This window comes from Pseudomonas sp. B3G-3, from assembly GCF_028640915.1.
Taxonomy (GTDB): Bacteria; Pseudomonadota; Gammaproteobacteria; order Pseudomonadales; family Pseudomonadaceae; genus Aquipseudomonas; species Aquipseudomonas chlororaphis_I.
Window position 1 is genome coordinate 1 of the sequence record NZ_JAQZAB010000130.1, and the last position, 55240, is coordinate 55240.

Sequence of the window (55240 nt, forward strand, 5' to 3'; positions counted from 1 at the left end):
GTGGTGGGTGATGACGGGATCGAACCGCCGACCCTCTGCTTGTAAGGCAGATGCTCTCCCAGCTGAGCTAATCACCCTTTACCTTCGTTGCGGGGCGCATTATTACACAGAAATTCATAACGTGCTGATTTAAATAACAAAATTATCAAAAAAAGCTGAATTTCAATGTATCGGACGCCGCGCATGAAACACAGGCACAAAAAAGCCCGCGTTAGCGGGCTTTCTGTGATGACCTGGCGTTCAGTGTTCCAGATCATCGAATATGGCGCAGCGGACGGGACTCGAACCCGCGACCCCCGGCGTGACAGGCCGGTATTCTAACCGACTGAACTACCGCTGCGCGTAACACTGAAAGCGAATGGTGGGTGATGACGGGATCGAACCGCCGACCCTCTGCTTGTAAGGCAGATGCTCTCCCGGCTGAGCTAATCACCCTTCACGTTCGGTGTGGCGCGCATTCTACGGAGCGTCCCCTACTCTGGCAAGCACTTTTTAAAATAATTTTTTCAGGCCTTCCAAAGGCTTAGCGGAGGGTTGGCCTATGGAGCTGCGCGGAGAATAATGCCCCCCTTTGTATAAAGGAGAGATTCACCCCATGTGGTTCAAGAACCTGCTTATCTATCGCCTGACCCAAGATCTGCCCTTTGATGCTGAGGCGCTGGAAACCGCACTGGCCACCAAACTGGCGCGTCCATGTGCAAGCCAGGAGTTGACCACTTACGGTTTCGTCGCGCCGTTCGGCAAAGGCGAAGATGCACCGCTGGTACACGTCAGCCAGGACTTCCTGCTGGTCGCCGCGCGCAAGGAAGAACGTATTCTGCCTGGCAGCGTGGTGCGCGACGCGGTCAAGGAAAAGGTCGAAGAGATCGAAGCCGAGCAAATGCGCAAGGTCTATAAAAAGGAACGCGACCAGATCAAGGATGAAATCATCCAGGCCTTCCTGCCACGCGCCTTTATCCGTCGCTCCTCGACTTTCGCCGCCATCGCGCCGAAGCAGGGCCTGATCCTGGTCAACTCGGCCAGCCCGAAACGCGCCGAAGACCTGCTCTCCACCCTGCGCGAAGTGCTCGGCACCCTGCCAGTGCGCCCGCTGACCGTGAAGACCGCGCCGACTGCGATCATGACCGACTGGGTGAAAACCCAACAAGCCGCCGACGACTTCTTCGTCCTCGATGAGTGCGAACTGCGCGACACCCACGAAGACGGCGGCATCGTCCGTTGCAAGCGCCAGGACCTGACCAGCGAAGAAATCCAGCTGCACCTGAGCACTGGCAAGGTGGTCACCCAATTGTCCCTGGCCTGGCAGGACAAGCTGTCCTTCATGCTCGACGACAAGATGACGGTCAAGCGCCTGAAGTTCGAAGACCTGCTGCAGGACCAGGCGGAACAGGACGGCGGCGACGAAGCCCTCGGCCAACTGGACGCCAGCTTCACCCTGATGATGCTGACCTTCGGCGATTTCCTCCCGGCGCTGTTCGAAGCCCTGGGTGGCGAAGAGATTCCACAAGGCATCTGACAACCCCTTTCAGCAGCCAGCGGGCTGGCGACCGGCATTGCCCGATCCGCCGCTGACTCCTGCAGGAGCCTCACAGACGCCACCGCTTTCGGTGGCGTTTTCATATAAGAAGGAACAGGCCATGCGTGCACTGGCAGCATTAAGTCGTTTTGTCGGCAATACCTTTGCCTACTGGGTACTGATTTTCGCGGTGGTGGCGTTCTTGCAGCCGGGCTGGTTCATCGGCCTCAAGGGCGCCATCGTGCCGCTGCTGGGCCTGGTGATGTTCGGCATGGGCCTGACCCTGAAGCTCGAAGACTTCGCCGAAGTCGCCCGCCATCCATGGCGCGTGGCCCTGGGCGTGGTCGCGCATTTCGTGATCATGCCGGGCATGGCCTGGTTGCTGTGCCAGGTCTTCCACCTGCCGCCGGAGATCGCCGTCGGCGTGATCCTGGTCGGCTGCTGCCCGAGCGGTACTTCGTCCAACGTCATGACTTGGCTGGCCCGCGGCGACCTGGCGCTGTCAGTGGCGATCGCCGCTGTCACCACCCTGCTGGCGCCGCTGCTGACGCCGGCCCTGATCTGGCTGCTGGCCTCGGCCTGGCTGCCGGTTTCGTTCATGGAGCTGTTCTGGTCGATCCTGCAGGTGGTGCTGCTGCCGATCGTGCTCGGGGTGATTGCCCAGCGCGTGCTCGGCGACCGGGTGCGGCATGCGGTGGAAGTATTGCCGCTGGTGTCGGTGGTCAGCATCGTGATCATCGTCACCGCGGTGGTGGCCGCCAGCCAGGCGAAAATCGCCGAGTCCGGCCTGCTGATCATGGCCGTAGTGATGCTGCATAACAGCTTCGGTTACCTGCTGGGCTACTTCACCGGCCGCCTGTTCAAGCTGCCGTTGGCGCAACGCAAATCCCTGGCCCTGGAAGTCGGCATGCAGAACTCCGGCCTTGGCGCCGCCCTGGCCAGCGCGCATTTTTCGCCGCTGGCGGCGGTGCCGAGCGCCCTGTTCAGCGTCTGGCACAACATTTCCGGAGCGCTGCTTTCCACCTGGTTCCGCCGCATGAGCGAAAAGGACGACCGCACACTGGCCGCCCAGCAGGCGAGCGACTGAGGAGAAACTTGATCCCCGGATTAATGATGGGCACTATACTGCGCAACGCGGGGACGACCCCGCGGCTCGATCGAGTCATTAATCTGGGGACGACCCCGTCAATCGATGGAGGTCATCATGTCCTGGATCATTCTGTTTTTCGCCGGCCTGTTCGAAGTGGGCTGGGCCGTCGGCCTCAAGTACACCGACGGTTTCAGTCGCCCTCTCCCCACTGCCCTGACCATCGCCGCCATGGCGGTCAGCCTCGGCCTGCTGGGGCTGGCCATGAAGGAGCTGCCGCTGGGCACCGCCTATGCCATCTGGACCGGGGTCGGCGCAGTCGGCACGGTGATCGCCGGGATCATTCTGTTCGGTGAGTCCATGGCGCTGTTCCGCCTGGCCAGCGTGGCGCTGATCATTACCGGGCTGATCGGCTTGAAGGTCAGCACGGCCTGATACCAGCAAGCGCCCCAACAAAAACGCCCACCACTCTGTGGGCGTTTTTATAGGCGCTGGAAACCTAGCGCACGTTACCGCGCAGCTCGCCCACCAGGGTTTGCAAACGGGCCGGTTCGGCACTGTCGGCTGTCACGGCCGAACCCGCCACCAGGGTCACTCGCGACCACAGGCGGCGGAACAGCCCCTTGCTAGGATCACGGCTGAAAAAGCTGCCCCACAGCCCCCGCAACGCCAGCGGAATCACCGGCACCGGTGTCTCTTCGAGAATCCGCGTCAGCCCACCCTTGAACTCATTGATCTCGCCATCGGCGGTCAGCTTGCCTTCCGGGAAGATGCACACCAGCTCGCCATCCTTGAGGTAACGGGCAATTTGGGTGAACGCCCTTTCGTAGATCTGGATGTCCTCGTTGCGCCCGGCAATCGGAATGGTCCCGGCGGTACGGAAGATGAAGTTGAGCACCGGCAGGTTGTAGATCTTGTAATACATCACGAAACGAATCGGCCGCCGCACCGCGCCGCCGATCAGCAAGGCATCGACGAAGGACACGTGATTGCACACCAGCAACGCCGCGCCTTCGTCCGGGATCGCCTCCAGGTTGCGATGCTCGACCCGGTACATGGAATGGCTGAGCAGCCAGATCATGAAACGCATGCTGAACTCGGGGACGATCTTGAAGATATAGGCGTTGACCGCGATGTTCAGCAGCGACACCACCAGGAACAACTGCGGGATCGACAGCTTGGCCAGGCTCAGCAAGACGATCGAGACGATCGCCGACACCACCATGAACAGCGCGTTGAGAATGTTGTTCGCGGCAATCACCCGCGCCCGCTCGTGCTCCGGGGTCCGCGACTGAATCAGGGCGTACAGCGGCACGATGTAGAAACCGCCGAAGATGCCCAGGCCGAGAATATCGATCAGCACCCACCAGGCGTGGCTATAACCGAGCACTTCGATCCAGCCGTAACCCGCCTCGCTGACCGGAATCCCGCCGGAATGCCACCACAGCAGCAGGCCGAACACCGTCAGGCCGAACGAGCCAAAGGGCACCAGGCCGATCTCGACCTTACGACCCGAGAGCTTCTCGCACAGCATGGAACCGACAGCGATCCCCACCGAGAACACGGTGAGGATCAGCGTGACCACCGTTTCGTCCCCGTGCATCCACTCCTTGGCGTAGGCCGGAATCTGCGTCAGGTAGATCGCCCCGACAAACCAGAACCACGAGTTGCCGACGATCGAGCGCGACACCGCCGCAGTCTGCCCCAGGCCCAGGCGCAGGGTGGCCCAGGACTGGCTGAAGATGTTCCAGTCCAGGCGCAGGTCCGGAGTGGCCGCCGCGGCCCGGGGAATGCCCCGGCTGGCGAGATAACCGAGTACGGCGACTGCAATGATCGCCGTCGAGACGATGGGGGCGTAATGGGCGGAGGACATCATGATCCCCGCGCCAATGGTCCCGGCGAGAATCGCCAGGAAGGTGCCCATTTCCACCAGGCCGTTGCCGCCGACCAATTCTTCCTCCCGCAGCGCCTGGGGCAGGATCGAATATTTCACCGGACCGAACAGCGCCGAGTGGGTGCCCATGGCGAACAATGCCAGCAGCATCAGCGACAGGTGATCGAAGACAAAACCCACCGCCCCCACTGCCATGATCACGATCTCTCCGAGCTTGATCAGGCGGATCAACGCGTCCTTGGCGAACTTCTCGCCGAATTGCCCGGCCAGCGCCGAGAACAGGAAGAACGGCAGGATAAACAGCAAGGCGCAGAGGTTGACCCAGATCGAGCGGTCGCCCTCGATGGCCAGCTTGTAGAGAATGGCGAGGATCAGCGACTGCTTGAAGATGTTGTCGTTGAACGCACCGAGGGATTGGGTAATGAAGAACGGCAGGAAACGCCGCGTACGAAGCAAGGTGAACTGTGAGGGGTGACTCATCTTCCATGTCCCTGAGTGGCTTGGATGCTGTTATTGGATTATCGATCTTCGATCCAGGCCACAACCTTACCTAAAGTTCGCGGATTATTTCGCTAATCCTGCGATGCAAGGCGAAACGAACAGCTCACCCCGATAAGCGCCCTGCAGCGTGCGCTTGCCCACCAGCAGCCACATCAGTGCCAGCGCCAGGACCAACAGGCTGCCGAACACCGCAAAAAACGTCAGGTTCAGGGTAGCGGCCAGTTTCAGGGTGGTCAGGGCATAGACCCCCAGCGGGAAGGTGAACCCCCACCAGCCGAGGTTGAACGGAATGCCGTCGCGCAGGTAACGCAAGGTGATCAGCAGCGCCGTCAGCATCCACCACAGGCCGAACCCCCACAGGGTGATACCGGCCACCAGCCCCAGGCCCTCGGCGATTTCGCCCATTCCGGCCATGCCGTTGGCAGCAAAGATCGCCGGAGCGTCCGCGCCCAGCAGCAACATGCCCAGGGCCCCCGTGCCGATCGGCCCCAGGGCCAGCCAGCTCGAGGCGGCCATGCTTTCGTGCGGCAACTTATGCAGGGCCATGCGCAGCAGGAGAATGGTCAGGATGCTGAACGCCACCGGCAGCGAGAAGGCCCAGAGCACATAGCTGGTCACCAGCATCACCAGTTGCGAATGCGCGTCCAGCAGGTGCGGCGCCAGCAGCCCGCCGCTGGCGGCGGCGACTTCGGCCGCGACCACCGGCAACAGCCAGACCGCGGTCATCTGGTCGATACGGTGCTCCTGGCGGGTGAACATCATGTAGGGAATCAGCACCCCGCAAGCCAGCGACAGCGCTACGTCCAGCCACCACAGCAGCTCGGCCAGTTGCACCACACCGTCGCCCCAGCGTGGCACGCCGAACAGCAGGAAACCGTTGATGATGGTGGCCAGGCCCATGGGAATGGTGCCGAAGAACATCGAGACCGTGGAGTGCCCGAAAATCCGCCGGGCTTCGTCGAAGAACATTATCCAGCGTGCCGCATAGGCCGCGCTGAACAGCACGAACAGTACGATGGTGAACAGCCACAGCCCCTCGGCCAGCAGGTGCAGGCCCGGGATCCGCAGCGGCAACTGGGCCAGCGCCAGGGCCAGTACGCCGGTGCCCATGGTCGCGGCGAACCAGTTGGGGGTGAATTGGCGGATGGCTTCGCGAGGATGCTGCAGCTGGCTCAAGGGCCGTCCGGTTCTGAGGGTGTTGGGGCATGTCATGGTGCGATCTCCTGTCCTCCGATGAGGTGGAGCCCATGATAGAACCGGATCGAATATCTATATAACGGGTAATTTCTCTATCTGTTATCTATTTTACAAATATACGAGTCAGACACTGCCCGCGGTTTCCACCACCAATACCCGCGCTGCACCTTGTGGATGAGCCACATGCTCGGTACCGACATCGGCGTAGAAGATATCGCCCACCTCCAGCAGCACCGAGTGCTCCAGGCCGTTTTCCCGATAGTGCATGCGCACCTGGCCATCGAGCACGACAAACACTTCCTGCCCGTCGTTGATGTGCCACTTATAAGGCTGGTCGGTCCAATGCAGGCGCGTGGTGATGCCGTTCATGTTGGCAATATCCAGCGCCGCCCAGGCCCGCTCCCCAGTGAAGGTTTTACTGCGAATGATCTTCATGAATGCCCGTCGCTCCCAAGGCTGATGCATGCACCTCGCACGCGCCAGATGCGCAGGCTAACCCAAGCCGGCGGATCAGCCACCAACGCGCTCAACCTTCTGGCACGACGCAGGCCTTGGCGGTGCGCTGGCGCAGCAGCCCCAGCAAGGCGGCCAGGGACAGCAGGATCAATACCGCGCCATAACCATCGGTGGTCGCGATCAGGCCAAAACTGCGGGTCAGGTTTCCCGCCAGCAGGGACGGCAGGCAGAACGCCAGATAACTCAGGACATAAAATGCCGACATCAACCCCGCCCGCTCATGGGGCAAGGCCAGGGGCATCACACTGCGCAGGGCGCCGAGGAACCCGGAGCCAAAACCACCGCCAGTGACCAGGGTGCCGAGGAAGAACAGCGGCAGGCTGGCGGTGTGCACGGCAATCAGGATCAGGCCGATGCCGACGGCCAGCAGGCTCGCGCCCAGCCGCAGCACCTTGTCCGCCGGACGATGGCGCAGGGAAACAATCATCAGGGCACCGCTCAGGGTCAGCACCGCCACCAGGCCGCCACCGATCAGGTTCGAGGTCGAGCCCGTCGCGGTACGCACCAGCGATGGCGCCAACGACAGAAAGAACCCGCCCACGGCCCACACCGCCACGTCCACCGGTAACGCCAGCCACAGCGCCCGCCGCGCCTGAGGCGGTACATGCAGGGTCGGCCGCAGGGAGGCCCAGACACCGGGCTGGGCACTGACTGTCTCCGGCAGGCGCCAGACGTACAGCGCCTGGGCGACAAACAGCACCAGCAGCAACCAGTAGGCCAGTTGCAGCGGCAACGGTGCGTATTCCACCAGCAAACCGCTGCCCATCGCCCCGCACGCCATGCCCAGCAAGGGCGCCACGCTGTTGACCAGCGGCCCCTGCTGCCGGTCGGTATCCAGCAGCGCCGCCCCCAGCACGCTGGTGGCCATGCCGGTGGCGAATCCCTGCATCACCCGGGCAGCAATCAGCCAGGCTACGCTGTCGGCCTGGATAAATAGCAGCATCGCCAGTATGTCCAGCAGCAGCGCCACGAAGATCACCGGCTTGCGTCCCAGATAATCCGAAAGCGAACCCACGGTCAGCAGCGCCGCCAACAGGCTCAAGGCGTAGACGCCGAAGATCAGGGTCAGGGTCGCCGAGGAGAATTGCAGCACCTCCTGATACAGGTGGTACATCGGTGTCGGCACGCTGGAAGCGGCGAGAAAACTGAGTAAGGTGATCGCCAGAAACAGCAGTCTGGAACGATTTGACAGTGAAGAGTCGACAGGACTGGACATGGGCACGCTCCATTAAAGCTAATTTTTTGCTTTTGCGGAGTGTGCTACCGCCTCGCTCTTAAAGCAAATTCTTTGTGTTAAGGTTCGATCCATGGCTATTAAAGAAGGTTTACGCCCGGGCGGGCGCAGTGCCCGGGTACAGGAATCCATCCACTCGGCAGTCAGGGAACTCCTCGAAGAACAGGAGCGCTCGACCCTGACCGTGCCGCAAATCGCCGCCCGCGCCGGCGTGACGCCCTCGACCATCTACCGCCGCTGGGGCGACCTGTCGACGCTGCTGGCGGATGTCGCCCTGGCGCGCATGCGCCCGGACAGCGAACCGGCCGCCACCGGCAGCCTGCGCGGCGACCTGTTGGCCTGGGCCGAACAGTACCTCGACGAAATGAGTTCCGAGCCCGGGCGCAACATGATGCGCGATGTGCAATGCAGCGCCACGCCCGGCTATTGCGTGAGCATTCTCAGCGGGCAATTGCAGATCATCCTCGATCGCCACCGGCACAGCGAAGCAGCTCTGCCCAGCCTCGATCGACTACTGAACATGACGGTGGCGCCGACGGTGTTCCGCATCCTGTTCGCCGCGGAACCGCTTGACGTGCAGGAGTTGCATGAACTGATCGACATCGCGCTGCGGCCTTGAGACCGCCAGCGCGGGCAAGCTCGCTCCTGCCGGGTTCGTCACCCTTTGCAGAAGCGAGATTGCTCGCACTTCCCCCCTGCGACACCTGGCCGCGCCAATACCTTGGTCGACACTGACGAACCCCGAACATCGTGCGAGACTGTCTGACCGGGCTGAAGCGCCCGGCGCGCCTTTATGTTCGGAGTTTCCATGTCGTTGTCCAGCGGGCTGATCGCCATTGTCGCCCTGGCCTATATGGCCATCATGTTCGCCATCGCCTTTTACGGTGACCGTCGCAGCGCGCCCTTGCCGCCGCGGGTGCGTGCCTGGGTGTACAGCCTGTCGCTGGCGGTGTATTGCACCAGCTGGACCTTCTTCGGCGCCGTCGGCCAGGCCGCCGAGCAACTCTGGTCGTTCTTGCCGATCTACCTGGGGCCGATCCTGCTGCTGGTGCTCGCGCCCTGGGTCCTGCAAAAGATGGTGATGATCAGCAAGCAGGAAAACATCACCTCCATCGCCGACTTCATTGCCGCGCGCTACGGCAAATCCCAGTCGCTGGCGGTGGTGGTGGCGCTGATCTGCCTGGTTGGCGTGCTGCCCTACATCGCCCTGCAGCTCAAGGGCATCGTGCTTGGCGTGGACCTGCTGATCGGCGCCGGCGCCGACACCATGGGCACCCGCGCCCAGGACACGGCGCTGATCGTGTCGTTGATCCTGGCGCTGTTCACCATTGTCTTCGGTACCCGCAACCTCGACGCCACCGAGCACCACCGCGGCATGGTGCTGGCGATTGCCTTCGAATCCCTGGTCAAGCTGCTGGCCTTTCTCGCGGTCGGCGCCTTTGTCACCTATGGCCTGTACGACGGTTTCGACGACCTGTTCAGCCAGGCCATGCTCGCCCCGCGCCTGGAGCAGTACTGGCAGGAAACCATCAACTGGCCGTCGATGGTGGTGCAGACCGGCGTCGCCATGATGGCGATCATCTGCCTGCCGCGGCAGTTCCACGTCACCGTGGTGGAGAACATCGAGCCCCAGGACCTGCGCCTGGCCAAGTGGGTGTTTCCCGCCTACCTGGCCCTGGCCGCGCTGTTCGTGGTGCCGATCGCCCTGGCCGGGCAGATGCTGCTGCCCAGCTCGGTCCTGCCGGATTCCTTCGTCATCAGCCTGCCCCTGGCCCAGGCCCATCCGGCCCTGGCGGTGCTGGCCTTCATCGGTGGCGCATCGGCCGCCACCGGCATGGTGATCGTCGCCAGCGTGGCGCTGTCGACCATGGTCTCCAACGATATGCTGCTGCCCTGGTTGCTGCGCCGGCAGAGCGCCGAGCGACCCTTCGAAGTGTTCCGCCACTGGATGCTCTCGGTGCGCCGGGTCAGCATCGTGGTCATCCTGCTGCTGGCCTATGTCAGCTACCGTCTGCTGGGCTCCACCGCGAGCCTGGCGACCATCGGCCAGATCGCCTTCGCCGCCGTGACCCAACTGGCCCCGGCCATGCTCGGCGCGCTGTACTGGAAGCAGGCCAACCGCCGCGGCGTGTTCGCCGGATTAGCGGCCGGCACCTTCCTGTGGTTCTACACCCTGATCCTGCCGATCGCCGCCCACAGCCTGGGCTGGTCGCTGAGCAGCTTCCCGGGCCTGGCCTGGCTGCACGGCAACCCGCTGAACCTGCCGATCACGCCCTTGACCCAGGGCGTGGTGCTGTCGCTGGCCGGTAACTTCACCCTGTTCGCCTGGGTCTCGGTACTGTCACGCACCCGGGTTTCGGAACACTGGCAGGCCGGGCGTTTCATCGGCCAGGAAATCAGCGGCCGCCCCAGCTCCCGCTCGATGCTGTCGGTGCAGATCGACGACCTGCTCAAGCTCGCCGCGCGTTTTGTCGGGGAAGAACGGGCCCGCCAGAGCTTCATCCGCTTTGCCTACCGCCAGGGCAAAGGTTTCAACCCCAACCAGAATGCCGACGGCGAATGGATCGCCCACACCGAACGCCTGCTGGCCGGTGTCCTCGGCGCCTCGTCCACCCGCGCAGTGGTCAAGGCCGCCATCGAAGGGCGGGAGATGCAGCTCGAAGACGTGGTGCGCATCGCCGACGAAGCCTCGGAAGTGCTGCAATTCAACCGCGCCCTGCTGCAAGGCGCGATCGAGAACATCAGCCAGGGCATCAGCGTGGTCGACCAGTCCCTCAGGCTGGTGGCCTGGAACCGCCGGTACCTGGAGCTGTTCAACTACCCGGACGGGCTGATCAGCGTCGGCCGGCCGATCGCCGACATCATCCGCCACAACGCCGAGCGCGGCCTGTGCGGGCCGGGCGAGGCGGAAGTGCATGTCGCCCGCCGCCTGCACTGGATGCGCCAGGGCCGCGCCCACACTTCCGAGCGGCTGTTCCCCAATGGCCGGGTGATCGAGTTGATCGGCAACCCGATGCCGGGCGGCGGCTTTGTCATGAGCTTCACCGACATCACCCCGTTCCGCGAAGCCGAACAGGCCCTCACCGAAGCCAACGAAGGCCTGGAACAACGGGTTGCCGAACGGACTCAGGAGCTTTCGCAGTTGAACGCTGCGCTGACCGAAGCCAAGGGCACCGCCGAGGCCGCCAACCAGTCCAAGACGCGTTTCCTGGCGGCGGTCAGTCACGACCTGATGCAACCGCTGAACGCAGCCCGGCTGTTCTCCGCCGCCCTCTCCCACCAGAACGACGGCCTGTCCGCCGAAGCGCAGCAATTGGTCCAGCACCTGGACAGCTCCCTGCGCTCCGCCGAAGACCTGATCAGCGACCTGCTGGATATCTCCCGCCTGGAAAACGGCAAGATCAATCCGGAGCGCAAGCCGTTCGTGCTCAACGAGCTGTTCGATACCCTGGGGGCCGAATTCAAGGTCCTGGCCCAGGAGCAAGGCTTGAAGTTCCGCCTGCGCGGCAGCCGTCTCAGGGTCGACAGCGACATCAAGCTTCTGCGCCGGGTCCTGCAGAACTTCCTGACCAATGCCTTCCGTTACGCCAAGGGGCCTGTGCTCTTGGGCGTGCGCCGCCGCGGCAACCAACTGTGCCTGGAGGTCTGGGATCGCGGGCCGGGGATTCCGCTGGACAAGCAGCAGGTGATCTTCGAAGAGTTCAAGCGCCTCGACAGCCACCAGACCCGCGCCGAAAAAGGCCTGGGCCTCGGACTGGCGATCGCCGATGGCTTGTGCCGCGTCCTCGGCCACGGCTTGCAAGTCCGCTCCTGGCCGGGCAAGGGCAGCGTCTTCAGCGTCAGCGTGCCGCTGGCCAAGGCAGCCGTCAGCGCACCGAGACAGGTGGCCGAACTCAACGGTCATCTGCTGTCCGGCGCCCAGGTGCTGTGCGTCGACAATGAAGACAGCATCCTGATCGGCATGAACAGCCTGCTCAGCCGCTGGGGCTGCCAGGTCTGGACCGCGCGCAACCGGGAAGAATGCGCCGCGCTGCTCAGTGATGGCGTGCGCCCGCAACTGGCGCTGGTGGACTATCACTTGGACGACGGCGAAACCGGCACCGAGGTCATGGCCTGGCTGCGCACCCAGTTGGGGGATCCGGTACCTGGCGTGGTGATCAGCGCCGACGGGCGCCCCGAGATGGTCGCCGAGGTACACGCCGCGGGGCTGGACTACCTGGCCAAGCCGGTGAAGCCGGCGGCGTTGCGGGCGCTGTTGAGCCGGCATCTGCCGCTCTGAGAGTCCTGTAGTCGCTGCCGCAGGCTGCGATAAGACCTTCAGCGATATTGAAAGCGCCGCGTCCCCTCCGGGGCCGATCGCAGCCTACGGCAGCGGCTACAGCTCAATCCGGCAGCTCGAGCAGGGCACCGTCGGCATCGGTCATCGCCCGTTCCAGCAGGTCCGCCGGCAGGCTCTTGCTCGCGCGCGCGCCGAGCAAGCGCAGTTGCTCGCTACGGCTGACCAGGTTGCCGCGCCCCTCGGTCAGCTTGTTGCGCGCGGCGCTGTAGGCCTTGTCCAGCTGCTGCAGACGATTGCCGACCTCATCCAGATCCTGAATGAACAACACGAACTTGTCGTACAGCCAACCGGCGCGTTCGGCGATTTCCCGGGCGTTCTGGCTCTGCCGCTCCTGCTTCCACAGGCTGTCGATCACTCGCAGCGTGGCCAGTAGCGTGGTCGGGCTGACGATCACGATGTTGCGGTCGAAGGCTTCCTGGAACAGGTTGGGCTCGGCCTGCAAGGCGGCGGAAAAGGCCGCCTCGATAGGTACGAAGAGCAGCACGAAATCCAGGCTGTGCAAGCCTTCAAGGCGCTTGTAGTCCTTGCCGGCCAGGCCTTTGACGTGATTGCGCAAGGACAGCACGTGCTGTTTCAGCGCCGCCTGGCCGATCACCTCATCGTCCGCCGCGACAAACTGTTGGTAGGCGGTCAGGCTGACCTTGGAGTCCACTACTACCTGCTTGTCGCCGGGCAGCATGATCAGCACGTCGGGCTGGAAGCGCTCGCCGTCGGGCCCTTTGAGGCTGACCTGGGTCTGGTACTCGCGGCCTTTCTCCAGGCCGGCATGTTCCAGCACCCGCTCGAGAATCAGCTCGCCCCAGTTGCCCTGGGTTTTCTGGCCCTTGAGCGCGCGCGTCAGGTTGGTCGCCTCGTCGCTCAAGCGCAGGTTCAACTGTTGCAGGCGTTCGAGTTCCTTGCCGAGGGAAAAACGCTCGCGCGCTTCGGCCTGATAACTCTCTTCGACCCGCTTCTCGAAGGACTGGATGCGCTCCTTGAGCGGGTCGAGCAATTGTCCGAGACGCTGCTGGCTGTTCTCGGCAAAACGCTGCTCGCGCTCATCGAAGATCTTGCCTGCCAGCTCGGCGAACTGTGCCCGCAGCTCGTCCCGCGAGCCTTGCAGGTCGCTCAGGCGTTGCTGGTGGCTTTCCTGCTGCTCGCGCAGCTCGGCATTCAATGACGCGGCCTGGGCGTCCAGGCGCCGCAACTCGGCTTCCTTGTTGGCCCGCTCAAGATTCCAGGCGTGGGCCGCGTCACGGGCGTTGTCGCGTTCGATCTGCAACAACTCGACTTCCCGGCGCACCGCCGCCAGATCGGCCTGCTTCACGGCATTCGCCTGGCCCAGGTCGCTGATCTCGTCGCGGCAGGCATCCAGCTGGGCGTTCAAGCCATCCTGCGCCAGCAGTGCGGTGGCCAGGCGCTCCTCCAGCAGGGACAGTTCGGTTTGGCGGGAGCTCAGACGGCGTTGCAGTTGCCAGGCGAGCGCCACCAAGGGCAATGCCGCGCCTGCCAGACCGAGCAGTACGCTGGTCAAGTCCATAGCCATAGCCACTCCAGACAGGGAAATAAAGCTTGAAGGTTAACCAAGGGACCGAGGCTTGGACAGCTCAGTCTTCGATCTGGCCAAGCTCCTGCTGGGCGCGACGATCGCCAGCCCGTGCCGCCTGACGCAGCAGATCGTGGCCGATCCGCCGATCGCGGGCGTTGCCGCATTCGCGGCACATCAGTTGGCCAAGACGACTCTGTGCTGCCACCACCCCTTCCCGGGCAGGCTGCTTGAGCAAACGCCCGGCAAAGTGCTTGATGTTCCGGTTATCACCCAGGCGTGGGCTGTCGAGCAGCCACATGGCCACGCGTAACGAAAAACGCTTGGGCTCGGTAACACTGGAAGAGGCAGAGGTAACAGAAGGTGACACTGAGCGAAACTTCATAAAGCACTGTAGGGCAGATCGGAAGGCGCGCCACTCTACTCCTTTTTTCGCACGCGTAAAGTCGAAAAGAACTCGGCACGCCCGTGCTAGAGCAAGCGCTTGGGACAATCCACAGAAGCTGTGGATAACTCAGTGGACAACCGCCCTACAAGTCGCCGAAAGCCGCATGGGACGGGGCCCGCAGTCAAACTGACGATTTTTTCACCAGTAAAAAAAACCGATGTTTTTCATTGACTTAAATTTTCATCGCAGGCATTGGAGGGCCCGGCAGGTGAGGTGACAGGCCGGTGACAGCCCGCGCAACTATTGTGCACAAGTACCCTCGATCCAGTTATATCGCTGCACCTTTTTCGTCCGTTCCCGGGAGAACAACATCGAAGACCAAAGATTCCAGTAACAACTTTTCTGCCCCACTGCGGTGAAAGTCCGGCCCGGCTCATTCGCGGCCTGCCCTGCGATACTCATAACCATTTTGCCTAACACACTTGCACCAGCTACATCAATCCGTTATCATCCACAGCGTTAGTACCAAGCTGAAAGTCAATTCTGGTCGAACAAGTCCCCCGGTTCAGCTTCCCTGAAGAGAAGTTTCTACCGACTACACGGGATCGACCACCTCGCTGGTTTCCAGGTAAAGCTTTCGCCGACACCGCCTTTGAACACATTGCAAAGGATGTCGCGAAGCCCTTTTACTCTGACCGAACCAACCTGCAAATTGATCAGGATCTTCACCTGGGGCCCAGAACCTTAACCCCCGCTGTGATTGCCTGCCCTCCTAAGTACCTACCTGCCAGCCCTAGCGCGCACTTGATAAAGCGCTTCCAACTGGCTGCTTTGTTCCAGTCGGGTTCTTCGTTCGACCAATGGTGGTCGGCGTTACTGGAACGTTTTAACGTTGCACGGTTCTTAACCGTGTCATTTGTAGGAACACCCAATAACTATGTCTACTCAAATCCAGACTCAGGATGCCATTCGCACCCTCACCAACGCTTTTGCTCCAATGAACTGCCTGATCATGGCCGCTCGCAAAGGCTGCTTCAGCTTCACCCTGGTCAACGAACACGGTATCGCTCGTCACAGCGAACGCCTGTACCCCGACCAGTATTCCAGCGCCGAGCCGCTGCAAGCGGTGATCGAGCGCACCCGTCAGGCCCTGACTGCCTGAGACGCCAGAGCGCTGAAAACCCGAAGCCCCGCCTGAACAGCGGGGCTTTTTTATTGCCTGTTATTTCGGTTTTTCCGCCGTCGGCTAAAGCATCATCCGATATAACGGTTATAACTCGAAGCTGGAAATATTTTAAAAACAGTCCTTTACAGCAACGATATGACACTACACTTCAACTCAAGCGGCATGATCCGCTTCCGGCGAGTCTGACCGATCCACCGCTGCCAAGCTCCCCCATCAGGTCTCGCCGGCCACTTTCACGCTTCGAGGGCTTTATGGGTATTGCCGCCAGCGAACTGTGCCGCTACGTGATCCGCCCGACCCTGATCTATCTGGGCAACCACAGTCGCACCGCAGAATCACTGCTGCTAGGCATCGCCGCCAGCCAATCCGCCCTCGGCTCCGCCCTGCACGACCGCAGGGGCCACGGCCTCTACCGCATCGCCGAACCCCGCCACCAGGCACTCTGGGACCACTATCTGGCGCTGGATCCGGAACGCGCCAGCCTGGTTCGCGGCCTGGCCAGCCAGCACGCATTCCTCAGCGGCCCGCACTTGGAATTGACCGTCAACCTGCGTTACGCCACCGCCATCGCCTGGCTGCTGGTAGAAGAGCAGAACACCCCGCTCCCCGAAGCCGGCGACCTGCTCGGCATGGCTCGCATCTGGAAGCAGATCTTCCAGCCACAAGGACGCTTGCGGGACTTTGCCGATGCCTGGCAAACCTGTGTTGCACCACTGAATCAGGTCGCCTGCTGATCGGACTTTTTGCAAGTTCGTGCAAACAACGGCAATTTTGGTCTGATTGTCCTACAAAACCGCTCTATCTCAAGCCATACAGGCTATAGCGCTGAGGAGGAAATGTTGGTAATTTTCGCTCCGGTGATCACCAGGAGTTCTAATAATGAAAAAAGTAATACTCAAAACCAGTCTTAGCCTTGCCGTTGCCATGGCATCCACCCAACTTTTCGCAAGTGGTTTTGCCCTGAACGAACAAAGCATCAGCGGCATGGGTACTGGTTTCGCCGGTCGATCCTCTGCTGCGGACGATGCAAGCACAGTTTTTGGCAACCCTGCCGGTATGTCGCGCCTGAAACGCCAGCAAATCACTGGTGGCGTCGCGGCCATTGATGCATCCACCGACATCAACGATGCCAGCGGCAGCCGTAGCGGCACCAACAAAGGCGACATGGTGCCTTTCACTGCCGTGCCGATGGGCTACTACGTCAAGCCTATCGACGATCAGTGGGCCTTCGGTCTGGGTGTCTATGCCCCATTCGGCCTGATCACCGACTACGAAAACGGCTTCCAGGGCCGTAACTTCGGCAGCAAGAGCGAAGTTAAAGTCATCACCTTCCAGCCAACCGTCAGCTACGCCTTCAACGACAAGGTGTCGATCGGTTTCGGTCCGACCATCAACCGTATCTCCGGCACCCTGGAATCGGCACTGACCACCCCTCTTTCGCCTAACGACGGCCGTGTGCAAATCAAGGGTGACGACATTGGCTACGGCTACAACATTGGGCTGCTGGTCCAGGCGACCGACACCACCCGCGTGGGCCTGACCTACCACTCGAAGGTCAAGTACAAGCTGGAAGGCCACACCGAAGTCAGCCCAGGCGCCGGTACTCCAGGCGCTCTGCTGCGTGGCGCTCGCTACGATGCCTCGCTGGACATCACCACCCCTGAATCGGCCGACCTGTCGGTGACCCAGGACCTCAACGATGCCTGGAAACTCTATGCCGGTGCGACCTGGACCCGCTGGAGCCGCCTGAAAGACATCACCGTGCAAAACGAAGGTGTAACTGCCAGCGCCGGCGGTCTTCTGGCCCCGGGTGCGCTCAGCAGCATCAAGGAAGAGCAGAACTGGCACGACACCTGGGCCTACGCCATCGGTACTTCCTACCAGTTGAACAAGCAGTGGGTACTGCGTACCGGCCTGAGCTTCGACCAGTCGCCAGCCAACAACACCAACCGTTCGCCACGCATTCCTACCGGCGACCGGACCATCTTCAGCCTTGGCGCCGGCTGGAGCCCAACCGAAGACCTGACCATCGATGTGGCTTACTCCTACCTCAAGGAAGAGAAAGTCAAGGTCAACAACCACAATACGCTCGGCCAGTCTTACAGCTCCGAGTACGAGAACAGCGCGAACGGCTTTGGCGTGGGTGCAACCTACCGCTTCTGAAGCCTGACGGCCTGAACGAAAAAGCCCCCGCATCCAAGGATGCCGGGGCTTTTTTATTGACCGCGGATAACACTCAAGGCTTGGACGCCAGCGCCTGTTCCACCGCCTCGATCAGTTCCGGACTGTCCGGCTTGGTCAGGCTGGAGAAATTGGCGATCACCTTGCCCTGGCGATCGACCACATACTTGTAGAAATTCCACTTCGGCGCACTGCTCTGCTCGGCCAGGACCTTGAACAAATGCACCGCGTCCGGGCCTCGGACCTGCTGCGGTTCGGTCATGGTGAAGGTGACGCCGTAGTTCACATAACAGACCTTGGCCGTTTCCGCGCCATCCTTGGACTCCTGCTTGAAGTCATTGGAGGGCACGCCTACCAGCTCCAGCCCCTGATCCTTGTAACGCTGGTACAGCGCTTCGAGCCCCTTGAACTGCGGGGCAAAGCCGCAAAAGCTCGCGGTATTGACCACCACCAGCGGCTTGCCGGCAAAGCGCTGGCACAGGTCGATGGATTCCTTGGCGCGCAGCTTGGGCAGCGAGCCCTGCAACAGCGACGGGCATTCGCCCGCCCACGCCGAACCGGCAAACACCATGAGTACAGCTGGAACAGCCAGCCAACGCGCCAACATATTCAACTCCTTGAAAGTACCGTCAAAGGGTGAAGCTACTCGCCCGGCGGACGCCCTAGCAAGTGCCTCCTAGCAGACGCCCATGCCCAACTGCATCAGCGCCAGCCCACCCTGGTGCCAGCCCCACCAGGCCAACGCCAACAGCACGACGACAACCGCCAGGCCGACCCAGCGCAGGCCTGCCCGGCTCATGCCACGCTTGCCTGCAAACGCGCGACCGGACGCTCGCGCACCGGCCAGTTCAAGGCCGCGGCCAGCAGACTGAGGAGAATCGCCACCTGCCAGATCAAGTCATAACTCCCGGTTCGATCGTAGACCACCCCGCCGAGCCAGCCGCCGAGGAACGAGCCCAACTGGTGAAACAGAAACACGATGCCGCCCAGCATGGACAGGTTGCGCACCCCGAACAAGGTGGCCACCGTGCCATTGGTCAGGGGCACCGTCGACAGCCACAGGAAGCCCATGGCCATGCCGAACAGATATGCGCTGAGTTGCGTCACCGGCAGCCAGAGGAACAGGCCGATGACCACCGCGCGCAACAGGTACAGGCCGGTCAGCAAGCGTGGCTTGGACATGCGTCCGCCCAGCCAGCCAGCGGTGTAGGTCCCGAAGATATTGAACAGGCCGATCAGCGCCAGCACCGTGGTGCCCACTGTGGCCGGCAAATGCTGGTCCACCAGGTAAGCCGGCAAATGCACGCCGATGAATACCACCTGGAAACCACAGACGAAAAAGCCGAACGCCAGCAGCCAGAACCCGGAATGGGAACAGGCTTCACGCAAGGCCTCGGAAAGGCTCTGCTCATGGCCCAGGCTTGGCAGCGGCTTGTCCTTGAGCATGCTCACCAGCGGCACGATCAACGCCACCAGCAACCCCAACACCAGCAGCGCTGACGACCAGCCGAGCCAGCCGATCAAGCCCAGGGTGCCCGGCAGCATGGCGAACTGACCGAACGAACCGGCCGCACTGGCGATGCCCATGCCCATGCTGCGTTTTTCCGCCGGCAGTGCACGCCCCACCACGCCGAGAATCACCGAGAACGAGGTCCCCGAAAGGCCGATACCGATCAGCAATCCGGCGCTCAACGACAGCGACAGCGGTGAGTCGGCCAATCCCATGAACAACAGGCCCACGGCGTACAGCACGCCGCCGATCATCACCACCTTGGCCGCGCCGAAGCGGTCGGCCAGGGCGCCGGTGAAGGGCTGGGCCAGGCCCCAGATCAGGTTCTGCAAGGCAATGGCAAAGGCAAACACCTCGCGCCCCCAGCCGAACTCGGCGCTCATGGGCGGCAAAAACAGACCGAAACCGTGTCTTACCCCCAGGGACAAGGCCAGGATCAGCGCGCTCCCGAGAAGAACCCAACCGCTGGTACGCCACATCGAAGTCATCGTTATTCTCCATTTACGGGTATATACCCGCTTATCATCGAACAAAAGGCGTTCACGCCAGTTCGTTCAGCAAGGCCAGCAAGGTTTCGCGTTTCTCTGCACCCAGACGGTCGATCAAACGCTGTTGCGCCGCCTCCCAGGCCGGCAAGGCCGCCAGCAATCGCTGCTGGCCTTCCTCGGTCAGCTGGACGATGCGATTGCGTTGATCCTCGCCTTCGGACAACCGGACCAGCCCCTCGCCTTCCAGCACCCGCAGGTTACGGCCCAGGGTGCTGCGATCCAGCCCCATCGCTTCGGCCAGGCTGGAAATGCTCGGTTGGTCCAGACGCTGCAGGTTGCTCAGCAAGGAATACTGGGCAACGTTGATCCCGAAGCCGTCGAGAGCGCCGTCGTAGAACCTGCTGACGCCACGGGCGGCGCGACGCAGGTTGGTGCACAGACATTGAGAAGGAAGCATGGTGCGTGTATATACCCGCGATTAATGGAATGCAAGAAATTTGCAAAGCCCAGGGCGCGGATAAAACCCGCGCCCCGCCTTTCTAGAACAGCGCCAACCCCACCAGGACCGCCACCTCCAGCAGTTCCAGCAGAGCCCCCGCCGTATCCCCGGTGGTGCCGCCCAGACGACGCAGCATCAGCTGGCGCAAGCCGACAAACACCACGCCCGCCAGCAGCAACGCCCACACCGCGCCATAACCACCGAGCACTACACACGCCAGCGCAGCAAGCGCCAGCACCCACTTGCCGGCCGGACGCGGCAGATGATTCGCCAGCGCCTGCCCAAGGCCACCAGGGCGTACATAAGGCGTACAGAGGAACAGCCCGAGCAAGGCGCCGCGACCGATCAGCGGCGCCAGCAGCAAGGCGACACCGGCCTGCTGCTCGATCAGCGCCACCAGCGCGGCGAACTTGAGCAGCAACACCAGCCCCAGGGTGACCACGGCGATCGGCCCGCTGCGCGGGTCCTTCATGATCGTCAACGTACGCTCGCGATCGCCGAAGCCACCCAGCCAGGCGTCTGCACTGTCGGCCAGCCCGTCGAGATGCAAGGCACCACTGAGCAGCACCCAGACCGTCAGCAACAACGCCCCATGCAGCAACAGCGGCGCGCCCATCAACAACTGGTTCATGCCCCAGAGCAGCAGCCCGAACAGCAGGCCAATCAGCGGATAGAACAGCAACGACCGGCCCATTTCCTCGGGCGATGGCATGCCCGGCAAACGCACCGGAAAACTGCTGAGAAATTGCAGGGCGATCCAGAATGGCAGCACGCTCAGACTCCTTCGCTCAACACCAGGCCGGCCTCGACAGTCAGGGCGAACAAGGCACCGTGAGCGACCTCGACGCTCAGTAACTGCTCGCGCGGCAACCCCCGGGCCTGGGCCAATAACAAGCGCATGACTCCGCCATGGCTGACCAGCAGCACCCGCTCGCCGGCATGACGCTGGTGCAGACGTTCGACCGCCCCCAGCACCCGCTCGGAAAACGCCAGCACCGGCTCGCCCTGCGGCGGAGTAAAGGCATAGGGATCAGCCCAGAACCGCCCCAGCGCCTCAGCATCGGTCGCCATCAGCGCCGCCGCGCTCTGCCCCTCCCAGGCGCCGAAATGCAGTTCCTGCAGATCCGGGTCCAGGCTCACCGGCAGCGCCAGGCGCGCACCCAGTTCCTCGGCGAAACGCGCACAGCGTTGCAAGGGCGAACTCACCAGCCGATCCCAGGGTCCCTGGCCGGCAACGGCGGCACGCATCTGCTGCCATCCGGCGTCGGTCAGGGCATCGTCGAGGCTGCCGCGCAGGCCGCCACCGAGCTCGGTTTCACCATGGCGCAGCAGGTCCAGGCGCAAGGTCATGCAGGGCGATCCGCCACGGCCGCTTCGGCGAAAGTCGCCATCTGCCCGTGCAGGTCGCAGGCCAGGCGCAGCAATGGCACCGCCAGCGCCGCGCCGCTACCCTCGCCCAGGCGCAGGCCGAGGTCCAGCAAAGGCTCGGCCTCGAGGGTTTGCAGGATATGCCGATGCCCCGGCTCGGCCCCACGGTGGCCGAACAGCAACCACTGCCGGCACCCGGGGTTGAGCCGCACCGCCACCAGCGCCGCCACGCTGCAAATGAAGCCGTCGACCAGCACCGCCACGCCTTCCTGGGCACAGGCCAGGTACGCCCCCACCAGCGCAGCAATTTCGAAACCGCCAAGGTTGAACAAGGTCTGCACGGCATCGCCACGCTGGGCCGCATGCAGGCTCAAGGCACGCTCGATCACTCGCGCCTTGTGGCTGACACCCGCCGCATTCAGGCCGGTGCCCGGACCCGCCAGGAGCGCTACCGGAATGTCCAGCAAGGCACAGGCCACGGCACTGGCCGCGGTGGTGTTGCCAATGCCCATCTCGCCACCGATAAACAGCTCGCTGCCCTGCTCGACAGCCCGCAGCACACTGTCACGTCCGGCCTGTAGGGCCTGCTCGCCCTGGGTCTGGGTCATGGCCGGCCCCTCGACGAAGTTGCGGGTACCCGCCCCGAGATTCAAATGACGCACGCCAGGCAGGTTCAGCCCGGGCGTCACCGTGCCGAGGTCGACCACTTCCAGGTGTGCCCGCAGCTGTCGCGCCAACACGCTGATGGCCGCGCCGCCGGTGACGAAGTTGTGCAGCATCTGCCCGGTGACTTCCTGCGGATAAGCCGAAACGCCCTCGGCCACCACCCCGTGGTCGCCGGCGAAAATCGCGATCCACAGCTGCTCCAGGCCAGGCTTTACCCGCCCCTGCAAGCCGGCCAGCTGTACCGCTACCCGCTCCAGCTGCCCCAGCGAACCCGTGGGCTTGGTCAACTGCTGCTGACGCGACTGCGCCGCCTCCAGGGCTTGAGTGTCGAGCGCCTTGCACGGCCGCAGCCACCAGAAGTCATTCATAACGCAGTTCCTTTCAGAGTCAGGGGCAGGCCGGCCACCGTCAGCACTACCCGCTGACAACGCTCGGCCAGGGCTTGATGCAGCCAACCGGCTTCATCGACATAACGGCGAGTCAATTCGCCCAGCGGCACGACACCCATTCCGGTCTCGTTGCTGACAAAAATGATTTCGCCCGGCAGCGACGCCAGGCACTGCAACAGCGCTTCGCGCTCACTGGCGAGCCGCTCGGCATCCTCCAGCAGCAACAGGTTGGTCAGCCACAAGGTCAGGCAATCCACCAGCAGGCAGCGTTCGGCGCTCGCCGCTTCACGCAGCACTCGCGCCAGCTCCAGGGGTTCCTCGATCAATGCCCATTCGGCCGGACGCCGTTCGCGGTGATGCTCGATGCGCTGGTTCATTTCGCCGTCCAGCGCCTGGCTGGTGGCGATATAGGTCACGGCCAGGCCGCTCTCGCCGGCGAGCTTTTCAGCCAGGCGACTCTTGCCGGAGCGGGCACCGCCGAGGATCAGTTGCAACATGCTTGGAAACCCTTGAATTGAGGTACAGCCACAGCGGCGCCGCAATACCGGCGCCGACGCTCTAAAGCCCGCAAAGCTGGCGCAGGTGCTCGGTGTCCAGATGCTGTTCCACCAGATCGGCCAGGCGCTCGATGTCGCGCTCGCGCAGGGCGTGGTAGTCGACCGCCTGCACCTCGCGCAACCCCGCCCAGCGCAGCAATGCGCTGCAGGCCGCCGGCGCCTCGAACAGGCCGTGCAGGTAGGTACCGAGAATCTGCCCATCGTCACTGCGCGCACCGTCGCAACGACCGTCATCCAGAGTCACGGCCGGCAGTTCCAGCGCAGGCCCCGTGGTGACCCCGGCATGGATCTCGTAACCGCTGACCTCGGCCTCCTCTAGCGCCAGGCGTCCACGCACGTTGCGCAGTTGCTTCTCTTCTTCCAGCACCGTCTCGAACGCCAGCAGCCCCAGCCCGGCGCTGGAACCTGGCGCGCCTTCCAGCCCCAGGGGATCGTGCAACTGCTCGCCGAGCATCTGCAAACCACCGCAGATGCCCAGCACCTTGCCGCCATAGCGCAGGTGCCGGGCGATGGCCCTGTCCCAGCCCTGGGCACGCAGATACGCCAGGTCGCTGCGCACGCTTTTCGAGCCGGGCAGGATGATCAGGTCGGCCGGCGGAATCGCTTGGCCCGGACCGATAAATTGCAGGTCCACCTGGGGGTGCAGGCGCAGCGGGTCGAAGTCGGTGTGATTGCTGATGCGCGGCAACACCGGCACCAGCACTTTCAGCACCTGCTCGGCCTTGTCGGCCTGACGTTGGTCGATGCCGTCCTCGGCTTCCAGATGCAGGTCCAGCACGTAGGGCAGCACGCCGATCACCGGTTTGCCGGTACGCGCTTCGAGCCAGTCGAGGCCCGGTTGCAACAGGGCGATATCGCCGCGAAAACGGTTGATGATGAAACCTTTGACCCGCGCCTGCTCGCTCGGCGACAACAGCTCCAGGGTGCCCACCAGATGGGCGAAAACCCCGCCGCGGTTGATGTCGGCGATCAGCAGCACCGGGCAGTCCACCGCTTCGGCAAAGCCCATGTTGGCGATGTCGCCGGCCCGCAGGTTGATCTCCGCCGGCGAGCCCGCGCCCTCCACCATCACCACCGGATAGGCCGCGCTCAGGCGTTGGTGAGAGGCCAGCACCGCCTGCATGGCGATGGCCTTGTAGTCGTGATAGGCCACCGCGTTCATGGTGGTCACCGCGCGACCGTGAATGATCACCTGGGCCCCGGTGTCGCTGTTGGGCTTGAGCAGCACCGGGTTCATGTCGGTGTGTGGCGCCAGGTGCGCGGCCTGGGCCTGCACCGCCTGGGCGCGGCCGATCTCGCCGCCGTCGGCGGTCACCGCGCTGTTGAGGGCCATGTTCTGCGGCTTGAAAGGCACGACGCCGACACCCTGGCGCGTCAGCCAGCGGCAGAGGGCCGTCACCAGGGTGCTTTTACCGGCATCGGAAGTGGTGCCCTGCACCATCAGGGTGGTCATGGATGTTCCTTGGCGTAGGCGACGAAGGCCTGTTCGAGACGCGACCAGTCGGCTTCATCGGCCGGCAGGCCGAAGCGCAGGCTGCTGTTATGGGTGAACAACCGCAGCAGGATGCCCCGGCGCGCCATGAACTCATGCAACAGCTCGGCGCGATCGGTGATCAGCCACTGGAACAGCGCACAGCCACCCTGGGGTTTCAGGCCGTGGCGCTCGAGCAAGTGCGCCAAACGCAGGCTCGCCACTTCGCTGCGCAGCCGTTGCCGCGCATGGCCTTGGCTGTCGCGCAGGCACACCTGGCCCAGCACCCGGGTCGGTCCGCTGACGGCCCAGGGGCCGACCTGTTCGGCCAGCAGCTTGAGCAACTTGCGCTCGGCCAGGACGAAGCCCAGGCGCACACCGGCCAGGCCGAAAAACTTGCCGAAGGAGCGCAGGACGATCAACCCCACCTGATCGGCCTGGGCCGCCAGGCTCAGCTGGGGCGTGTTGTCCATGAAGGCTTCGTCGACCACCAGCCAGCCACCGCGCTGCGCCAAGCGCGCATGCCAGTCCAGGAGGCGCTCCGGGGTCAGGCTCAGGCCCGTGGGGTTGTTCGGGTTGACCACCACCAGCACGTCCAGGCTATCGAGGAAAAAGTCCACTTCCTGTTCCAGCACTTCACGCACGATGTAGCCGCTGCGGCGCCAGGCTTCGGCGTGTTCGGCATAACAGGGCGACAGCACGCCGACCTTGCCGGCGCGGCGCAAACGCGGAAGCAGCTGAATCGCCGCCTGGGAGCCAGGTACCGGCAACACATGGGCGGCGCCGTAGTAGTCGCGGGCAGCCTGCTCCAGGCCATCGTCGGTTTCCGGCAGGCGCGCCCAGGCCCGTATGCCGATCTCGGGAATCGGCCACGGCCAGGGCGCCAGGCCGCTGGACAGGTCCAGCCAGTCGGCCTCGGCGATGCCGTATTGCTCGGCCGCCTTGCGCAGGCGACCACCGTGCTCAAGCATAGAATTCAGCTCCCACGCAGAGAATCAGCAGCCATAACCAGACCCCGCGCTGTACCAGTTGCCAGCCGCGATCGATGGACGAAGCGTCGGCCGCCGTCCCCTCGCCCAGCTGCGGCCGCTGGTGCAGCTCGCCGTGATAGATCGCCGCGCCGCCCAGCTCGACACCCAGGGCTCCGGCCCCGGCCGCCATCACCGGCCCGGCGTTCGGACTGTCCCAGGTCGGCCCCTGGCGGCGCCAGCATTTCAGCGCCAGGCGGGTCTTGCCCAGCAACGCGTAAGTCAGGGCCACCAGGCGGGCCGGAATATAGTTGAGCAGGTCGTCGATCTTCGCCGCCGCCCAGCCGAAACGCTCGAAACGCTCATTACGATAGCCCCACATCGCATCCAGGGTGTTGCTCAGGCGGTAGAGCACCACGCCTGGCGCGCCGGCCACGGCAAACCAGAACAGGGCGGCGAACACCGCGTCGCTGCCGTTCTCCAGCACCGACTCGGTGGCGGCGCGGGCGACTTCGGTGGCATCCAGCTCGCTGGTCTGGCGACTGACCAGATAACCGACCCGCTGCCGCGCCTGATCCAGGTCGTCGCTGCGCAAGGCCTGGGCCACCGGCTCGACATGCTCGCCAAGGCTGCGCAGGCCGAGGGCGCAGTACAGCGCCAGGATCTCGAACAACCAGCCGATATAGGGCAGCCAGGAAAACAACGTCGCCAGCAGGGTCAGCGGCAGCACTGCGATGACCCAGGCAGTGACGCCATGACTGCGCCAGCCGCGACCGCCGGAGTTGAAACGTTGCTCGATGCGATCGGCAAAACGACCGAACGCCACCAGCGGATGCCAGCGTTTGGGTTCGCCCAGCAACGCGTCCAGCGCTACCCCGGCGACACTCAGCAACGCCACACTCATTGACTCACTCCCCAGTAATTTTCATACAGCAATTCACTCAGCGAACGCTCCCGCGCCCAGCCTTCGAGCACCAGCATCGGCGCCGGGTAAAACTCGCCGACCGGACCCAGGCACAACACCGCCAGCGGCTTGGCTCCGGCCGGCAAGCCAAGCAGCTCGGCCAGGGCAACGGGCTCGAACAGCGACACCCAGCCCATGCCCAGCCCTTCGGCCCGGGCCGCCAGCCAGAGGTTCTGAATCGCGCAGGAGAGCGAAGCCAGGTCCATCTCCGGCAAGGTACGCCGGCCAAAAATATGCCGCTCACGGTCGTCCATCAGCGCCGCCACCAGGACCTCGGCGCAGTCGTTGATGCCTTCGACCTTGAGTTTCATGAACTCATCGGAGCGTTCGCCCAGAGCCTCGGCGGTGCGCACCCGTTCCTCTTCCACCAGTTGCTGGATCTGCTCACGCAACGGTCGGTCGCTGATACGGATGAAACGCCAAGGCTGCATCAGGCCGACGCTGGGCGCCTGGTGCGCCGCCTCCAGCAGGCGACGCAGGACCTGTGGTTCGACCGTGCCCCCGACGAAGTGGCGCATGTCACGACGTTCGGCGATCGCGCGATAGACCGCGTCGCGTTCGGCTGCGGAAAAGGCGTTGTCGGTCATGGGCACCGCGCGAGCACGCTCGCTCCTGCCGGCGCCAGCAGGGCCGCCACCGCTTCGGGGTTGGACGGAAAATAGAAATGCACATAGGAGGCGGTCATCCGCCCTTCGCGGTAAACCGCTTCCGCGCCGCGCCCGCCATTCGGGCTCAGGCCGCGGGCGATCGGCGCAAGCTCGGTGCTGGTCAACGAATGATGGTAGGTATGCCCGCGCAGCGAACCTTCCGGCAGTTCCACCGCCTGCAAGGCCAGGGCCGCCAGGCGCTTTTGCATCACCGCATCGCCGGGCAACAGGCCCAGCAGTTCGGCGCGCTCGCCGTCGACATCGGTCAGGGAGTCCAGCAGATACAACATGCCGCCGCACTCGGCGAGCAAGGGTTTGCCGGCGGCGTGATGCGCGCGGATCGCACTGAGCATCGAGCCGTTCGCCGCCAGCGCCCGGTGATGCAACTCCGGGTAACCGCCCGGCAGGTACAGGCTGTCCGCCTCGGGCAGTGCCGCGTCATGGAGCGGCGAGAAAAAGTCCAGCTCGGCGCCCATGGCCCGCAGCAGATCCAGGCTCGCGCCATAGGTAAAGGCAAAGGCTTCGTCGCGGGCCACGGCAATGCGCACCCCGGCCAACAGCGGCTCGACGGCAACCGTCTGGGGAGCGGCAAACGCCACGGCGGGCGGCAAGGCCACTTCGCAGCTGTCAGCCAAGGCGGCTGCCGCCGCGTCGAGACGCAGATCCAGATCGTTGAGTTCGCTGGCCTGCACCAGCCCCAGATGGCGGCTGGGCAGTTCGATGCCGGTTTCCCGGGACAGCGCGCCGTACCAGCGCAGGCCTTCGGTCAGGCTGCCTTCGAGCAACTGCGCATGGCGCAAGGTACCGACGCGGTTGGCCAGCACCCCGGCGAACGGCAGGTCCGGCTGATAGCGCGCCAGCCCCAACGCCAGGGCCCCGAAGGTCTGGGCCATGGCGGTGCCATCGATTACCGCGAGCACTGGCACCCCGAAATGCCGCGCCAGGTCGGCGCTGGACGGCGTGCCGTCGAACAGCCCCATCACGCCCTCGATCAGGATCAGGTCCGCCTCGCCGGCGGCCTCCCACAACAGGCGGCGGCTTTCCTGTTCGCCGACCATCCACATGTCCAGCTGATACACCGGCGCACCGCTGGCGCGCTCGAGAATCATCGGGTCGAGAAAATCCGGGCCGCATTTGAACACGCGCACCTTGCGCCCCTGATTGCGATGCAGTCGGGCGAGCGCGGCGGTCACGGTGGTCTTGCCCTGACCGGAAGCCGGCGCGGCAATCAATACCGCCGGGCAATGACGGGCATCACTCACAGTTCGACGCCTTTTTGCGCTTTGATCCCGGCCTGGAAGGCATGCTTGACCATGCCCATTTCAGTGACGGTGTCGGCCAGTTCGATCATCTCCGGCTTGGCGCCACGCCCGGTGACCACCACATGCTGCATTGGCGGCCGGGCCTGCAGGTCGCTGAGCACCTGGTCCAGGTCCAGATAGCCGTGCTTGAGGGCGATGTTTAATTCGTCGAGCACCACCAGGCCGATGTTCGGGTCGCTCAGCAGCTCGCGGGAAACCGCCCAGGCGGCTTCGGCAGCGGCGATGTCGCGCTGGCGGTCCTGAGTTTCCCAGGTGAAACCTTCGCCCATGACATGGAAACGCACCTGCTCCGGGAAACGTCGGAAGAACAATTCCTCGCCGGTGCTGTTGCGGCCCTTGATGAACTGCACCACGCCGCACTGCATGCCGTGGCCCATGGCCCGCGCGAGCATGCCGAAGGCCGAGCTGCTTTTGCCTTTGCCGTTGCCGGTCAGCACCAGCAGCAAGCCGCATTCGTTCGGCGAGTTGGCGATGCGTTCATCGATCACGGCTTTTTTGCGCAACATGCGCGCCAGATGGCGTTCGTCACGATCAGGGGATTCAGTCATGGGGCAGCTCTCCGTTGGGGCTGGATAACGGGGGGCAGGAATAGGAATAGACGGCGCAAGCCTGGCATCGCCCACCGTGATGCCGTTGGATGGATCAGGCCGGTCTCCGGGCTTGTGAGTGGCTGGGATGCCCAACTGCGCGCCTTCCCATGTCGACAGTCGACACAGTGGCATCAGGCGCAGTCTTGACTCATTTACCGTTGCGGGGGCAGCGCCGGAATCGTCGTGCGTGCGCCTTCGGCACGCGTACTCACCGGCTTCCCTGTTTCACTCTGTCGACCTGCGGCCACAGAGCACCTGAAACAAGTCGCGAAGGTTAGAGGGTTGGGGGTGGAGCGTCAATTAAAGCCGGGGCCCGGCAGATCGACGAATGGCTGCCATATCGGAAAAATGACGCCAATCTTGTGCCACACTCAACGCAGTGATATCAAATAGCCATAATCGCGTTAAAAAACTCCAATATCTCAACAATAATAGGAAAAGTCCGATGCAAGGCATGATCATCAGCAATCCGAAACTGGAATTCCTGCGCCCTGCCCTGGAACGCTGGTTCGATTGCATCGACCGCTACAACGCCGTGCGCGGCGATAACGAAAGCCCTTACTGGTTCGACGAAAAAGCCAACCTGGGATTGCTCTCGGCGGCGGCCTGGATGGCGGAGATGGTCACCCTGGAACACACACCGAGCAAAAAACAGCTCGAGGACGGCGACCGCAGCGGCCGCACCGACCTGTACATCGCCACGCAGGAGGAGCGTGTCTATATCCAGACCACCCAGCGCTGGCCCCGGGTCAATAGCCTGCACCTGACCCAACCGTTGCTGGATGCCGCCAGCGACGCGAAAAAAGCCAGCTACCCCAGCGACCTGAAACTCGGCTGCCTGTTCGTCACGCCGCAGAAAACCCAGCACAGCGCCACCCCGGAAGAACTGCAGGACATGGTCGACGACCTGCAAAAGGAACACTGCTGCGCCGTCGCCTGGTACTTCCCCTACGCGTACCGCAAATTGCGCAACGAAGCCGGCAACTATCACCCCGGCGTTGCCGTGCTGTTCAAGGAAGCACGCTGAGCAGGTGGAACCATCGTCCATCTGTGCTTCTCTATGACTACACCGACTTCGTGCATTCATAGGGAAATCAGCATGCTCAAGCTTCGATACGCCATCCTTGTCGCCGTCGCCGCAGGCCTCGCCGCCTGTGGCGAAACTTCCACCCTCCAGGTCTCCGACGGCACCGGCCCCTCGCCGAAATTGCCCGAACCGAACAAGACCCTGTTCCCGACCGTGAACATCGCGCCCGCGATCGGCTGGCCGCAAGGCGCCAAACCGGTGGCCGCCGCCGGCACCCAGGTGGCCGCATTCGCCGAAGGCCTGGAGCATCCGCGCTGGCTGTACGTGCTACCCAATGGCGACGTACTGGTGGCAGAGACCAACGCCCCGCCCTCCCCCGATGACAGCAAAGGTTTCCGCGGCTGGATCGCCAGCAAGATCATGAGCCGTGCCGGCGCTGGCGTGCCCAGCCCGAACCGCATCACCCTGCTGCGGGACAAGGATCACGATGGCGTGGCGGAAACCCGCACGGTGTTCCTGGAAAACCTCAACTCGCCGTTCGGCATGACCCTGGTGGGCAATGACCTGTATGTCGCCGACACCGATCGCCTGCTGCGCTTCCCCTATAAGGACGGCGACACCAAGATCAACGCCCAGCCGACCAAGGTGGTCGACCTGCCTGGTGGCAAGCTGAACCACCACTGGACCAAAAACGTGATTGCCAGCAAGGACGGCAGCAAGCTGTACGTCACGGTCGGCTCCAACAGCAACGTCGGCGAAAACGGCATGGACCAGGAGGAAGGTCGCGCTGCCATCTGGGAAGTCGACCGCGCCACCGGCAAGCAACGGATTTTCGCCTCAGGCCTGCGCAACCCCAACGGTATGGCCTGGGAACCGCAAAGTGGCCAGCTGTGGACCGCGGTCAACGAGCGCGACGAGATCGGCAGCGATCTGGTGCCGGACTACATCACCTCGGTCAAGGACGGCGCCTTCTACGGCTGGCCATTCAGCTACTACGGCCAGCATGTGGACGTGCGAGTCACTCCGCAGAACCCGGACCTGGTGGCCAAGGCCATCTCCCCGGATTATGCCGTCGGCCCGCATACCGCCTCCCTCGGCCTGGCATTCGCCGAAGGCAGCAAGCTGCCGGCGCCGTTCACCCAGGGCGTGTTCATCGGCCAGCATGGCTCGTGGAACCGCAAGCCCCACAGCGGCTACAAAGTGATCTTCGTGCCCTTCGCCAATGGCAAGCCGGTGGGCCAACCGGTGGACGTCCTGACCGGCTTCCTCAGCGCCGATGAGAAAGCCATGGGCCGGCCGGTCGGCGTAGTGATCGACAAGCAAGGGGATCTGCTGGTGGCCGATGATGTCGGCAACAAGGTCTGGCGCGTGTCAGCAGCCAAGGCGCAATAGGTTCAGCGCTTGCGGCACAGGGTCAAGCCATCCCCCAGGGGCAGCAGCGACAGGTCGACACGCGGGTCATCCTTCAAGGCACGATTGAGTGCCTGGATGGCTCGGGTGTCTTCGCTCTGGGGATTCTCCTCCAGCACCCGACCGCTCCACAGCGTGTTATCGAACACCGCCAGCCCGCCCACGCGCAGCAGGCGCAGGGCACTTTCCAGATAAGCCGGGTAATTGGCCTTGTCGGCGTCGATGAAGACCAGGTCGAAACCACCCTCGCCCTCCTCCTGCTCGATCTTGGCCAAGGTCTCCAGGGCCGGCGCCAGACGCAACTCGACTCGCCCGGCGACACCTGCTTCCCGCCAGTAGCGGCGCGCAGTGGCGTTGTAATCACCCGGGATGTCACAGCAGATCAACTGGCCATCGTCCGGCAAGGCCGCGGCCATGGACAAGGCGCTGTAGCCGGTGAAGGTCCCCACCTCCAGCACACGCCGGGCACCGATAAGCTTGACCAGCAAGGCGAGGAACTGCCCCTGTTCGGGCGCCACCTGCCAGCGCGCCATGGGCAGTGCCTGGGTTTCGTCACGCAGACGGCGCAGCAGCGGCGTTTCGCGCAGGGAAACGTCGAGCAGGTAGTGATAGAGGGCGTCGTCGAGGTTGAGGGTACGAGCGGTCATGGCAACCTCAACATTGAGATAGGACCTAAGGGTTGTGCGCCAGATGCTCTGGCTGCAACACGCGCTTGGCGCTCAGGTAGGCTTTTTGCCAATAGGCCTTGGACAGGCTGTCCAGCTTCACCGTACCGCCGGTGGCCGGTGCATGGACGAAGCGGCCTTCACCGACATAGATGCCCGCGTGGCTGACCTGAGAACCGCCATTGGTGGCAAAAAATATCAGGTCGCCGGTCTGCAAGGCGTTCTTGCCGACATTCGGCGCACGCATGCCGATCATTTCGCGAGTCGAGCGCGGCAACGAGATACCGGCCGCGTCGCGATAGACGTAGCCGATCAGGCCACTGCAATCGAAACCGGAATCCGGTGTGTTGCCGCCCCAGCGATAAGGCGTGCCCACCAGGCCCAACGCACGAAACAGCACGTCTTCGGCAGCGGGCGAGAAGGTCTGGGGAGTATTGAAAACGGGAGCACGTACCACAGGCGCGGGTGGTGGGGTACGGCCGGCACACGCGCTGAGCAGCGCGGCGAGAACAATCAATGCGAGGCGGGCCGACGTCGACATATGCAGAACAATCCTGATCTGGATGCGGCTTTCTCTGCCGTGAGGCCGAAAACAAAACCGCGTAAGCAGGGCTTACGCGGTTAGTTTTCAACAATAGATCAGGATTCTAGCGTCTACGCGCCAAACTTCAAGTAAGACTTTAACTTCACCTTACAAAAAGTCCGCTTACTTGCGTGCGGTGACCACAGTCGGGGCCATTGCGAGGGCGCGTTTGGCTTCGATGAAGGTCTTGCTCCAGTAGCTGTCGCCCAGGCTGTCCACTCGCACACCACCGCTGCGGCGGCTGCTGGAATGGATGAACTGGTCATCGCCCAGGTAGATGCCAGCGTGGCTTACGCGACCGCGGCGGCCATTGGTGGCGAAGAACAACAGGTCGCCCGGCTGCAGCTTGTTACGCGCAACCAGCGGAGCGTCAACGTTGATCATTTCACGGGTGGAGCGCGGCAGATTCATGCCGGCTTCTTCACGGAACAGGTAGCCGATGAAACCGCTGCAATCGAAACCGGCTTCAGAGGTACCGCCGAAACGGTAACGGGTACCGATCAGGGACATGCCACGCTCGAGGATACTGTCGGCCAAGACTGGCAGCTGGTAAGGCTTGCTGTCAGCGAACTCGGCGAGTTCTTTTTCGGTTGCCAGCTCTTCCTGGAAAATAGCGGAAGACTGGGCTTTTGAAGAGTTTTGAGCCTGTTGCTGCTCTTGTTGGCTCACCGGAGAGTGGGTGGCGCAACCAAACAACAGGGTGACGAGTGCAAGAGGCACGAGGGGTGCGAAGCGCTTCAGCATGGGCACGACCGTGGCTTAAAGTTATAAAGAAGCCGCGACTATGCCTTCTATCGCTCTAATTTGCAAATTCAATCGATTGAAATGTGACTTATCGGTTTCTACTCAACATCTAAGGCCTTAAGCCCAATTTAAACGCACGCGCCTCTGGAAACGCTTCCGGATGCGGGTTTTCTGGCGCCTGAAATATACCAAAAAGCCACTACCGCCCGCGGATTTACCAGCCCAGGGTTTCCTTGAGGAAGGGAATGGTGAGCTTGCGCTGAGCCTGCAAGGACGCCTGATCGAGGCGCTCCAGCAGTTCGAACAAGGCGCTCATGCTGCGGGTGCCGCGGGTCAGGATAAAGTGCCCGACTTCGTCGGTCAGGTGCAGCCCGCGACGCGAGGCGCGCAATTGCAATGCACGCAATTTGTCTTCGTCAGAGAGCGGGCGCATCTGGAAGATCAGCGCCAGGGTCAGGCGGGATTTGAGGTCCGCCAGCTTCACTGGCAACTCCCGGGGAGAGGTCGAGGCCGCGATCAACAGACGCCGGCCGCTGTCACGCAGGCGGTTGAACAGATGAAACAGCGCCTCTTCCCAGTCGGCCTTGCCTGCCACCGCTTGCAAGTCGTCCAGGCAGACCAGCTCGTACTGTTCCAGGTTGTCGAGGATTTCGATGCCGCGATCCAGCAATTCCGCCAGGGGCAGATAGACCGCTGGCTCCCCCAGTTGCTCGAACCGCAGGCAGGCCGCCTGCAGCAAGTGCGTACGCCCTACCCCATCCTTGCCCCAGAGGTAGATCAGGCTTTCGGTCCAGCCGGCGTCGGCTTCGCAAAGCCGCTCGACATAGCCGAGTGCAGCGGCATTGGCGCCTGGGTAGTAGTTGATGAAGGTGGCGTCATCACGCAGACGCACACCTAGGGGCAGCTGAATCGGTTTCATGCTGACTGAACAGTTCCAAACGAACCGTTAGTGGCCTCTGTGTAAAGTTTGCAAAGTTTATACCCGTGACGCCGGGCGCACAATGCAACAGACCACAAGCAAAATCAAAGGTTTGCGTTAGCCTGATGAAATCACGGGGGGTTCTTTGACGGTGGATGTGACAGCTGTAAAGGCTCTCAAAGGCGCCCGCCTGAAACACGGGCGCCCCTAAAGCATCAACAGTAGGCGTTACTGCTCGGACTCCTCTACACCGCTATAGATGTCCGAATCCTTGTACAAGTCGTGCACATGGCGCACCAGCACCATGATCACTGCCGCCACCGGCAAGGCCAGCAGGATGCCGGTGAAACCGAACAACTCGCCCCCCGCGAGAATCGCGAAGATCACCGCCACCGGGTGCAGGCCGATCCGATCCCCCACCAGCAAGGGGGTCAGCACCATGCCCTCCAGGGCCTGGCCAACCATAAACACCGCCACGATGCCGATCATCGGGTACAGGTCGCCGCCGAACTGGAACAATCCGGCAATCAGCGCTGCGCCGATGCCGATGACAAAGCCCATGTACGGCACGATGGCCGCCAGGCCGGCAATCAGGCCGATCAACAGGCCCAGCTCAAGCCCGACCAGCATCAGGCCGGCGGCATAGATCATTCCCAGAGCGACCATCACCAGCAGCTGACCACGGACGAACGCCCCCAGCACCTCATGGCATTCCCCGGCCAGCGCCACCACCCGCTCCTCGCGATCACGAGGCAACAGGCTGCGGATCTTCGCCATCATCAGGTCCCAGTCGCGCAGCAGGTAAAAGCTGACCACCGGAATCAGCACCAGGTTGGCCAGCCAGCCGATCAGCGCCAGGCTGGAGGCCGTTGCCTGGCTCAGGACCACGCCGACGATATCGGTGGTCTGCCCCATGTGTTCGCTGATCGCCGCCTTGACCTTGTCGAACTTCCAGAAACCGTCGGACAAGCCCAGCTTGGACTGCGCCCAGGGCATCGCCGTGTGCTGCAACCAATCGAGCATCTGCGGCGCCAGCTCGTACAGGCGCAGCAGCTGCTTGGCGAGCATAGGCACCAGCACCAACAACAACGCCATGACGATCAGGGTGAACAGGGCAAATACCGCCACCACGCCCCAGGTGCGCGACAAGCCGAGCTTTTCCAGGCGGTCCACCAGCGGATCGAACAGATAGGCCAACAGCAAGGCCACCAGGAACGGCGTCAGGATCGGATGCAACAGGTACACAAAACCACCGAGCAGGACCAACCCACCCAACCAGACCCATCGACGCGTATCAGCCATGAACCACTCCATTGCTTTTATATAAAGAAAGAAAACCTACCAGCGAAAATGCAGTTGCGCGGCCGGTGCAGGCGCGGGCGCTGGTGTCGCGCCTTCGACAACCGGCTGGACAGGCGCAGCGCCCGCTGGGACCTCCTGCAACCGAGCCAGGCTCAGCTGCGCGCGCAATTGCTCGGCACTGCCGCTGACCCGGTACACCGAGCGATCGCCATCGACGCTCTGCAAACGCCCACCGAAGGGTTCGAGCAAACGCCCCAACGCCGCATAACGTTCCAGATTCATGCCCTGCACTTCCAGCAACTGCTCGCTGGATGCGCCCGGCTTGACCACGAACCGCGGCGCCAGGCGCTGGCTGACCGCCAATAGCACGGCATCGGCCAAGGCCGGCACATCGGCGCCCTGGACGCTGCCCTGCTCCTTCTGGTCCCCCATCCACAGGCGCCATTTGGCCTGCCACTGACCGCCCTCTTCACTGGCGTGCACCGCCAGCAGGGCGTCCGCGCCGTAACGCTCCGACGCAGCACGCAATGGCGCCGAATCGGAACCTTCGAGATTCGGCGCCGTGGCGACGATCTGTTCGTTCAGGTCAGCCAGCGGCAAACGCAGCGGCAAGCCGCGATGCAGGGCTGCACGGCGCAACGGCGTGGCACTGGCCTGGCCATCGCCGACCAGGCTGGAACCTTCACTGGAGTCGGTCAGCCACCAGCCGAGAATCGATGGGCGATTACTGCCCCACAGCGACAGGCCAGCCTGGCGCAACGCCCGATCGGTGCTGGCCGGATCGAAGTCGACCTGCAGGCTCTCGGGAGGACCGGCGTCGTAGCCGTACTGGCTGATGATCTGCTGCGGGTCCTTGCGGATCGCCGCCAGCCCCGGGCTCTGCAAGGCCTTGCTATCGCCGGTCAGGCGCAGCACCAGGGTTTCCAGGGCCCGCTGGGTGGCCTGATCGCGCTCGCCAGGGGACTGGCTGCCGACCGGTTCACGGACCTGATACAGGTTATTGAGGGTTTCGGCATGACTCGCCAGGCTGAACAATGACAAACAGCCCATAAAAAGAAATTTGCACAAACGCATGGAGGATTCCCGACGACAAAAGGCGGCTGGAACGGACCGCATGAACAGGATTGACCCAGGCTGTGACCACAAAGCCCAGGCAAACATTCACCCGATCGATGGAAGTTTTCGTGCTGTCATAACGACAGCGAGTACAAGGCTATACCTTATACAGTCCTGAGCGACGCGATCGACACACGCAATTGCAGTTTTTTTAAGCGGATATGCCCTGCCCGTCGGCCCGAGGATGGCCGCTACACCTCAAGCCTGATAAAATCGCGCGCCTTCGCAGACCGGCAACAGCCGGGGTCGCTGAAATGATTGCGTGGCATTGCCGCCGCGACTGTTTCAATGGCCTCCCTGGACTCGGTCGATACCCCCTGAATCCCCCCTAAAGGCCTGGATCATGAGCAAGCAACCCTCCCTGAGCTACAAAGACGCCGGTGTAGACATCGACGCCGGTGAAGCATTGGTCGAACGCATCAAGAGCGTCGCCAAGCGCACTGCGCGCCCGGAAGTCATGGGCGGCCTGGGCGGTTTCGGCGCCCTCTGCGAAATCCCGGCCGGCTACAAGCAGCCGGTACTGGTCTCCGGCACCGACGGCGTGGGCACCAAGCTGCGCCTGGCACTGAACCTGAACAAGCATGACAGCATCGGCCAGGACCTGGTCGCCATGTGCGTCAACGACCTGGTGGTCTGCGGTGCCGAGCCGCTGTTTTTCCTCGACTACTACGCCACCGGCAAACTGAACGTCGACGTCGCCGCCACCGTGGTTACCGGCATCGGTGCCGGCTGCGAACTGGCTGGCTGCTCCCTGGTTGGCGGTGAAACCGCTGAAATGCCAGGCATGTACGAAGGCGAAGACTACGACCTGGCCGGCTTCTGCGTCGGCGTGGTGGAAAAAGCCGAAATCATCGACGGCTCCAAGGTTGCCACCGGCGACGCCCTGCTGGCCCTGCCGTCTTCCGGTCCGCACTCCAACGGCTACTCGCTGATCCGCAAGATCATCGAAGTCTCCGGCGCCGACATCGAAACCGTCCAGCTCGACGGCAAGCCGTTGACCGAACTGCTGATGGCCCCGACCCGCATCTACGTCAAGCCACTGCTCAAGCTGATCAAGGACACTGGCGCGGTCAAAGCCATGGCCCACATCACTGGCGGCGGCCTGCTGGACAACATCCCGCGCGTTCTGCCAAAAGGCGCCCAGGCCGTGGTCGACGTGGCCAGCTGGCAGCGTCCGGCGGTATTCGACTGGCTGCAAGAGAAGGGCAATGTCGAAGAACACGAAATGCACCGCGTGCTGAACTGCGGCGTGGGCATGGTGATCTGCGTGGCTCAGGAGCACGTTGAAAGCGCCCTGAACGTCCTGCGCGAAGCCGGCGAACAGCCTTGGGTCATTGGTCAGATCGCTAGCGCCGCCGAAGGCGCTGCCCAGGTCGAGCTGAAAAACCTCAAGGCACATTGATGCAAGAGCCGATGCCAGCCACCTGTGATGTAGTGGTGCTGTTGTCCGGTACCGGCAGCAACTTGCAGGCCCTGATCGACAGTACCCGGGCCGACGACAGCCCGGTACGCATCCGCGCGGTGATTTCCAACCGCGCCGATGCCTACGGCCTGCAACGCGCCCAGGACGCGGGTATCGATACCCGCGCCCTCGATCACAAAGCATTCGAAGGCCGCGAGGCCTTCGATGCCGCACTGATCGAACTGATCGACGCCTTCCAGCCCAAGCTCGTGGTGCTTGCCGGGTTCATGCGCATTCTCAGCGCGGATTTCGTTCGGCACTACCAGGGTCGCCTGCTCAATATCCATCCTTCGCTGCTACCCAAATACAAAGGGTTACACACTCATCAGCGAGCGCTGGAGGCCGGAGACACCGAGCACGGCTGCAGCGTGCACTTTGTGACAGAGGAACTCGATGGCGGACCACTGGTCGTACAGGCAGTGATCCCGGTAGAGTTGCACGACTCGCCGCAAAGCCTGGCGCAGCGGGTCCACGTCCAGGAACACCGGATTTACCCGATGGCCGTACGCTGGTTTGCCGAAGGTCGACTCACACTCGGCGAACAGGGTGCTTTACTGGATGGTCAGTTACTGGCCGCCAGTGGCCACTTGATTCGTAATTAGGAGATTTTATGCGTCGCGCCCTGCTCTTCGCTTGTGCTCTGCTCGCCCTGCCTTTCGCGCAGGCTGCAGACCTTCAACCCTTCTCCGCCAGCTATACCGCCGACTGGAAACAGCTGCCGATGAGCGGTACCGCCGAACGCAGCCTGGAAAAGAAAGGCGACGGCACCTGGAAGCTGAGCTTCAAGGCTTCGATGATGATCGCCAGCCTGACTGAAGAAAGCACCCTGACGCTCGACAAGGACACCCTGCTGCCGCAGTCCTATCACTTCGAGCGCGGCGGCCTGGGCAAAGCCAAGAAGGCCGACCTGGACTTTGACTGGAACGCCAAGATGGTCACCGGCACCGATCGCGGCGATGCGGTCAAGATCCCGCTCAATCGCGGCATGGTCGACAAATCCACCTACCAGCTCGCCTTGCAGCACGATGTGGCCGCCGGCAAGAAAAGCATGAGCTATCAGGTTGTCGATGATGGCGAAGTCGACACCTACGACTTCCGTGTCCTGGGCTCGGAAAAAGTCGACACCAAGGCCGGCCAGATCGACGCGATCAAGGTCGAGCGCGTGCGCGACCCGACACAAAGCAAACGCATCACCGTCATGTGGTTCGCCAAGGACTGGGATTACCTGCTGGTTCGCCTGCAACAGGTCGAAACCGACGGCAAGGAGTACAACATCATGCTCCTGAACGGCACCGTCAACGGCAAGACCGTCAAAGGCAGCTAAGCCGCACGACAATGAAAAAGCCCCGCCGATGCGGGGCTTTTTTTCGCCTGGTGTTTCTATTTGGCCGCTCAAGCACAGCCCTCCTGGCGACCCGACAGGCTCGCTCGCCGAGCAAAAATGCCCGGCACAACAGCCGCCCAACATGAAACTTTTGTCATGAAACTCCGGCCCCTGCGACCGAATGCCACAGTTTCCGCGGCCTGCGGGACTGTTTCGAAATCTGCAAAAGATTGTTGCATTTGAAAGCAATTTACTTAGCCAGCTAACAAAATATATAACGGAGTCCTGCACACGCCTTGCTGCAGATCAATAGAGATTGGAGCTAGCAGATGACTGTAAAAGTAACTGAACGCGACGATTCACACATGTCCCATGAAGGCGTAGCCGCAGGTGTACGGATCTGGGACGTGCATCAACAAGACTTGCTGGTGGGAATGTTTCATTCCGAGAGCGATGCCCATAATTACAAGGCCGAACTGGAGAAGCTGGAGCAGAACCGCGCACCGCAAAGCTCCTGACCTCACACTGACTGCCGCGGCTGCCGCCACGCATCGGTAGCCGCTTCAGAAACAACAAACCCCGCTCATGGCGGGGTTTGTTGTTTCTGCGGGTTTACCACATCAGATCGTCAGGGATCTGGTAGGCCGCGTACGGATCGTCCTCGTCCGGCGCCTCGGTCGGCGTGTTGAGCTGAACGATGCGCCGTGGATCGCGCTCCTGGATCTTCAGCGCGGCTTCACGCGGGATGACTTCATAACCGCCGGCATGGTGCACGATGGCCAGCGAGCCGCTGCTCAGCTTGTTGCGCATCAGGGTGTTCACCGACAGGCGCTTGACCTTCTTGTCGTCGACGAAGTTGTAGTAGTCCTCGGTGGTCAGCTTTGGCAGGCGCGACACTTCGATCAGTTGCTTGATCTGCGCGGCACGGGCCTTCTGCTCGGCCTTCTCTTGCTGCTGGCGGTTGAGTTCCTGGTCACGCTTGACCTTCTCGGCTTGCGCCTCCTGGGCCAGGCGCGCCTGGGTATCGTCCGCCTCGACCTGGCCCTTATGGACCAGGCGTTGCTGCTTCTGTTTCTCTTTGCTGACCTGCTTGGCCTGCTTTTGGTTGACCAGCCCTGCTTTGAGCAACTGGTCGCGAAGGGAAAGGCTCATTGGTGCTCACTCACTTAGGCAACAGCCTCAGCCACAGCTGGGCAAATTCTTTTCCTGACGTTTGGCTTCGCCCCACAAGGCGTCCAACTCTTCGAGGGTGCAATCTTCCATGGGTCGGCGGGTATCGCGCAATGCCTGCTCGATAAATCGAAAGCGCCGCTCGAACTTGGCATTGGCGCCACGCAAGGTGGTTTCCGGATCGACCTTCAGATGCCGGGCCAGGTTGACCACGGCGAACAGCAGGTCGCCCACCTCGTCGGCGATCGCCTGCGGGTCATTCTCGGACATGGCTTCGAGCACTTCATCGAGCTCTTCGCGGATCTTGTCCACCACCGGCAAGGCGTCCGGCCAGTCAAAACCGACCTGGGCCGCGCGCTTTTGCAACTTGGCCGAACGGGACAGGGCCGGCAGCGCCGCGGGCACATCGTCGAGCAAGGACAACTGCAAAGGCTCTGCCGATTTCTCAGCGCGCTCCTCGGCCTTGATCTCTTCCCAGCGCTGCTTGACTTGTTCTTCATCCAGCCGTGGCGTATCCAGCGGCGCGTACAGGTCCCCGGTAGGGAATACATGGGGATGGCGACGGATCAGCTTGCGGGTGATGCTGTCGACCACGCCGTCGAACTCGAAACGCCCCTCCTCCCGCGCCAGCTGGCTGTAATACACCACCTGGAACAGCAGATCGCCCAGCTCGCCCTGCAAGTGCTCGAAGTCGCCCCGTTCGATGGCATCGGCCACTTCATAGGCTTCTTCCAGGGTGTGGGGGACGATGGTGGCGTAGCTCTGCTTGATATCCCAAGGGCAGCCGTACTGCGGATCCCGCAGCCGCGCCATCAGGTGCAACAGGTCTTCAAGGCTGTACATCGGTCACTCTCATTGCCAAACCATGTTTTCTGTAGGAGCGAGGCTTGCCCGCGATGGCGATTTGTCTGACATACCGCTATCGCGGGCAAACCGGATCGCCGTCCGCTCGCTCCTACGCTCCGGATTTCAAGGGGTACGGTTACGGCGGGTCTCGATGATGTTCGGCAACTGGGAAATACGCCCCAGCAACCGCCCCAACGCGTCCAGCCCCGGAATCTCGATGGTCAGGGACATCAGCGCAGTGTTGTCCTCCTTGTTCGAGCGGGTGTTGACCGCCAGCACGTTGATCCGCTCGTTGAGCAGTACCTGGGACACGTCACGCAACAGGCCGGAACGGTCGTAGGCGCGAATGATGATGTCCACCGGGTAGGTCTGCACCGGCACCGGACCCCAGCTGACCTGGATGATCCGCTCCGGCTCGCGGCCGGCCAGTTGCAGCACCGAGGCGCAGTCCTGACGGTGAATGCTCACCCCGCGGCCCTGGGTGATGTAACCGACGATCGCATCCCCCGGCAGCGGCTGGCAGCAACCGGCCATCTGGGTCAGCAAGTTGCCGACGCCCTGGATCTGGATGTCGCCGCGCTTGCCCGGCTTGTAGCCGGTGGCCTTGCGCGGGATCAGCTCCAACTGTTCGTTGCCGCGTTCCGGCTCCACCAACTGCTGCGCCAGGTTGACCAGTTGCGCCAGACGCAGGTCGCCCGCGCCCAGGGCGGCGAACATGTCCTCGGCGGTTTTCATGTTGGCCTTGTCGGCCAGCTTGTCGAAATCCACCTGCGGCAGGTCGAGGCGATTGAGTTCGCGCTCGAGCAAAGTCTTGCCCGCCGCCACGTTCTGATCGCGCGCCTGCAGCTTGAACCAGTGGACGATCTTCGCCCGTGCCCTTGAGGTGGTGACATACCCCAGGTTCGGGTTCAGCCAGTCGCGGCTCGGCGTGCCGTGCTTGCTGGTGATGATCTCGACCTGCTCGCCGGTCTGCAGGCTGTAGTTGAGCGGCACGATGCGCCCGTTGATCTTCGCGCCCCGGCAGTTGTGGCCGATCTCGGTGTGCACGCGGTAGGCGAAGTCCAGCGGCGTCGCGCCTTTCGGCAAGTCGATCGCATGGCCGTCGGGGGTGAAGATGTACACCCGGTCCGGCTCGATATCCACCCGCAGTTGCTCGGCCAGGCCGCCGATATCCCCCAGTTCCTCGTGCCACTCGAGCACCTGGCGCAGCCAGGAGATTTTCTCTTCGTAGTGGTTGGAGCCGGACTTGACGTCGGTGCCCTTGTAGCGCCAGTGGGCGCAGACCCCCAGCTCAGCCTCTTCGTGCATCGCGTGGGTACGGATCTGCACTTCCAAGACCTTGCCCTCAGGGCCGATGACCGCCGTGTGCAGCGAGCGGTAACCGTTCTCCTTGGGGTTGGCGATGTAGTCGTCGAACTCTTTCGGAATGTGCCGCCACAGGGTGTGGACGATCCCCAGCGCGGTGTAGCAGTCGCGCATTTCCGGGACCAGCACGCGCACCGCGCGCACGTCGTAGATCTGGCTGAACTCCAGGCCCTTGCGCTGCATTTTGCGCCAGATCGAATAGATGTGTTTGGCCCGGCCGCTGATGTCGGCGTCGACGCCGGTGGCCTGCAGTTCGTTCTGCAGCTGGTTCATCACATCGGAGATGAAGCGCTCACGATCGAGGCGCCGCTCGTGCAGCAACTTGGCGATCTGCTTGTACTGCTCAGGCTCCAGGTAACGGAAGGACAGGTCCTCCAGCTCCCACTTGATATGGCCGATACCGAGGCGATGAGCCAGCGGTGCGTAGATGTCGAAGACTTCCCGGGCGACCCGGTTGCGCTTCTCGTCGTCGGCGTTTTTCACCGCGCGAATCGCGCAGGTCCGCTCGGCCAGCTTGATCAGTGCCACACGCACGTCATCGACCATCGCCACCAGCATCTTGCGCAGGTTTTCCACCTGGGCCTGGGTGCCGAGCACGAGGGATTGGCGGGGGCTGAGGCTGGCGCTGATCGCCGCCATGCGCAGCACGCCGTCGATCAGCTTGGCCACCACCGGGCCGAAGCGCTGGCTGACGGCCGGCAGCGGGATCTGGCCTTCACGGACGCCACGGTAGAGTACCGCGGCCACCAGCGAATCCTGATCCAGCTTGAGGTCGGCGAGGATCTCCGCGATCTCGAGGCCGGTGCTGAAACTCGACATGTCTTCGCCACTGAGATTCTTCGCGGCGATGTGTTGTTGCTCTGCCTCACGAGCGAACTCGCAGGCTTCTTTCAAGGCTTCACGGTCCAGTGCCATGTCGACGCTGACCGCATGATCGAGCCACGCCTCGAGATTGATACTGCCGTCGGTGTTGATCGGCTGGTGCGCTCTCACCTGTACCATCTTGCTTTACCTTCCCTACGACGCACATTCAATGCGTCAAATCGCTGACCTTCACTGCCAGTATTTCCTCGCTGGGCCGGCGAGTGCTGCCTGACGGGCCAACGGATTAGACGAGCCATCCTAGCTCGCTTCAAATAACGCCATGGCCTCGACATGTGCCGTCTGAGGAAACATATCGAGGATCCCGGCACGTTTTAACCGGTAGCCCTGCCTGACCAGTTCGACTGTGTCACGCGCCAGAGTGGCAGGGTTGCATGACACATAAACCAGGCGCTTGGCGCCCAGGCTCGCCAGCTTGCGTACCACCTCGAAAGCCCCGTCCCGAGGTGGGTCCAAGAGTACCGCAGAAAAGCCTTCGCGGGCCCACTCGGCGTCGCTCAGGGGCTGCGATAAATCGGCCTGAAAAAACCGGGTGTTATGCAAATTGTTGCTAGCGGCATTCTCCGCGGCACGCGCGACCATGGTCGCCACCCCTTCGACCGCCACCACTTCACGAACCTTCTGCGCCAGTGGCAGGGCAAAGTTGCCCAGGCCGCAAAACAGGTCCAGCACGCGCTCGTCAGCCTGTGGCGCCAGCCACTCCAGGGCCTGGGCCACCATCGCCTCGTTGACCCCGGCATTGACCTGGACAAAATCCCCCGGCCGATAAGCCAGTTGCAGATTCCACGGTTCCAGGCGATAGCCCAGGGCCTGGTCCGGGTCCACCGGTTGCGGCTCGCCTTCGCCATGCAGCCACAGCTGGGCCTCATGGAACGCGCAGAACGCCTGGAGAATCTCCAGATCGGCCGCGGACAACGGCGCCATATGGCGCAGCAGCACAGCAATCGCCGAACCGCTGAACAACTCCACATGCCCCAGCGCCTGCGGTTTGCTCAGGCGCTGCAGCATGGCCGGCAAGCGGCTCATGATCGGTTGCAAGGGCTGTACCAGCACCGGGCATTCGTCGATGGCGACTATGTCCTGGCTGCCGGCGGCACGAAAGCCCACTTCGAGTTTTTTCGCCTTGGCGTCCCAGCGCACCGCGACCCGCGCCCGACGTCGGTAGCCGAACTCCGGACCGCTCAAAGGTGGCGCCCACTCCTCTGGCTCGACACCGGCAACCCGCGACAGCTGCTCGGCGAGCATGCGCTGTTTCAGGGCAAGCTGTTCGTCATGGGGCAGGTGCTGCACGCTGCAGCCGCCACAACGGCCGGCATGGGCGCAAGGCGCTGGCCGGCGCAGATCGCTGGCGCTGAATACCCGCTCGGTACGGGCTTCCACCACTTTGCCGTGGGCGCCCAGTACTCGCGCCTCGACCTCTTCGCCCGCCAGTGCACCGACAACGAACCAGGTACGCCCTTCCAGAAAGGCGATGCCACGACCGTCGTTGGCCAGGCGCTCGATGGTCAGGCGCTGTTTTTTTCCAACGGGGATCTGCGCCGCCCGGCTCCCGCCCGAAGGCTGGAAGCGCAGGCCTCTGACTGGCTTAGCCATCAGTTGGGCGCATCGAAGATGCCGGTCGACAGGTAACGGTCGCCACGGTCACAGATGATCGCGACAATCACCGCGTTTTCGACTTCGCGGGACAAGCGCAACATCGCCGCCACCGCACCGCCCGAGGACACACCGCAGAAGATGCCTTCTTCGCGGGCCAGGCGCCGGGTCACGTCTTCGGCTTCGCTCTGCGTCATGTCGACGATGCGATCGACGCGAGTGGCCTGGTAGATCTTCGGCAGGTATTCCTGCGGCCAGCGGCGAATGCCGGGGATGGCCGAGCCTTCCATCGGTTGCAGGCCGATGATCTGCACGTTCGGGTTCTGTTCCTTCAGATAACGCGAGGTGCCCATGATGGTGCCGGTGGTGCCCATGGAGCTGACGAAATGGGTGATGGTGCCCTCGGTCTGGCGCCAGATTTCCGGGCCGGTGCCGGTGTAGTGCGCTTCCGGGTTATCCAGGTTGGCGAACTGGTCGAGCACCTTGCCGCGACCTTCGGCCTGCATCTTCTCGGCCAGGTCGCGCGCGCCTTCCATACCCTCTTCCTGGCTGACCAGGATCAGCTCGGCGCCATAGGCGGTCATCGCCGCCTTGCGCTCGGCACTGGAGTTGTCGGGCATGATCAGGATCATCTTGTAGCCCTTGATCGCCGCAGCCATGGCCAGGGCAATCCCGGTGTTGCCCGAGGTTGCCTCGATCAGCGTATCGCCGGGGTGAATCTGCCCACGCAGCTCGGCGCGAGTGATCATCGACAGCGCCGGGCGGTCCTTGACCGAACCCGCCGGGTTATTGCCCTCGAGCTTGAGCAGCAGGGTGTTGCTGGTGACGCCAGGCAGGCGCTGCAAACGGACCAGCGGGGTGTTGCCGACGCAATCGGCGATGGTGGGGTACTGCAAGGTCATGGCGTATTCGCAATCCGGACTGCGGGGGCGACTATCATACCGGCAAACGTTCGCAGGCCATATCACGCAAAGTGAGGGTCTTATGGCTTAACGATATAAGGCAGCGAATCAGCCTCGCTCGAAGGCGCTTGCACCCTAACGGCAGCCCGCAGACGCATGTTCAGGCGCAAGCCACGCCCGGCATTTTCCGCCCACAGTTGACCGCCCTGACGCTGCACGGCGTTGCGCGCGATGCTCAACCCCAGGCCAAAACCGCCATTGCCCGGACGCGAGCCGTCGAGGCGGGTAAAGGGATCGAAGATTCGCTGCAGATCGGCGTCGGCCACGCCAGGCCCTTCATCCTCCAGCCACAGCAGCCAATGCTCGCCCTGGCGCTGGCCGTCCAGCAGCACACGACCGCCCGCGGGCGAATGACGAATGGCATTGCGTAGGATGTTCTCCAGGGCCTGGGCCAGGGTATTGAGGTTGCCCCGTACCCAGCACGAGGCATCCAGCGCGCAGTGCAGTTGCGCGCTGGACCAGGCGCTTTCGAAGCAGGCGTTTTCCGTGAGCATTTCCCACAGGGCCTGGATCTGGATGTCTTCCTCGGCCAACGGTGCCCGCTCGGTGTCGAGCCAGGCCAGTTGCAAGGTGTCGTCCACCAGCCGCTGCATGCCATCGACTTCCCGCGCCAACCGCTCGCGCAATGCCGGCAGGCTCTGCTCGCCGTCGCAGGCCACCCGCAGACGACTCAGGGGCGTGCGCAATTCATGGGAAAGGTCGCGCAGCAATTGCTGTTGCAAGGCCACGGTGCCCTGCAGGCGCTCGGACATCTGGTCGAACGCCCGGCCCAGTTCGCCCAGCTCGTCCTGGCGACTGGTGGTCTGGCTCGACAGCCGCGCATTCAGTTGATCGGCGCGCCAGGCGTTGGCCTGTTCGCGCAACTGGTTCAGCGGCACCACCAACAGTCGATACAGCCCGACACACAGCAACAGGGTGAACAGGCCGGGAATCACCCCGTTGGTCAGTACCCGCCAGAATACCCGGTAGCGCCCGGGCATGAAGCGCTGGGGCAGCTCGATCACCAGGCTGCCGGCGGACGGGTCGTTGGGAAACGGAATCTTCAGCCAGGGCAAACCACGGGTATGACGGCTGACCGGCCAATCCAGGCCGCGCAGGAATGTCAGGTGCTGGCTCTCGGCTTCGCTCAGCGGATAACTGCTCAGCGACTGCAGGTCGCGGCCGATGACCCCGATCCAATGCCGCTCACGCCCGGCCATGCCCTGCAACCAGGCATCGATCCCGGCGCTCTGCCCCTGGCTCCAGGCCTGTTCGGCCTCGGCGGCGTAACCGGTCAGCGTGCCGCGGGCCTCATCGGAGAGGAACAGGTTCTTCTGTTCCATGTAGCGGCCCCAGGACCAGCTCAGCCAGATCATCAGCAGGCAGAAGGCGACCAACAGACAGGCCAGCTTCCAGAACAGCGAATGCCTGCCGGGCAGCTCAGGCCATTTCATCGACGGCACTCAGCACATAGCCCTTGCCCCAGACCGTGCGCACTTCCCGCGCGACATAACCGACCGCCTTGAGTTTGCGGCGGATCTGGCTGATGTGCATGTCCAGGCTGCGATCATGGGGCGCGTAGCCGCGCTGCAGCACATGCTGATAAAGGAAGGGTTTGCTCAGGACCTCATCGTCGTTGCGGTTGAGTGTCTCCAGCAGGCGGTACTCGCTGCGGGTCAGCCCGGCCCACTGTTGCCCGTAATACACGTCGCACAGCTCGTCGTCGAAACGCAGCCCCCGGGCTTCCTGCCTGAGCGGCGCCGGGGCCGGCCGGCGATCCAGGGCCACGCGCCGCAGGATGGCTTCGATCCGTACCCGCAGCTCGGCCATGCTGAAGGGCTTGGGCAGGTAGTCGTCGGCGCCCAGGCGAAAACCGCTGATGCGATCGGCCTCGGCCCCCAGCGCCGACATCAGCAGCACCGGCGTGGAATGGCTCTGGCGAAAATGCGTGAGCACCGTCAGCCCATCCATCCCCGGCAGCAGGATGTCCATCAGCACCACATCGAAAGGCTGCTGGCGGGCCATCGCCAGCCCTTCCTGGCCGTTCTGGCACCAGGTGACATCAAACCCACAACGGCCCAATTGCTCGTGCACATAGGCGCCGAGCACCAGGTCGTCTTCGATGCTCAGGATCCGGGGATGGCCGACAGATACGGGATTCATTAGCTTCTGCAAGTAATTCTCAGTTGGGCGATTATTCAAGATTGTCCGCGGCCGGGCAACCGACACCGGTCGACAAAGCGTTCGCTACACCGGGGGAAGGCCGAGCGGTTCGACGGTTAATTTTGCGAAGATTGCGGCAAAGCAAATGGCTACACTGCGCAGGTGGTGCGCACCGGATGTGCGCAGGGTTCATTCAACATGGCGTGTTAGCAGGAGAGTTGCGTGCTTAAGAAACTGGGGATCAAAGGCCGCGTGCTGTTGCTGACCTTGCTGCCAACCAGCCTGATGGCGTTGGTGCTGGGCGGTTATTTCACCTGGATGCAGCAGTCGGACCTGCAAACCCAGCTTCTGCAACGCGGCGAAATGATCGCCGAGCAACTGGCGCCCCTGGTGGCACCGGCCCTGGCCCACCAGAACACCGCCCTGCTGGAACGCATCGCCACCCAGTCCCTGGAACAGCAGGACGTACGCGCGGTGACCTTCCTTGCACCCGACCGCACGCCCCTGGCCCATGCCGGCCCGAGCATGCTCAACCAGGCGCCCACCGGTAACGGCAGCCAGATGCTGCAACGCACCGGCAGCGACGCCACCCGCTATCTGCTGCCGGTGTTCGGCCGCCACCGCAACCTGGCCGGCGACCTGATTCCCGACGAGTCCGACCGCCTGCTCGGTTGGGTCGAGCTGGAACTGTCCCACAACAGCATGCTGCTGCGCGGCTACCGCAGCCTGTTCGCCAGCCTGATGCTGATTACCGCCGGGCTGATCTGCACCGGCCTGCTGGCGCTGCGCATGGGGCGCACCATCAACAACCCGCTGAGCCAGATCAAACAGGCCGTCACCCAACTCAAGGACGGCAACCTGGAAACCCGCCTGCCCTTGCTCGGCAGCCAGGAGCTGGACGAACTGGCCTCGGGCATCAACCGCATGGCCGGCACCCTGCAGAATGCCCAGGAAGAACTGCAGCACAGCATCGACCAGGCCACCGAGGATGTCCGGCAAAACCTGGAGACCATCGAGATCCAGAACATCGAACTGGACCTGGCGCGCAAGGAGGCCCTGGAGGCCAGCCGGATCAAGTCGGAATTCCTGGCCAACATGAGTCACGAAATCCGTACCCCGCTCAACGGCATCCTCGGCTTCACCCACCTGTTGCAGAAAAGCGAGCTGACCCCGCGCCAGCTGGATTACCTGGGCACCATCGAAAAGTCCGCCGACAGCCTGCTGGGGATCATCAACGAAATTCTCGACTTCTCGAAAATCGAAGCCGGCAAGCTGGTGCTCGACAGCATTCCGTTCAACCTGCGCGACCTGTTGCAGGACACCCTGACCATCCTCGCCCCGGCCGCCCACGCCAAGCAGCTGGAACTGGTCAGCCTGGTGTATCGCGATACGCCGCTGTCGCTGGTGGGCGACCCACTGCGCCTCAAGCAGATCCTCACCAACCTGGTGAGCAACGCCATCAAGTTCACCCGCGAAGGCACCATCGTCGCCCGCGCCATGCTCGAAGAAGAACACGAAGACAGCGTGCAACTGCGCATCAGCATTCAGGACACTGGCATTGGCCTGTCGAACCAGGACGTGCGCGCCCTGTTTCAGGCCTTCAGCCAGGCCGACAACTCACTGTCGCGGCAACCCGGCGGCACCGGTTTGGGGCTGGTGATCTCCAAGCGCCTGATCGAACAGATGGGCGGCGAGATCGGCGTCGACAGTACGCCCGGCGAAGGTTCGGAGTTCTGGATCAGCCTGCGCCTGCCGAAAACCCGCGACGACGCTGAAGACCTGCCCGCCCCGCCGCTGCTCGGCAGGCGGGTCGCGGTGCTGGAGAACCATGAGCTGGCGCGCCAGGCCCTGCAGCATCAACTCGAGGATTGCGGCCTGGAAGTCACGCCGTTCAATACCCTGGAAGCCCTGACCAACGGGGTGACCGGGGTGCACCAGACCGAACAGGCGATCGACCTGGCGGTTCTCGGCATCACCACCAATGACATGCCGCCGGAACGCCTCAACCAGCACATCTGGGACCTCGAACACCTGGGCTGCAAAGTGCTGGTGCTGTGCCCGACCACCGAACAGACGCTGTTCCACCTGTCGGTGCCCAACCCTCACAGCCAGTTGCAGGCCAAACCGGCCTGCACCCGCAAACTGCGGCGCGCCCTGGCCGACCTGGTCAACCCCAAGGCGGTGCGCAGCGAGCCGAGCGAACCGATCGCCAGTCGCCCGCCGCGGGTGCTGTGTGTCGATGACAACCCGGCCAACCTGCTGCTGGTGCAGACCCTGCTCGAGGACATGGGCGCCAAGGTGCTCGCGGTCGACAGCGGTTACGCGGCAGTCAAGGCAGTGCAGAACGAATCCTTCGACCTGGTGATGATGGACGTGCAGATGCCCGGCATGGACGGTCGCCAGAGCACCGAGGCGATTCGCCAGTGGGAAAGCGAGCGCAACTGCACGCCGCTGCCGGTGATCGCCCTCACCGCCCACGCCATGGCCAACGAAAAACGCGCGCTGCTGCAAAGCGGCATGGACGACTACCTGACCAAGCCCATCAGCGAACGGCAGCTGGCTCAGGTGGTGCTGAAGTGGACCGGTCTGGCCCTGCGCAACCAGGGCCCGGAACGCACGGGCGAACCGTCCGGCAACGGCCTTGAGCTGCAAGTGCTGGATCACGACGAAGGTTTGCGCCTGGCCGCCGGCAAGGCGGATCTGGCCGCCGACATGCTGGCGATGCTCCTGGCCTCGCTGGAGGCTGATCGCGAAGCGATTCGCGCCGCCCGTGCCGCCAACGACCACAATGCCCTGATCGAACGGGTCCACCGCCTGCACGGGGCGACCCGCTACTGCGGAGTGCCGCAATTGCGCGCCGCCTGCCAGCGCAGCGAAACCCTGCTCAAGCAGGAAGACATCAAGGCCTTCGCCGCCCTCGACGAACTCGAACGGGCGATCAACCGCCTGGCCACGGAGGCCCGCATCAACGCCTGACTCAGGGCAACGACCCGGTTGCCCCGAAGGTTCATGCTGGGGGCAACCACCCACAAGGACGACGCCATGCGCACGATTCTCTTCAGCAGCCAGAACTATGACCGCGACAGCTTCCTCGGCGCCGAGCGGCCGCCGGGCCTCGAGCTACAGTTCCAGGCCGCGCGCCTGAGCCTGGACACCGCGGCCCTGGCAGAGCACCACGAAGTGGTCTGCGTCTTTATCAATGACGACCTGAGCGCCCCGGTGCTGGAACAGCTGGCCGCCGGCGGCACGCGCCTGATCGCGCTGCGCTCGGCCGGCTACAACCATGTCAACCTGGCCGCGGCCAAGCGCCTGGGCCTGAGCGTGGTGCGGGTCCCGGCCTACTCGCCCCATGCCGTGGCCGAGCATGCCGTAGCCCTGATCCTCGCACTGAACCGCCGCCTGCACCGCGCCTATAACCGCACCCGCGAAGGCGACTTCAGCCTGCACGGCCTGACCGGTTTCGACCTGGTGGGAAAAACCGTCGGTATCGTCGGCACCGGGCAGATCGGCGCCACCTTCGCCCGGATCATGGCCGGCTTCGGCTGCCAGTTGCTGGCCCACGACCCCTTCCCCAACCCAGAAGTCGAGGCCCTGGGCGCGCGTTACCTGAGCCTGCCGGAGCTGCTGGCCCAGGCGCAGATCATCAGCCTGCACTGCCCGCTCACCGCCGACAGCAAACACCTGATCAACCGCCAGAGCCTGGCCCGGATGCAACCGGGGGCGATGCTGATCAACACCGGCCGCGGCGGCCTGGTGGATACCCCGGCGCTGATCGAAGCCCTGAAGAACGGCCAACTGGGCTACCTGGGGCTGGATGTCTACGAAGAGGAGGCGCAGCTGTTCTTCGAGGACCGCTCCGACCTGCCGCTGCAGGACGACGTGCTGGCGCGGCTGCTGACCTTCCCCAACGTGATAGTCACCGCCCACCAGGCGTTCCTCACCCGCGAGGCCCTGGCGGCGATCGCCGACACCACCTTGCACAACATCGCTGCCTGGGCCGCCGGCGCGCCCTGCAACCAGGTGGAAGGCTGAGTCGACGGACCGGCGGTAAGCGAAGGTCATCTGCCTGCAACCTGAGATATCAGGGTGCGTGCTAGCATACGCGCCAGATTTGGAGGACCCATGGTCGAACACGATTTCCGTTACAGCCTGATGAACCCGCAACACACCCTGATCGAATGCCGCGCCCTGGTGCCCGGCCGTTATCAGGTCACCGGCAACGGTGGTTCCATCCGCAACGACGACGTGCTGATCGTCACCCTCAAGGGCAGCAAGGACCTGTCGATGCGCCTGACGGTGGAAACCGTGCGGCACCTGATCAACCCGGTCGGCCAATGGGTCGCCGTGGCCCGCGGCCCGGTATTCGGCGAGCTGGCGATCCATCAGTGGCAGGTCAACTGCGACAGCTGCGCGGCCGAGCTGAGCTTCGAGTTCGCAGTGGATGCCAAGCTGGGCAGCAAGGCGCAAAAACCCGCGGCCAGCGCACGGATCGCCGAGCTGGGCTGGATCAGTGAAGGGGAAAAACACCTCTGCCCGAAATGCCAGCGAGCCGCCCAATGAAACGCCTGGCGTTGACCGCCGCGTTCGGCGCCGGCCTGCTGGGTTGCGCGGCGGAGCCGGTGAAACTGCAGCAGGATCGCAGCTATATCCTGGAGTGGATCGGCGAGCGTCCGCTGATCGACTACAGCCACCTGACCATCACCCTCGGTGAAGACGGTCGCGCCTACGGCAACGGTGGCTGCAACCATTGGTTCGCGCCCTATACCCTGGACGGCGACAAGCTCAGCTTCGGCAAGGTCGGCAGCACCCGCAAGATGTGCGCGCCCGCCCTGATGGAGCAGGAACGACGCTTCCTGCAGGCGTTGGAAACCGTCCAGCGCTGGGACATTTCCCCGATCGAACAAGTGCGCTTCTGGCCGGCCGAAGGCAAGCCGTTGCGCTGGTGGCTCGAGGAAGGCTGACCGCCCCCTGTAGCCGCTGCCGCAGGCTGCGATAAGGTCCGCAGGCCTTCAGCGATCCCGAGATCGCAACAGCCTTGCTAGCCGTTCGCAGCCTGCGGCAGCGGCTACGGATCAATGCCCACGCAGGGCTTCCAGCTTCGCCATCACGCCCGCCGCGGTCTGCTCGCCCATCAGTTGCTCACGCACCTTGCCCTGGTCATCGATGATGTAGGTCACCGGCAACCCTTCGCTGCGTGGCAAATCGAAAATCTCCGCCGGGTTCTGCGCCAGCACGGTGAACTTGATGCCCAGTTTTTCACTGGCGCTTTTCAGTTCTTCGCCCTGGACGTTATCGAAATTGACCCCCAGCACACTCACCGGCTGGCCCTTGAGCCCTTCGGCCAAGGCATTGAGTTCGGGGATCTCGGTGCGGCACGGCCCACACCATTCGGCCCAGTAATTGAGCACCAGCCACTGCTTGTCCACGCGCTCGGCGGCGACTTGCCGGCCATATTGATCGACCCCGTAATCGTTACCGCAGCCGCTCAGCAACAAGGTGCCGATGATCGCCAATGCCGCTGCCAGTTGCCTTGCCATGCCTTGATCCTTGTATTGAAAAAAAACAGTCAAACCCGCTTTCTCGTGCGACCCATCGCCTCGCAAGGTTCAGGACTGCCCGTCGCACAGGTAGAATAGCCGCCACCTTACGCAAGATGCGACCCGCCCATGACCGATCTGACGCTTTATCACAACCCGCGCTGCTCGAAATCCCGCGGTGCGCTGGAACTGCTGGAAGCCCGTGGCCTGACCCCGACCGTGGTCCGCTACCTGGAAACCCCGCTCGATGCCGCCCAGTTGCAAAGCCTGCTGGGCAAGCTCGGGATCGGCGCCCGCCAGCTGCTGCGCACCGGCGAAGACGAGTACAAGAGCCTCAACCTGGCCGACGCCAGCCTGAGCGAAGCGCAGCTGATCGCCGCCATCGCCGCGCACCCGAAACTCATGGAACGGCCGATTCTCGAAGTCGGCGACAAGGCCATCATCGGCCGGCCGCCAGAGAACTTACTGGAGATCCTGCCTTGAGTACGCCGTACATCCTGGTTCTCTACTACAGCCGCAACGGCTCGACCACCGAGATGGCCCGGCAGATCGCCCGGGGTATCGAACAAGGTGGCATGGAGGCGCGCCTGCGCACCGTGCCGGCGATATCCGCCGACTGCGAGGCCGTGGCCCCGAGCATCCCGGAAGACGGCGCGCTGTACGCCAGCCTCGATGACCTGAAGCACTGCTCCGGCCTGGCTTTGGGCAGCCCGACGCGCTTCGGCAACATGGCCGCGCCGCTGAAGTATTTCCTCGACGGCACCAGCAACCTGTGGCTGACCGGCGCCCTGGTGGGCAAGCCGGCCGGGGTGTTCACCTCCACCGCCAGCCTGCACGGCGGCCAGGAAACCACCCTGCTGTCGATGATGCTGCCGCTGCTGCACCACGGCATGCTGATCACCGGCCTGCCCTACAGCGAATCGGCCCTGCTGGAAACCCGTGGCGGCGGCACGCCTTACGGGGCCAGCCACCATGCCGGCGCCGACGGCAAGAGCCCGCTGAACGAGCACGAGGTCGCCCTCTGCCGCGCCCTGGGCCTGCGCCTGGCCAAGACGGCCCTGCAACTGGAGAGCAGCCGTGGCTAAAAAGCCGAAGATCCTGCCGGCCATCGAATGGCTGGAGCCGCGCGTACGCATCACCCGGGTGCTGAGCCTGATCTGCTTTTTCGGCCTGGTCGGCCTGCTCTGC

General features: G+C 63.3%; 55 protein-coding genes, 3 tRNA genes and 1 riboswitch (1 of these 59 cut by a window edge). Of the genes, 21 read left to right on the forward strand and 37 right to left on the reverse strand.

Going from position 1 to position 55240, the window contains the following annotated elements; all coding sequences use genetic code 11:
- Nucleotide 1: 1 nt before the first annotated feature.
- The 3 genes from PVZ80_RS28980 to PVZ80_RS28990 all read right to left on the reverse strand — a co-directional run bounded on the left by PVZ80_RS28980 (nt 2) and on the right by PVZ80_RS28990 (nt 435).
- Nucleotides 2-77: transfer RNA gene (locus PVZ80_RS28980), tRNA-Val, on the reverse strand.
- 186 nt (nt 78-263) lie between these two features.
- Nucleotides 264-340, reverse strand: a tRNA-Asp gene (locus tag PVZ80_RS28985).
- Between the two features lie 19 nt (nt 341-359).
- Nucleotides 360-435, reverse strand: a tRNA-Val gene (locus PVZ80_RS28990).
- Nucleotides 436-595: 160 nt separating this feature from the next.
- On the opposite strand from PVZ80_RS28990, the gene rdgC reads away from it, so the two are divergent.
- The 3 genes from rdgC (at nt 596) to sugE (ending at nt 3038) form a co-directional block, all read left to right on the forward strand.
- On the forward strand, nt 596-1516 hold the full coding sequence (rdgC, locus tag PVZ80_RS28995) for a recombination-associated protein RdgC (protein WP_009045083.1): 921 nt from the start codon (nt 596-598) through the stop codon (nt 1514-1516).
- A 121-nt stretch (nt 1517-1637) separates the two neighbouring features.
- Entirely contained in the window at nt 1638-2603 is a 966-nt protein-coding gene (locus PVZ80_RS29000; protein WP_009050238.1) for a bile acid:sodium symporter family protein, read from the forward strand.
- Between the two features lie 117 nt (nt 2604-2720).
- The gene (gene sugE, locus PVZ80_RS29005; RefSeq protein ID WP_009050239.1) at nt 2721-3038 is read left to right on the forward strand and encodes a quaternary ammonium compound efflux SMR transporter SugE; all 318 of its coding nucleotides are present in this window, start codon (nt 2721-2723) and stop codon (nt 3036-3038) included.
- Nucleotides 3039-3102: 64 nt separating this feature from the next.
- On the opposite strand, the gene PVZ80_RS29010 is transcribed toward sugE, so the two are convergent.
- The 4 genes from PVZ80_RS29010 to PVZ80_RS29025 all read right to left on the reverse strand — a co-directional run bounded on the left by PVZ80_RS29010 (nt 3103) and on the right by PVZ80_RS29025 (nt 7927).
- Nucleotides 3103-4977, reverse strand: coding sequence for an MFS transporter (locus PVZ80_RS29010; RefSeq protein ID WP_009050240.1), 1875 nt, complete (start codon nt 4975-4977; stop codon nt 3103-3105).
- A gap of 84 nt (nt 4978-5061) precedes the next feature.
- Nucleotides 5062-6210: a TDT family transporter gene (locus PVZ80_RS29015; protein WP_038634245.1), complete on the reverse strand. Its 1149-nt coding sequence runs from the start codon at nt 6208-6210 to the stop codon at nt 5062-5064.
- Nucleotides 6211-6318: 108 nt separating this feature from the next.
- Nucleotides 6319-6630, reverse strand: coding sequence for a cupin domain-containing protein (locus PVZ80_RS29020; RefSeq protein ID WP_198919241.1), 312 nt, complete (start codon nt 6628-6630; stop codon nt 6319-6321).
- Nucleotides 6631-6721: 91 nt separating this feature from the next.
- A complete protein-coding gene (locus tag PVZ80_RS29025) occupies nt 6722-7927 on the reverse strand; it encodes an MFS transporter (RefSeq protein ID WP_038576911.1) in 1206 nt (401 codons plus the stop codon).
- A gap of 91 nt (nt 7928-8018) precedes the next feature.
- On the opposite strand from PVZ80_RS29025, the gene PVZ80_RS29030 reads away from it, so the two are divergent.
- The gene (locus PVZ80_RS29030) at nt 8019-8564 is read left to right on the forward strand and encodes a TetR/AcrR family transcriptional regulator (RefSeq protein ID WP_016704413.1); all 546 of its coding nucleotides are present in this window, start codon (nt 8019-8021) and stop codon (nt 8562-8564) included.
- A 189-nt stretch (nt 8565-8753) separates the two neighbouring features.
- Nucleotides 8754-12224 (forward strand): hybrid sensor histidine kinase/response regulator, encoded by a 3471-nt coding sequence (locus tag PVZ80_RS29035; RefSeq protein WP_009050245.1) that lies wholly within the window; start codon nt 8754-8756, stop codon nt 12222-12224.
- Between the two features lie 103 nt (nt 12225-12327).
- Here the strand turns inward: PVZ80_RS29035 and rmuC are convergent, their stop codons facing one another.
- Nucleotides 12328-13695 (reverse strand): DNA recombination protein RmuC, encoded by a 1368-nt coding sequence (gene rmuC / locus PVZ80_RS29040; protein WP_162096439.1) that lies wholly within the window; start codon nt 13693-13695, stop codon nt 12328-12330.
- Between the two features lie 175 nt (nt 13696-13870).
- A complete protein-coding gene (locus tag PVZ80_RS29045; protein ID WP_028681973.1) occupies nt 13871-14194 on the reverse strand; it encodes a hypothetical protein in 324 nt (107 codons plus the stop codon).
- A gap of 940 nt (nt 14195-15134) precedes the next feature.
- Between PVZ80_RS29045 and PVZ80_RS29050 the strand changes: the two genes are divergently transcribed.
- The 3 genes from PVZ80_RS29050 (at nt 15135) to PVZ80_RS29060 (ending at nt 17546) form a co-directional block, all read left to right on the forward strand.
- Nucleotides 15135-15359: a hypothetical protein gene (locus tag PVZ80_RS29050; RefSeq protein WP_007927809.1), complete on the forward strand. Its 225-nt coding sequence runs from the start codon at nt 15135-15137 to the stop codon at nt 15357-15359.
- A 275-nt stretch (nt 15360-15634) separates the two neighbouring features.
- Complete coding sequence (locus PVZ80_RS29055) at nt 15635-16117, forward strand: hypothetical protein (RefSeq protein ID WP_009050248.1); 483 nt, start codon at nt 15635-15637, stop codon at nt 16115-16117.
- Nucleotides 16118-16262: 145 nt separating this feature from the next.
- On the forward strand, nt 16263-17546 hold the full coding sequence (locus tag PVZ80_RS29060; protein WP_103330914.1) for an OmpP1/FadL family transporter: 1284 nt from the start codon (nt 16263-16265) through the stop codon (nt 17544-17546).
- Nucleotides 17547-17619: 73 nt separating this feature from the next.
- Here the strand turns inward: PVZ80_RS29060 and PVZ80_RS29065 are convergent, their stop codons facing one another.
- The 14 genes from PVZ80_RS29065 to cobO all read right to left on the reverse strand — a co-directional run bounded on the left by PVZ80_RS29065 (nt 17620) and on the right by cobO (nt 28961).
- Nucleotides 17620-18171 (reverse strand): glutathione peroxidase, encoded by a 552-nt coding sequence (locus tag PVZ80_RS29065; RefSeq protein WP_025805639.1) that lies wholly within the window; start codon nt 18169-18171, stop codon nt 17620-17622.
- A gap of 69 nt (nt 18172-18240) precedes the next feature.
- Nucleotides 18241-18363: a hypothetical protein gene (locus PVZ80_RS29070; RefSeq protein WP_255222802.1), complete on the reverse strand. Its 123-nt coding sequence runs from the start codon at nt 18361-18363 to the stop codon at nt 18241-18243.
- Nucleotides 18360-19562: an MFS transporter gene (locus PVZ80_RS29075; protein ID WP_009050252.1), complete on the reverse strand. Its 1203-nt coding sequence runs from the start codon at nt 19560-19562 to the stop codon at nt 18360-18362. Before PVZ80_RS29075 ends, PVZ80_RS29070 begins: the two co-directional genes overlap by 4 nt.
- 52 nt (nt 19563-19614) lie before the next feature.
- The gene (locus PVZ80_RS29080; RefSeq protein ID WP_016702496.1) at nt 19615-20019 is read right to left on the reverse strand and encodes a MarR family winged helix-turn-helix transcriptional regulator; all 405 of its coding nucleotides are present in this window, start codon (nt 20017-20019) and stop codon (nt 19615-19617) included.
- Nucleotides 20020-20101: 82 nt separating this feature from the next.
- A complete protein-coding gene (locus tag PVZ80_RS29085; protein WP_198919242.1) occupies nt 20102-20833 on the reverse strand; it encodes an adenosylcobinamide-GDP ribazoletransferase in 732 nt (243 codons plus the stop codon).
- A gap of 2 nt (nt 20834-20835) precedes the next feature.
- A complete protein-coding gene (gene cobC, locus PVZ80_RS29090) occupies nt 20836-21411 on the reverse strand; it encodes an alpha-ribazole phosphatase family protein (RefSeq protein ID WP_273864897.1) in 576 nt (191 codons plus the stop codon).
- Nucleotides 21408-22463, reverse strand: a complete 1056-nt coding sequence (gene cobT / locus PVZ80_RS29095; RefSeq protein ID WP_257373079.1) for a nicotinate-nucleotide--dimethylbenzimidazole phosphoribosyltransferase — start codon at nt 22461-22463, stop codon at nt 21408-21410. The genes cobC and cobT overlap by 4 nt, the downstream gene beginning before the upstream one ends.
- A complete protein-coding gene (gene cobU / locus PVZ80_RS29100; protein WP_016702500.1) occupies nt 22460-22981 on the reverse strand; it encodes a bifunctional adenosylcobinamide kinase/adenosylcobinamide-phosphate guanylyltransferase in 522 nt (173 codons plus the stop codon). Before cobU ends, cobT begins: the two co-directional genes overlap by 4 nt.
- Nucleotides 22982-23042: 61 nt before the next feature.
- Nucleotides 23043-24494 carry a cobyric acid synthase gene (locus tag PVZ80_RS29105; protein WP_016702501.1) on the reverse strand — a complete coding sequence of 484 codons (1452 nt, stop codon included), beginning with the start codon at nt 24492-24494 and terminating at the stop codon, nt 23043-23045.
- Complete coding sequence (cobD, locus tag PVZ80_RS29110; protein ID WP_009050259.1) at nt 24491-25483, reverse strand: threonine-phosphate decarboxylase CobD; 993 nt, start codon at nt 25481-25483, stop codon at nt 24491-24493. Before cobD ends, PVZ80_RS29105 begins: the two co-directional genes overlap by 4 nt.
- Nucleotides 25476-26384, reverse strand: coding sequence for an adenosylcobinamide-phosphate synthase CbiB (cbiB, locus tag PVZ80_RS29115; RefSeq protein WP_009050260.1), 909 nt, complete (start codon nt 26382-26384; stop codon nt 25476-25478). Before cbiB ends, cobD begins: the two co-directional genes overlap by 8 nt.
- Nucleotides 26381-27031, reverse strand: coding sequence for a 5,6-dimethylbenzimidazole synthase (gene bluB / locus PVZ80_RS29120; RefSeq protein ID WP_101283177.1), 651 nt, complete (start codon nt 27029-27031; stop codon nt 26381-26383). The genes cbiB and bluB overlap by 4 nt, the downstream gene beginning before the upstream one ends.
- The gene (locus PVZ80_RS29125) at nt 27028-28353 is read right to left on the reverse strand and encodes a cobyrinate a,c-diamide synthase (protein ID WP_028683145.1); all 1326 of its coding nucleotides are present in this window, start codon (nt 28351-28353) and stop codon (nt 27028-27030) included. Before PVZ80_RS29125 ends, bluB begins: the two co-directional genes overlap by 4 nt.
- Complete coding sequence (cobO, locus tag PVZ80_RS29130) at nt 28350-28961, reverse strand: cob(I)yrinic acid a,c-diamide adenosyltransferase (protein WP_025805652.1); 612 nt, start codon at nt 28959-28961, stop codon at nt 28350-28352. The genes PVZ80_RS29125 and cobO overlap by 4 nt, the downstream gene beginning before the upstream one ends.
- An 80-nt stretch (nt 28962-29041) precedes the next feature.
- A riboswitch (cobalamin riboswitch) is annotated at nt 29042-29277 on the reverse strand.
- A gap of 171 nt (nt 29278-29448) precedes the next feature.
- On the opposite strand from cobO, the gene PVZ80_RS29135 reads away from it, so the two are divergent.
- A complete protein-coding gene (locus PVZ80_RS29135; RefSeq protein ID WP_124335356.1) occupies nt 29449-30030 on the forward strand; it encodes a hypothetical protein in 582 nt (193 codons plus the stop codon).
- 72 nt (nt 30031-30102) lie between these two features.
- Nucleotides 30103-31422, forward strand: a complete 1320-nt coding sequence (locus PVZ80_RS29140; protein ID WP_273864898.1) for a PQQ-dependent sugar dehydrogenase — start codon at nt 30103-30105, stop codon at nt 31420-31422.
- 2 nt (nt 31423-31424) lie between these two features.
- Here the strand turns inward: PVZ80_RS29140 and PVZ80_RS29145 are convergent, their stop codons facing one another.
- The 6 genes from PVZ80_RS29145 to PVZ80_RS29170 form a co-directional block, all read right to left on the reverse strand.
- On the reverse strand, nt 31425-32087 hold the full coding sequence (locus PVZ80_RS29145) for an O-methyltransferase (protein ID WP_101283181.1): 663 nt from the start codon (nt 32085-32087) through the stop codon (nt 31425-31427).
- 25 nt (nt 32088-32112) lie between these two features.
- Nucleotides 32113-32646: a C40 family peptidase gene (locus PVZ80_RS29150; protein ID WP_124301972.1), complete on the reverse strand. Its 534-nt coding sequence runs from the start codon at nt 32644-32646 to the stop codon at nt 32113-32115.
- Between the two features lie 165 nt (nt 32647-32811).
- The gene (locus tag PVZ80_RS29155) at nt 32812-33432 is read right to left on the reverse strand and encodes a C40 family peptidase (RefSeq protein WP_009050267.1); all 621 of its coding nucleotides are present in this window, start codon (nt 33430-33432) and stop codon (nt 32812-32814) included.
- A gap of 214 nt (nt 33433-33646) precedes the next feature.
- Nucleotides 33647-34351 (reverse strand): DnaA regulatory inactivator Hda, encoded by a 705-nt coding sequence (hda, locus tag PVZ80_RS29160; RefSeq protein ID WP_007898944.1) that lies wholly within the window; start codon nt 34349-34351, stop codon nt 33647-33649.
- Nucleotides 34352-34579: 228 nt separating this feature from the next.
- Nucleotides 34580-35653 (reverse strand): AI-2E family transporter, encoded by a 1074-nt coding sequence (locus tag PVZ80_RS29165; RefSeq protein WP_009050268.1) that lies wholly within the window; start codon nt 35651-35653, stop codon nt 34580-34582.
- Between the two features lie 36 nt (nt 35654-35689).
- The gene (locus PVZ80_RS29170) at nt 35690-36727 is read right to left on the reverse strand and encodes a DUF2066 domain-containing protein (protein ID WP_210532620.1); all 1038 of its coding nucleotides are present in this window, start codon (nt 36725-36727) and stop codon (nt 35690-35692) included.
- A gap of 385 nt (nt 36728-37112) precedes the next feature.
- Here PVZ80_RS29170 and purM point away from each other — a divergent pair, with 385 nt between their 5' ends.
- From purM to PVZ80_RS29190, 4 genes are all read left to right on the forward strand, one after another.
- Nucleotides 37113-38171 carry a phosphoribosylformylglycinamidine cyclo-ligase gene (gene purM / locus PVZ80_RS29175; protein WP_009050270.1) on the forward strand — a complete coding sequence of 353 codons (1059 nt, stop codon included), beginning with the start codon at nt 37113-37115 and terminating at the stop codon, nt 38169-38171.
- Nucleotides 38172-38182: 11 nt separating this feature from the next.
- Nucleotides 38183-38833 (forward strand): phosphoribosylglycinamide formyltransferase, encoded by a 651-nt coding sequence (gene purN, locus PVZ80_RS29180; protein ID WP_009050271.1) that lies wholly within the window; start codon nt 38183-38185, stop codon nt 38831-38833.
- 8 nt (nt 38834-38841) lie between these two features.
- Complete coding sequence (locus PVZ80_RS29185) at nt 38842-39555, forward strand: DUF3108 domain-containing protein (RefSeq protein ID WP_007927772.1); 714 nt, start codon at nt 38842-38844, stop codon at nt 39553-39555.
- Nucleotides 39556-39884: 329 nt separating this feature from the next.
- Nucleotides 39885-40073 (forward strand): hypothetical protein, encoded by a 189-nt coding sequence (locus PVZ80_RS29190; protein ID WP_016702508.1) that lies wholly within the window; start codon nt 39885-39887, stop codon nt 40071-40073.
- Between the two features lie 94 nt (nt 40074-40167).
- On the opposite strand, the gene PVZ80_RS29195 is transcribed toward PVZ80_RS29190, so the two are convergent.
- The 7 genes from PVZ80_RS29195 to PVZ80_RS29225 form a co-directional block, all read right to left on the reverse strand.
- Complete coding sequence (locus PVZ80_RS29195) at nt 40168-40707, reverse strand: DUF2058 domain-containing protein (protein ID WP_007927770.1); 540 nt, start codon at nt 40705-40707, stop codon at nt 40168-40170.
- A gap of 27 nt (nt 40708-40734) precedes the next feature.
- Nucleotides 40735-41568: a nucleoside triphosphate pyrophosphohydrolase gene (gene mazG, locus PVZ80_RS29200; RefSeq protein WP_009050273.1), complete on the reverse strand. Its 834-nt coding sequence runs from the start codon at nt 41566-41568 to the stop codon at nt 40735-40737.
- A gap of 126 nt (nt 41569-41694) precedes the next feature.
- The gene (gene relA / locus PVZ80_RS29205) at nt 41695-43938 is read right to left on the reverse strand and encodes a GTP diphosphokinase (RefSeq protein WP_009050274.1); all 2244 of its coding nucleotides are present in this window, start codon (nt 43936-43938) and stop codon (nt 41695-41697) included.
- Nucleotides 43939-44058: 120 nt separating this feature from the next.
- Nucleotides 44059-45411 (reverse strand): 23S rRNA (uracil(1939)-C(5))-methyltransferase RlmD, encoded by a 1353-nt coding sequence (gene rlmD, locus PVZ80_RS29210; protein WP_028683150.1) that lies wholly within the window; start codon nt 45409-45411, stop codon nt 44059-44061.
- Nucleotides 45411-46313, reverse strand: coding sequence for a cysteine synthase CysM (cysM, locus tag PVZ80_RS29215; protein ID WP_009050276.1), 903 nt, complete (start codon nt 46311-46313; stop codon nt 45411-45413). Before cysM ends, rlmD begins: the two co-directional genes overlap by 1 nt.
- Nucleotides 46314-46393: 80 nt before the next feature.
- On the reverse strand, nt 46394-47806 hold the full coding sequence (locus PVZ80_RS29220) for a sensor histidine kinase (RefSeq protein WP_159299040.1): 1413 nt from the start codon (nt 47804-47806) through the stop codon (nt 46394-46396).
- Nucleotides 47793-48515 carry a response regulator transcription factor gene (locus PVZ80_RS29225; protein ID WP_273864899.1) on the reverse strand — a complete coding sequence of 241 codons (723 nt, stop codon included), beginning with the start codon at nt 48513-48515 and terminating at the stop codon, nt 47793-47795. Before PVZ80_RS29225 ends, PVZ80_RS29220 begins: the two co-directional genes overlap by 14 nt.
- A gap of 222 nt (nt 48516-48737) precedes the next feature.
- On the opposite strand from PVZ80_RS29225, the gene PVZ80_RS29230 reads away from it, so the two are divergent.
- The 4 genes from PVZ80_RS29230 to PVZ80_RS29245 all read left to right on the forward strand — a co-directional run bounded on the left by PVZ80_RS29230 (nt 48738) and on the right by PVZ80_RS29245 (nt 53476).
- Nucleotides 48738-51491 carry a response regulator gene (locus PVZ80_RS29230; protein WP_009050279.1) on the forward strand — a complete coding sequence of 918 codons (2754 nt, stop codon included), beginning with the start codon at nt 48738-48740 and terminating at the stop codon, nt 51489-51491.
- 66 nt (nt 51492-51557) lie between these two features.
- The gene (locus PVZ80_RS29235) at nt 51558-52547 is read left to right on the forward strand and encodes a 2-hydroxyacid dehydrogenase (RefSeq protein WP_273864900.1); all 990 of its coding nucleotides are present in this window, start codon (nt 51558-51560) and stop codon (nt 52545-52547) included.
- 90 nt (nt 52548-52637) lie between these two features.
- Nucleotides 52638-53075 carry a hypothetical protein gene (locus PVZ80_RS29240; RefSeq protein ID WP_009050281.1) on the forward strand — a complete coding sequence of 146 codons (438 nt, stop codon included), beginning with the start codon at nt 52638-52640 and terminating at the stop codon, nt 53073-53075.
- Entirely contained in the window at nt 53072-53476 is a 405-nt protein-coding gene (locus PVZ80_RS29245) for an META domain-containing protein (protein ID WP_023966598.1), read from the forward strand. Before PVZ80_RS29240 ends, PVZ80_RS29245 begins: the two co-directional genes overlap by 4 nt.
- Nucleotides 53477-53587: 111 nt before the next feature.
- Here the strand turns inward: PVZ80_RS29245 and PVZ80_RS29250 are convergent, their stop codons facing one another.
- The gene (locus PVZ80_RS29250) at nt 53588-54052 is read right to left on the reverse strand and encodes a TlpA disulfide reductase family protein (RefSeq protein WP_009050283.1); all 465 of its coding nucleotides are present in this window, start codon (nt 54050-54052) and stop codon (nt 53588-53590) included.
- A 129-nt stretch (nt 54053-54181) separates the two neighbouring features.
- Between PVZ80_RS29250 and arsC the strand changes: the two genes are divergently transcribed.
- The 3 genes in view from arsC to PVZ80_RS29265 are tightly spaced (each overlapping or abutting the next) and all read left to right on the forward strand, a layout consistent with a single transcriptional unit that may run on beyond the window.
- On the forward strand, nt 54182-54535 hold the full coding sequence (gene arsC, locus PVZ80_RS29255; RefSeq protein ID WP_273864901.1) for an arsenate reductase (glutaredoxin): 354 nt from the start codon (nt 54182-54184) through the stop codon (nt 54533-54535).
- The gene (gene wrbA / locus PVZ80_RS29260; protein WP_009050285.1) at nt 54532-55137 is read left to right on the forward strand and encodes an NAD(P)H:quinone oxidoreductase; all 606 of its coding nucleotides are present in this window, start codon (nt 54532-54534) and stop codon (nt 55135-55137) included. The genes arsC and wrbA overlap by 4 nt, the downstream gene beginning before the upstream one ends.
- A protein-coding gene (locus PVZ80_RS29265; RefSeq protein ID WP_273864902.1) for a DUF2069 domain-containing protein crosses the window boundary here: on the forward strand, nt 55130-55240 show its beginning. Its footprint extends 315 nt past the window's final position; 111 of the gene's 426 nt are visible here — the first part of the coding sequence; it begins with the start codon at nt 55130-55132; its stop codon lies off the right edge, out of view. The genes wrbA and PVZ80_RS29265 overlap by 8 nt, the downstream gene beginning before the upstream one ends.

What these genes read in the sequence shown, in the direction of transcription:
- cobC (WP_273864897.1), bottom strand. Translation starts at nt 21,411, where the DNA reads ATGACCTTGCGCCTGGACCTGCTGCGCCATGGTGAAACCGAGCTCGGT.
- PVZ80_RS29030 (WP_016704413.1), top strand. Translation starts at nt 8,019, where the DNA reads ATGGCTATTAAAGAAGGTTTACGCCCGGGCGGGCGCAGTGCCCGGGTA.
- cobT (WP_257373079.1), bottom strand. Translation starts at nt 22,463, where the DNA reads ATGAATGACTTCTGGTGGCTGCGGCCGTGCAAGGCGCTCGACACTCAA.
- cbiB (WP_009050260.1), bottom strand. Translation starts at nt 26,384, where the DNA reads ATGAGTGTGGCGTTGCTGAGTGTCGCCGGGGTAGCGCTGGACGCGTTG.
- PVZ80_RS29235 (WP_273864900.1), top strand. Translation starts at nt 51,558, where the DNA reads ATGCGCACGATTCTCTTCAGCAGCCAGAACTATGACCGCGACAGCTTC.
- PVZ80_RS29185 (WP_007927772.1), top strand. Translation starts at nt 38,842, where the DNA reads ATGCGTCGCGCCCTGCTCTTCGCTTGTGCTCTGCTCGCCCTGCCTTTC.
- cysM (WP_009050276.1), bottom strand. Translation starts at nt 46,313, where the DNA reads ATGACCTTGCAGTACCCCACCATCGCCGATTGCGTCGGCAACACCCCG.
- PVZ80_RS29140 (WP_273864898.1), top strand. Translation starts at nt 30,103, where the DNA reads ATGCTCAAGCTTCGATACGCCATCCTTGTCGCCGTCGCCGCAGGCCTC.
- arsC (WP_273864901.1), top strand. Translation starts at nt 54,182, where the DNA reads ATGACCGATCTGACGCTTTATCACAACCCGCGCTGCTCGAAATCCCGC.
- bluB (WP_101283177.1), bottom strand. Translation starts at nt 27,031, where the DNA reads ATGACCGACAACGCCTTTTCCGCAGCCGAACGCGACGCGGTCTATCGC.
- PVZ80_RS29020 (WP_198919241.1), bottom strand. Translation starts at nt 6,630, where the DNA reads ATGAAGATCATTCGCAGTAAAACCTTCACTGGGGAGCGGGCCTGGGCG.
- PVZ80_RS29060 (WP_103330914.1), top strand. Translation starts at nt 16,263, where the DNA reads ATGAAAAAAGTAATACTCAAAACCAGTCTTAGCCTTGCCGTTGCCATG.
- PVZ80_RS29245 (WP_023966598.1), top strand. Translation starts at nt 53,072, where the DNA reads ATGAAACGCCTGGCGTTGACCGCCGCGTTCGGCGCCGGCCTGCTGGGT.
- PVZ80_RS29025 (WP_038576911.1), bottom strand. Translation starts at nt 7,927, where the DNA reads ATGTCCAGTCCTGTCGACTCTTCACTGTCAAATCGTTCCAGACTGCTG.
- PVZ80_RS29065 (WP_025805639.1), bottom strand. Translation starts at nt 18,171, where the DNA reads ATGTTGGCGCGTTGGCTGGCTGTTCCAGCTGTACTCATGGTGTTTGCC.
- PVZ80_RS29105 (WP_016702501.1), bottom strand. Translation starts at nt 24,494, where the DNA reads ATGACCACCCTGATGGTGCAGGGCACCACTTCCGATGCCGGTAAAAGC.
- rlmD (WP_028683150.1), bottom strand. Translation starts at nt 45,411, where the DNA reads ATGGCTAAGCCAGTCAGAGGCCTGCGCTTCCAGCCTTCGGGCGGGAGC.
- PVZ80_RS29145 (WP_101283181.1), bottom strand. Translation starts at nt 32,087, where the DNA reads ATGACCGCTCGTACCCTCAACCTCGACGACGCCCTCTATCACTACCTG.
- PVZ80_RS29195 (WP_007927770.1), bottom strand. Translation starts at nt 40,707, where the DNA reads ATGAGCCTTTCCCTTCGCGACCAGTTGCTCAAAGCAGGGCTGGTCAAC.
- PVZ80_RS29170 (WP_210532620.1), bottom strand. Translation starts at nt 36,727, where the DNA reads ATGCGTTTGTGCAAATTTCTTTTTATGGGCTGTTTGTCATTGTTCAGC.
- PVZ80_RS29035 (WP_009050245.1), top strand. Translation starts at nt 8,754, where the DNA reads ATGTCGTTGTCCAGCGGGCTGATCGCCATTGTCGCCCTGGCCTATATG.
- PVZ80_RS29190 (WP_016702508.1), top strand. Translation starts at nt 39,885, where the DNA reads ATGACTGTAAAAGTAACTGAACGCGACGATTCACACATGTCCCATGAA.
- PVZ80_RS29000 (WP_009050238.1), top strand. Translation starts at nt 1,638, where the DNA reads ATGCGTGCACTGGCAGCATTAAGTCGTTTTGTCGGCAATACCTTTGCC.
- PVZ80_RS29015 (WP_038634245.1), bottom strand. Translation starts at nt 6,210, where the DNA reads ATGACATGCCCCAACACCCTCAGAACCGGACGGCCCTTGAGCCAGCTG.
- purN (WP_009050271.1), top strand. Translation starts at nt 38,183, where the DNA reads ATGCCAGCCACCTGTGATGTAGTGGTGCTGTTGTCCGGTACCGGCAGC.
- PVZ80_RS29250 (WP_009050283.1), bottom strand. Translation starts at nt 54,052, where the DNA reads ATGGCAAGGCAACTGGCAGCGGCATTGGCGATCATCGGCACCTTGTTG.
- cobO (WP_025805652.1), bottom strand. Translation starts at nt 28,961, where the DNA reads ATGACTGAATCCCCTGATCGTGACGAACGCCATCTGGCGCGCATGTTG.
- cobD (WP_009050259.1), bottom strand. Translation starts at nt 25,483, where the DNA reads ATGCTTGAGCACGGTGGTCGCCTGCGCAAGGCGGCCGAGCAATACGGC.
- PVZ80_RS29045 (WP_028681973.1), bottom strand. Translation starts at nt 14,194, where the DNA reads ATGAAGTTTCGCTCAGTGTCACCTTCTGTTACCTCTGCCTCTTCCAGT.
- PVZ80_RS29050 (WP_007927809.1), top strand. Translation starts at nt 15,135, where the DNA reads ATGTCTACTCAAATCCAGACTCAGGATGCCATTCGCACCCTCACCAAC.
- rdgC (WP_009045083.1), top strand. Translation starts at nt 596, where the DNA reads ATGTGGTTCAAGAACCTGCTTATCTATCGCCTGACCCAAGATCTGCCC.
- hda (WP_007898944.1), bottom strand. Translation starts at nt 34,351, where the DNA reads ATGAAACCGATTCAGCTGCCCCTAGGTGTGCGTCTGCGTGATGACGCC.
- PVZ80_RS29220 (WP_159299040.1), bottom strand. Translation starts at nt 47,806, where the DNA reads ATGAAATGGCCTGAGCTGCCCGGCAGGCATTCGCTGTTCTGGAAGCTG.
- PVZ80_RS29155 (WP_009050267.1), bottom strand. Translation starts at nt 33,432, where the DNA reads ATGCTGAAGCGCTTCGCACCCCTCGTGCCTCTTGCACTCGTCACCCTG.
- PVZ80_RS29165 (WP_009050268.1), bottom strand. Translation starts at nt 35,653, where the DNA reads ATGGCTGATACGCGTCGATGGGTCTGGTTGGGTGGGTTGGTCCTGCTC.
- relA (WP_009050274.1), bottom strand. Translation starts at nt 43,938, where the DNA reads ATGGTACAGGTGAGAGCGCACCAGCCGATCAACACCGACGGCAGTATC.
- PVZ80_RS29135 (WP_124335356.1), top strand. Translation starts at nt 29,449, where the DNA reads ATGCAAGGCATGATCATCAGCAATCCGAAACTGGAATTCCTGCGCCCT.
- PVZ80_RS29150 (WP_124301972.1), bottom strand. Translation starts at nt 32,646, where the DNA reads ATGTCGACGTCGGCCCGCCTCGCATTGATTGTTCTCGCCGCGCTGCTC.
- PVZ80_RS29240 (WP_009050281.1), top strand. Translation starts at nt 52,638, where the DNA reads ATGGTCGAACACGATTTCCGTTACAGCCTGATGAACCCGCAACACACC.
- cobU (WP_016702500.1), bottom strand. Translation starts at nt 22,981, where the DNA reads ATGTTGCAACTGATCCTCGGCGGTGCCCGCTCCGGCAAGAGTCGCCTG.
- mazG (WP_009050273.1), bottom strand. Translation starts at nt 41,568, where the DNA reads ATGTACAGCCTTGAAGACCTGTTGCACCTGATGGCGCGGCTGCGGGAT.
- purM (WP_009050270.1), top strand. Translation starts at nt 37,113, where the DNA reads ATGAGCAAGCAACCCTCCCTGAGCTACAAAGACGCCGGTGTAGACATC.
- PVZ80_RS29055 (WP_009050248.1), top strand. Translation starts at nt 15,635, where the DNA reads ATGGGTATTGCCGCCAGCGAACTGTGCCGCTACGTGATCCGCCCGACC.
- PVZ80_RS29075 (WP_009050252.1), bottom strand. Translation starts at nt 19,562, where the DNA reads ATGACTTCGATGTGGCGTACCAGCGGTTGGGTTCTTCTCGGGAGCGCG.
- sugE (WP_009050239.1), top strand. Translation starts at nt 2,721, where the DNA reads ATGTCCTGGATCATTCTGTTTTTCGCCGGCCTGTTCGAAGTGGGCTGG.
- PVZ80_RS29080 (WP_016702496.1), bottom strand. Translation starts at nt 20,019, where the DNA reads ATGCTTCCTTCTCAATGTCTGTGCACCAACCTGCGTCGCGCCGCCCGT.
- PVZ80_RS29070 (WP_255222802.1), bottom strand. Translation starts at nt 18,363, where the DNA reads ATGAGCCGGGCAGGCCTGCGCTGGGTCGGCCTGGCGGTTGTCGTCGTG.
- PVZ80_RS29225 (WP_273864899.1), bottom strand. Translation starts at nt 48,515, where the DNA reads ATGAATCCCGTATCTGTCGGCCATCCCCGGATCCTGAGCATCGAAGAC.
- PVZ80_RS29010 (WP_009050240.1), bottom strand. Translation starts at nt 4,977, where the DNA reads ATGAGTCACCCCTCACAGTTCACCTTGCTTCGTACGCGGCGTTTCCTG.